Genomic DNA, 57,671 nt, shown 5'->3' with positions numbered 1-57,671 from the left:
AAGTCAGTATTATCATTCCAAACTACAACTGCTTACAGTATTTAGATACTTGTATTAACAGCATTTATCAGCAAAAAAATGTGCAGTTCGAGATCATTATTGTCGATGATGGCTCTACTGATGGCAGTATCGACTACCTACAACAACTTGCTGCTGAAAAAAATGAAGTACGGATTTTTTGTCAACAACGTAAAGGTGTTGTTGCTGCAAGAAACCTTGCAATTACACAAGCAAACTCAGACTACCTTGCTTTTTTAGATGCCGATGATTATTGGTCTGCAGATAAGCTTGCTAGCCAACTTGCATTCCATCTTAAACATCCAGATTGTGTTTTAAGCTTCACAGACTATATGCATTTTAATGAACAGAATGAGGACATAATTGGGTGTTTCGACTATTGGCCTGAGTTTAAATGCAATAAAGAAAGTAAAGATTTCCAATTACTTGAAAACCCAATCAGCCAAATGATCACCACCAATATTGTTGGTACATCATCAGTAATGGTTAAACGTACAGGCATTGTTGATGTGGGTGGTTTTGACAATAAATTAAGTAGCGCACCGATTTAGATTGCTGGTTAAAAATAGCTAAACGCGGTGATGTCGCCTACTCAACTCTGTGTGCAATGCACTATTTAATGCGCGCCAATTCTATTACAGCAAACAGAGAGAACCGTTTAGCGGCGATGGTCGAAATTATAAATCGTAACCAATCTGTTGTATCAAACAATGAGCTTAAAAAAATTAAGGCGCGATTAAGTGAATGCTATGGCGAGTTTTATCGTGAGCTTGGGCATTATTCAAAAGCCTTAATGTATTCAAACAAAGCATTTTGGCTCTTTCCTCATAAACGAAACTTTAAACATATGCTCTATGATTTAAAGCACTTATTTGGAGTACATTCATGAAAAAAACCATAGTAATCATTGATGATGATGAAGCTATTTTACGATCGCTAAAACGACTGTTAGGTACCAATAACCATGTTATTTGTTTTAGCGATCCTTTATCTGCAATCGAGTTTGCGCAGCAAAACCCTATCAGCCTGGTCATATGTGACCTGCTGATGCCTGCAATTAGTGGTTTTGCTGTTTTAGAAGATATTAAACTGCTACAACCACACTGTTCTCGACTATTAATAACCGGTTACGCAGAACTTGAATCTTCGAAAAATGCATTAACGAATAATATTGCTAACATGATCACAGCTAAACCATGGGATAATTTTGAACTAACCATGCTAGTTGAAATATTAATTGAAAATAGCCACCTTAAAATTAATCAGGGATTATCAAACGTTAATTCGTATTGAAGTAATTTATGGTCGCTACCCTTTACTTGTAAAGTTTGCACACGCGATAAGCTTATGTCGTCACTTGCAAGGCAATGATCAATTGGCAAATCTGTAAAAGGTAAACTCGCTAATACCGAAGTGGCTGACCAACTGCCATAGTAACCCATGCTATTAAAGCAGGTGTTGTTTGTGTTAATGAAGTAGCGAGACCATGGAACTGTATTAAAATCGCCAGCAACTAGCCAACTGCCTTTCAAATTTTTAATTTCTGCATTAACTTCTGCCAAAACCCTATTACGCTGAGTCCACAAAGTGTGAGTCCTAGGTGATGGAGGATGCAAAAACACACTATTTAACATAACGTTATTGTTTAAAAAGCTGAGTTTTACGTAGCCAAGCTTTGGGTTGTCAAAGCGTTTAATTTGCTTTTGCACAATAGGCAGTTTAGAAATAACAATAATACCAAATGGCGCCCCTTCTACTTCGGCATAACCAAACACATGATATTGAGTGTTTAGCGTATCAAGAACATGGCGCTGAGTATCATTAAACTCAAACAGCACTAAGATATCGTTTCGTTCTTCTACAAAATGGGTTTTGATAATCTGTGATAAATTCGGATTACTATATTGCAAATTTATTTGCGCGATTTTGATATCAGTATTGTTAGCCTCTGTATCAGCTGAGTAAGGTTTAAAATGAAATAGAACTAAGCCAATACTTAAAGCAAGTAAACTCAAAGAGAGCTTTTTACTCCACCACAATAAAAAAACGGCGGGGACAAAACTACATACAATCAGCACGCCCCGTAAAGCAGCCGCTAAATCAAACAGGTAATTATCGAATTGATTAAAGGCTAACACTAATATAACTATATAACTGAATAAAAATAGTAAACGCATCACTCTCCCCCTTTGATTATTTATAGCTTCATATATTGTTTCTTGCTGAGAGATTCATATAACAAATTATAGTATGATGTGTTCTTTGCAGATGCAAAATTAAGTACCCGAAGGTACTTAACTCAGTTAACACTTTCAGACAGTTTTATTCGAAACCGTTGATCATTTTATCGCATACAACTGGCGTTGGTCTGTGATTATCATCAACCGCAACAAAAGTAAAGCTGCCAGAGATAGCTAAGTGTTTGTCATCTTTGTGCATTCTTTCTAAAAAGATTTCAACATCAACTTTAAGGCTGGTATTACCTACATGCACAACTTTCGAGATAAGCTCTGCAAATGTACCTGCTGGAATGGCTTCTTTAAAATCTACACGGTCAGACGAAATCGTTACTAGTGGCTTACGACAAAAACGTGTAGCTGCAATAAATGCTACTTCATCCATCCAAGCTAATGCGTCACCACCAAATAAAGTATTGTGGTGATTAGTACGGCCAGGAAAAACTGTTTTTGTAACTGATGTTGTTGAATCAGCAATACGCTTTGCAATAATAGCGTCACGATCGATTTGTTGTGTCATAGTCTCTACTTTTCATTAGCTAATGTGTCTTGCATCATTAGCGCAGGGTCAAGGCGTTCATTCTTCCAATTAAAACGCCAGTCTAAATGAGGGCCGGTTACGCGTCCGGTCGCGCCGATCTCCGCAATTTTATCGCCACGCTTAATTTCATCCCCTACTTTGACATCTAATTTGCTTAAATGAATATAGGTAGAAGTAACGCCATGGCCATGATCAAGAATTAAGGTACCACCAGAGTAATATAAGTCTGCATCAGCAAACACCACAGTACCGCTAACCGGCGCATATACTGGGCTACCTGTTTTATTGGCAATGTCTAAACCAAAATGAGGTCTGCGTGGTTCGCCATTAAAATAACGTTGGCTACCATAAACACCCGAGATCCGCCCCGTAGCTGGTTTATAAACAGGGTCTAAAAAGTATCGTAAATCCGAATTAACTTCGCGGGCTTTACGTACAGCCACAGCTTCACGGCTAATACGCTCAGACACTTCTTTTGGTGGCGAAACATACTTCTTTGCAACACCAGTAATTTTGTCAATTTTATAATCACGCTTAGTGATGACAATTGCTTGTTCGTGGCTAACACCTTTGCTGTCAGTCCAACTTAAGCTGTGATTTGTATCTGCATCACGGCCAAAGCCAAATACAAACTCACCTTGAGAAGATAGTTTAAGTGGCTCGCCATTGAAACTTACACTTTTAGCACCTTCGATTTGCCCAGTTACTAAGCCACCTTGAGTTAAATGTCCTTTTAATTCGACAGCAGTAGCTGAAAGTGAAAACACCCCAGCTAATATTGCTAACAGTAGTCCTTTACGCATAACTGATAGACCCTTTGCCAACACCTTCATAAGCCGTAATTTTTACTTCTGACTCTGGGTATTGGATTTTTACTTGAGAGCTTAAATAATCAGCAATGCACTCTACAGTAGTATCGCAAGGCAAAATGTCACAGCGTGATTTATCAATCGCCATTTCAAAATAGCCTTGTTGCGATGTATAAGCAAAACACACATCATTGTCATGTGCTGTTACGTGTTTAAGGTCTGCTTTGTTAATTTCATCTTCAGCAGTCGCTAAATAAATGTCTTCCCATTTATCTGCCCACTCTTTTTGTAAGCGCGGCATTGCCATCCCATCAAGACTAATACCTATTTGAGAGCGATGGCCATGAATAATACGCTGGCAATTACCGTCGTGCTTTTTAAGACCATGGCTATAGTGATAATAAAAACTTTGGCTATGCTCTGGGTATAATTTAATTTCGATCTTTTCGATGTTACTAGGCAGCTCTGGCATAATGGTTTTGATTAAAAACTCGGTTACCGACTTTTCATCAACAACATCTGCATCTATTAAACAAAATGCTTGGTTTGGAGCGCTCATAGCTAGGTGGTAATTATCACCAAAATGGCAATCTAGCACGCTGTGCTCAGCATGCTGTTTAAGTGAACCATTTAATTTGGCAGGCACTGCAAGTTTATGGTCGATACAGTTATCAATAATGCCCTTGATTTGCTTTTTAACTAAGCCAAAATCAAGCACCATCGACTCATCATTTAATTGGCCATGCAGAGTTAAATCCACAATCCAGCTCTCGCCAACTGCGCCGCGTTTATTACACAAGTAAGAAAAATCAATCACTGTCAGTGAGTTTACAAAAAGGATCATAAATTTCCTTTAGACTGGTTAAAGAATCACAGCAATTATAATGATTTTTACTTCACAATGCGCGGTTTTATCTCCCTTTATCGGCGACAGTTTAATTAAATGGTCATAAAACAGGCGAAAAATAGCAATTAATTAACTGCTCCGAGTTGTTTAGCGTACAAGTGTACGCTAAAGTACGGGGCAATTTCTAAGCGATGAATAAGAGTTATGGAACCTAAAAACAGCTATACAAAAGAAGAATTGGTCCTTTGTGGTCAAGGTGAAATGTTTGGTGAAGGCAACTGTCGTTTACCAAGTGACAACATGTTAATGATGGACCGCATTATCTCTATCACTGCTGACGGCGGTGAGCATGGTAAAGGTCAAATTGTTGCTGAACTAGATATCAACCCTGATCTTTGGTTCTTTGATTGTCACTTTAAAGGTGACCCGGTAATGCCTGGTTGTCTTGGCCTTGATGCAATGTGGCAATTAGTTGGTTTCTTCCTTGGCTGGTCTGGCGGCCCAGGTCTTGGCCGTGCACTAGGTGTAGGTGAAGTTAAATTCACAGGTCAAATCTTACCAACAGCTAAAAAAGTAACTTATCGTTTAGACATGAAGCGTGTTATTAAACGTAAATTATTCATGGGTATGGCTGATGGCACTGTAGAAGTTGATGGCCGCGTTATCTATGAAGCAAAAGATCTTAAAGTAGGTCTTTTCCAAGATACAACTGCATTCTAATATTGATGTGCAGATACAAAAAAGCCCCTAACTGGGGCTTTTTTGCGTAAATAAGGTGCCTATTTTAAGTTTTGAACATATTGCGGTTTTCAATAGCTTCTCGCCAGCCGCCTAACCATTCTGATTTAGGGTCGATTTGTTGATAAGGGCATTGTTCTTTAGAACGGCCTGCCAAGCCTGCTTTATAACCTTGAGAATGAGCTCTTTCTAAACGATCTCTTTTCTGTCTCTTCATAGGTAATATCCTCACCTTTTATATTTATAGATATGTAGCGAAATTGACATCTACATTTAATGAATAGTTAATAAAACTGTTAAATTCAAATAACAAAAAGCAATTAAATAAATTGACAAAAACTAACGTGCTGATGATCAAATGAATTAACATTTTAAATGACTAAGTGGTCGTACCTCTTCAACTAAAACCATCTATTAATACACTTAAATTCAGCTAAAAAGCTTACAGCTCTTTTTAGCGTCATTATTTGTGACCAACATCAATTTAGCAAAGTTCCCAATTAAATTGTAATCATGACAAATTTATGATGATTACAATTTAAGCAATTTAGTTCTTGCATATTAAAAACCAATCGGTCTAATATGATGTATGGAAACAAATAAGACCACGCCAAGCCGTCGCGGCAGGCCACCAAAAATAGCACGCTCAAATGCCGATACGCGCGCCCTGTTAATTAATACAGGTTTAGCTGTGTTAACCGAAAAAGGCTTTAGTGCGACCGGCATTGATTTAATCTTAAAATCTGCTCAAGTACCTAAAGGCTCTTTTTATCATTACTTCAAAAGTAAAAATGACTTTGGCTTAGCACTCATTGATGCGTATGACAGTTATTTTCAGGCCAAGTTAAAGCGCCATTTACTTAGCGATGAGATAAGTCCCCTTGAAAGAATAGTGTTGTTTGCCAATGATGCTAAACAAGGCATGGCAAAGTTTGAATTTTCGCGTGGTTGCTTAATAGGTAATTTAAATCAAGAACTCAGTCACCTTGATGAGCCGATGATTGACCGTATTAAGCAGGCTTACGCCAGCTGGCAAACTTTAATTGAGCAGTGCTTATTTGATGCTAAGCAGCAAAAGCAAATTCCTCAGGCATCAGATTGTAAAATGCTTGCTGAATTTTTTTGGATTGGCTGGGAAGGTGCGGTGATGCGTTCAAAACTTGATAAATCAAGTGAACCACTCACACTCTATACAGCGCAATTTTTACGTTTAATTTTATAAAGCCGTTTAGATGCGGTTTTATTTTAACCATTAAAAGACGATCGGTCTAAAAGGAGTCACCATGACAACATCAGTAAAATCGGTAGTTATCAACAAAGATGATCAAGGTTATCGTGCCGAATACACAGATTTCCCTGTAGAGAACATCCACCAGCACGAGGTAAATATTGATGTTGACTACAGTACATTGAATTACAAAGATGCCCTAGCCATTACAGGTAAAGGCCCTGTGGTAAGAACATTTCCTATGATCCCCGGAATTGACCTTGCAGGCACAGTAACAGACTCTAAAAGCGATGAATTTAAAGTAGGTGATAAAGTTCTGCTAAATGGCTTTGGTGTTGGGGAGAAATACTTAGGTGGTCTAAGTGAAAAAGCATCTATGAACGCTGATTGGCTTATTCCCCTCCCCGCTAATTTAACACCAAAACAGGCAATGCAAATTGGTACTGCTGGGTATACGGCAATGCTCAGTATTATTGCCTTAGAAAAGCAAGGTATCACACCACAAAGCGGCGAAATTCTCGTCACCGGAGCCAATGGTGGCGTGGGTAGTTTTGCTATCTATTTACTAAATAAACTTGGCTTTGATGTTGTTGCCACAACAGGCCGCATGAACGAAGAAGCGCACCTTGAAAAATTAGGTGCGAAACGTGTTTTATCTCGCGAAGAATTCTCATCACCTGGGAAACCACTCGCTAAAGAGCAATTCGCTGGCGCAATTGATTCTGTGGGTAGCCACACCCTTGCAAATGTGTGCGCATCGATTAAATACGGTGGTGTTGTAACTGCCTGTGGTTTAGCACAAGGTATGGACTTTCCGGCAACGGTAGCGCCGTTTATCCTTCGTGGTATTAGCTTAATGGGTATAGATAGTGTAATGCGCCCTAAAGTAGACCGAATTGAAGCATGGCAACGTTTAAGTGAGTTAGTTGAGGCGCAGTACCTAGATGCTATTTCGCAAGAAATTCCACTTTCTGAAGCCGTTGCAAATGCAGAAGCCCTATTAAAAGGTGAAATTCGCGGCCGTGTAGTAGTTAATTGTAAAGAATAAGCTCGAATATAAACATTCTTAGCAAGTTAGCTATAAAACTAGGGTAAAGGCAATTATACTTACCCTAGTTTTGTAATCCCGGAAAGTCTAATGAGTAATAAAGAAATTTTCAGCAATAACCCACTGCAAGGTGTTGGTATCGAGCAAGTCGTGACAGAACTTGTCGAGCAATATGGCTGGGAATTACTCCACGCCTATATGCGTTTGAACTGCTTTAAGAATAACCCAGATGTAAAATCTGCGGTTAAGTTTTTACGTAAAACCCAATGGGCACAAGAAAAAGTCGAGAACTTTTATTTGTATCGTCTTAAAAACTTACCACGCCCAGACGATGTAAACTACGAGCTGCCACCTCGAGATCGCGTGATCCCTGCAGATCAAAAACCAGGTGAACCGTGTGAGTTAAGTTTTACCGACGCTAAACGCATTCACGCAAAAAAAGAAGCCAAGCAACAAGCACGAACCCGAAAACAACGTTCAAGTGCAAGTAATCCTTGGGGTAATTAAGCTTTAAGTTTTGAGCTATAAGCTGTTAGTTGAAATAAGCCGCCTGTTAGGGCGGTTTTTTTATGTGAGTTAGCGAGTTAGCGAGTTAGCGAGTTAGCGAGTTAGCGAGTTAGCGAGTTAGCGAGTTAGCGAGTTAGCGAGTTAGCGAGTTAGCGAGTTAAGACTTGAAGGGCTATTTAAAGACGTCAATATTTTTGTTATTAATTTAAGGGTAACGTGATTATGTTAGACTGCTTTCATCATCATTAATGTCATTAAAAAAGGATGTGTATGTCTAACTACAACGAATCACCTGAACAAATCGCAAATGCAACGCAAGGTTATGTAATGCAACAAACAATGTTGCGCATTAAAGATCCAAAGCCTTCTTTAGATTTCTATCAAAATGTTTTAGGTATGAAGTTACTTGGTAAATATGACTTCCCAAAAATGGAGTTTACGCTGTACTTTTTAGGTTATGAGCAAGAAATGCCAAAAGGCAGCGATAAAGAAAAAGCACAGTGGGTATTTCGCCGCCCTGCTCTTATTGAGCTTACACATAATTGGGGCACAGAACACGACGACAGTTTTGCTGGTTACCATAGTGGTAATGATGAACCAAAAGGCTTTGGTCATATCGGTATTAGTGTGCCAGACGTGTACGCAGCATGCGAGCGTTTTGCAAAATACGATGTTGAGTTTGTAAAAAAACCAGACGATGGCTCGATGAAAGGCCTAGCCTTTATAAAAGACCCAGATGGCTATTGGATAGAGATACTCTCAGCTGAAGGGATCACTGAGATAATTGAAGAGCATAAGTAAGATTACACCTTAAATAACCTGCTATTTAGCAGGTTATTTATTTCATAAATTAGAAATATTAGAATCTAATTTCTAAAAATTAGAAAAACCACTACTTTCATCATCACTTGATACTGTAACTGAAAGCTCTTCATCTATGCTTTCAAAAACTAAAAAGTTTATTGGTTTACAACAAATTTGGCAATCTTCAATATACTTCTGATTTAAGTCTGCTGGCTCCAGTAAGATTTCTATTTGCTCTCCACAATACGGACAAGTAATCTTTTTCTCTGTTAATTGATCCATCAGCAAAACTCCTTACTATTGAGATCACTTTTAGTATCTTTGTTTAAATACATTCAACATGTAGTTATTAGTTTCATCAAAATGCTCAAAACACTTAGGAAGATATCCCCAAATTCTTATTGTTGTTTTACCTTTTTCGTAAGATAAACCTATCTTATCTAAAAGCTCTGATAAGCTCTCAGAGTGATCATGCTCTTTTATAGATTGATGCCTTCTGACGTCTACTATTTCTTCAATAAAGTATAAATCTAGCCACTTAACACCAATAAAAGGAAATGGTAAATGATAGCACCACTCACAATCCCACTCTGATATATGCCCAGTTACCCATTTCGAACGAAAAGGTGGTTTCCAATTTTTCCATTCTCGAACTTCACAGATGAGCTCATTCCACTTTGTATTGTTTGCAGCACCTACAAGATTCTGCATTTTGATAAATCTTAATGCATCAATTTTGTCTTTCTCACTAGCTGAAGCATCAGCCATAGGCAGAAGACTCATATATCTAACTCTCTTTTCGGATCTCTTGGATAAAACTCATCGGGCTGTTTAGTGCACAAATCAAATTCACGGGTATTTTTGTAAGGTAGCTTCATAAAGCCTGCCACACCTACATCTGTGATACTAACCGCGTATTGCATAAGCTTACTTAATAAGCGTTTAAATTCAGGCTCTTTACTGGCATCAAGCAGTCGATAGTAATGATGTATTTTCATCCTATCAGGTAAGGCTTCGAAAATAATACAGCCCGTATGATGTATTTGGTTAAGTTCAAATACGCACTTTATAACCTTTTGCGGGAGCTGTAATTGCTCATCTGGGTCTTTACCATCTTCAAAGTAAGAATGCGGTCTGGTTACGTCTGAGGCTTGTACATCCATCACTTCATAATCAAGCTCAGGTAAATGTTCAAATTTAAACGCACCTGTGCCATCCCGTTCGAGCTGAATGGTTTTACGCGCATCAAACAAGCAACATTTAAAGAGACCTTTTTGTTCAATCCCCTGTGCTAACATCACCGTGTTGTTAATCGCATCGGTAAACGCAGTGCCAAGCGTTTCATCATGCAAAATAAGAGAAGACTCAACAAACAGTGAGTTTTCTTTCCAATGAAAACTAAGGCCACCAACTACTGGGTATTTTGCTAATCGACTTATTGAGGCCAAAAATGCTTTTTCGGTGTCGCCGGTATCAAATAAAAACTCTTTGTAGTATCTGTCTAGTTGGGCATCGTTTACATCAAGTAATTGTTGATTATGGTCGGCTTGTCTTAAAAATTGCTTACGTGAGCTATAAACAACCGTGTCTGGGTGCTCATCAAACTCACTAAACCAATAAGGAATATAAGGGCGAATAACTTTACGGGGCAGCTCAGGTAAGTAAGCTTTAGCCATTGTAGGCATATTTCGCATAAAATAATCACCCGCCCCATCGCGAGTGGCTTTATCTTTAGAAAGCATACCGTCAATAACTCGGGCAAGCTCCATAGGTAAATTAAGACTTGTAGCCGGAATAACCGCAGCACCAAATCGGCAAGATTGTGCAGAGGCCAGTGCATAAAGAGTTGAAGCAACACCTTGCTCATCGAATCGTGGCGATGACTGCCCGCCCGACATTTGTTCATCACCAATAAAATACACATCCCCCATACGTGCATTGGTACTACTGATATCAGCAGACATAAGATCCATAAAGTTGCTGGTAACCGGATTACCATCAGCATCTATTTGTGCATAAACAGAGCTGCCCCAATCCACCAATGACAACTTATTGGTTTGTTCATCATAAACAATGTTAGAGGGCTTGATATCGCCATGCACAATTGGTTGCGGGCTTAAGCCATTTTTATGTTCACGTAAATCTACAAGCACATTACGTAGCCTAAGAGCCAGCGCCATAACTTTTTCTGCGCTAAAACGCCCCTGTTTGATAGAGATTTTTTCTAAGTCTTCACCTAGAGCGCGCTCCATCATTAAAATGCCTTGCTTTTTAATGCGCTCAAAGGCATAAAATTTTGGTACGAGTGGGTTTTTAACTTGCGAGAGCATGTACGCTTCGTCTTCTAAACGGTCACGTACACTTTGTGCAAGGGTTATCCGTGAAAACTTAAATACCCAAGGTAGGTTTTCATCATCAACACCGGCAAAAACAAATCCAAATGCACCAGAGCCAATTAGTTCAACGTCACTGTAACCAAGCAAGGTAAGTTGTTTAATACAAATGTTAAGCCATTGGCGATGCTTTTTAGCATCATGGTGAGACAGCAAATAAACAGACTGTTCTTCATTGATATAAAAATTGCGGATTTGTTTGGGATTCACTGCATCTCTCAAAGTTAAGCGGCTTTTAACCGCTTAATTATTGAATGCTAGGCAGTTAATTACAAGGCTTTTGCTCTTCGATGATCCAGCCTTGATCTTTCATAACCAGCTCAGATAATGCAAAGGTTAAGCAACAAAAGATAACCAACTCTAACAAGGTAAGAATATCAGCAGCAAAACACCAGCCTAACACCCCTGCTAATAAAAAGGGGATTGCTTTTAAATACCAAGCAATTTTTCGGGTTTTACCGTATGTGAGTTGGTAACTGTTAACTAGCTTGCTCTCACATTCTAATGAAATTACAGAAGAAAACTTCCTAAATAAAGTTACTGAAATCGTTAATTGGCAGGCTTTACCATCAATATTAAATTCATGAACAGATTTTGTTTTAAAGTTACGTGATTCTGCTATTAATTCACCGTCTACTTTCAGAACTTCTTTTCCTGAATAAGCTGAACCCCAGTATTCAATAAAATGTTCACCCAGTCTGAAGTTGGCTTTAATGCCTTTGCTCATTGAGACTGTAATGCCATCAGTGTTGATAAAAAATATCCTTATCATTATGAATTTAAAATACTTAAAAAATAAAAAAACGGCAAGCTAGGCTTACCGTTTTGGTACTTTCAATGGGTAAAGGGTTACCTTATGAAATTAAAGGCGAATACCACCATCAATTTCAACAACACGACCTGTAAAGAAGTCATTCTCTACAATGTATTGTGCTGTTTGAGCAATTTCTTCTGCTTCACCAAAACGACCCACTGGCGTTACTGCCATCATGCGTTGTTTTGCTTCTGGTTTCATTGCATCTGTCATTGCTGTGCGAATAACACCTGGTGCAATTGCACCAACACGGATACCAAAGCGACCTAATTCTTTCGCCCAACCCGTTGTCATCGCAACAACACCGGCTTTAGACGCTGCATAGTTTGTTTGGCCGATGTTACCAGCACGGGCAACACTCGACATATTAACAATTACACCGCCTTTGCCTGACTCAATCATGTGGCTCGCAGCTTCACGACCAGCTAAGAATACACCAGTTAGGTTCACATCAATTACAGATTGAAATTGAGCCAACGACATTTTATCAACTACTTTGCCTTCTTTTGCTTTGATAAACATACCATCGCGTAAGATACCCGCGTTGTTAATTAACACGCCGATATGGCCAAAGTCTTTGTTAATCGTGTTAAACGTTGCTACCACTGCGTCTTCGTCGGTCACATTAGCAGCATACGCCATCACTTTTGTGCCATGCTTGGCAAGCGCTGATACTGCAGTATCAAGTACGTCTTGTTGCATATCGATAAGGGCGATGTTCGCGCCAAGCGATGCAAATTTCTCGGCCATCGCAAAGCCTAAACCTTGCGCACCACCGGTAATTACGATGTTGTTGTTTTTAATTTCCACAACAATCTCCTACTTCGAGAATAATTTAAAAATAGCGCTAAAATCATCACTACCCGCACCTTGATGCTGAAGCATAGTGTATAGATTCTTCGCCATTGACCCCATTGGGGTAGATGAATTACTTTGCTGAGCCGCTTCCATAGCAAGACCTAAGTCTTTAGCCATTAAATCAACCATAAAGCCCGGTTTATAATCATTACTTGCTGGTGCTGTTTCCATTACACCAGGGCATGGGTTGTAAAGCTCAAGTGTCCAGTTACGACCAGAGCTTGCTGTCATGATGTCACTTAACACTTTTGGATCGAGCCCGTTGTTGATGCCCATTTGTAGCGCTTCGCTGGTACCAGCCATTAAAATGCTGAGCAGCATGTTGTTACAGATTTTTGCGACTTGGCCTGCACCAATATCACCAGCATGGAAGATGTTTTTACCCATATCAACTAAAGCAAGCTTAGCTTTTTCAAAGTGGCTTTGCTCACCACCGACGATAAAGGTTAAAGTGCCCGCTGTTGCACCTGCAACACCACCTGATACCGGCGCATCAACAAAATCAATACCTTTTTGAGCAAGCTCGCTACCCACTTGACGTGCTGATTCTGCATCAATGGTTGAGCAGTCAATCACTAAGGTTTTGCTATCAAGTAAGTTAATAAGACCCGTTTCACCTAAGTAAAGCGATTTAACGTGTTTGCTTGCCGGTAGCATACTGATAAAAATATCAGCACCAATGGCACATTCAGCCGCATCGTTTGCAGCAATTGCACCTTTATCGGCAAGCTCATTAACCGCTGCTTTATTTAAGTCAAACACGCGAACTGTATGACCTGCATTGACAAGGTTTGCCGCCATTGGGCCACCCATGTTGCCTAAACCAATAAATCCTATTGTTAATTTAGCCATTTGTTTACCCCTTTGACTTAAGATGACGTTAATGAGTTAAGTGGGTGAGATTGCTCATCCCAGCGTGCTGTAAAGAAGCTATCTACAACTGCTTCGTCGATATCGCTAAGCGATTTAAACTGCCAGTTAGGTGCACCGTCTTTGTCGATTAGTAGCGCACGAACGCCCTCTTGGAACTCACCTAGTTCGCCACAGCGTACTGACATACCCAGCTCCATTTTAAAGCACTGTGCTAATGTCATCTCTTTTGAATTAGCTAATTGACGTTCAACCAGCGCACAACTAAGCGGACAACCATGCGCTAATGACTTTTGCGCACGGGTAAGCCATTTATCTTCGGTTTCTAAGCTTTGGATGTAGTCAACTTTGCCCTGCAGTGAGTCAAATTCAGCCAGCTTTTGAATAACCTCAAGGTTATCTTTTACGTTACCTTTAGGGACACGACCTGAAATATTATCAATAGAGATTAGAATGTTAGTCAGCTTTTCGTGATTTAATGAGGCTGTTTTTCCCCACTTTTCAGCTGTGATAGCCGTTAAAATAGCGTCATATTTATCTGCTGTTGCATAGTGATCAGCAAGATTAACAAACAATGCATCTTCAGCATTGATAGACGCAGCAGTTAAACCTAAGAATAGGCCCACTTGCTCAGGCATTTTATGTAAGAAATAACTACCGCCAACATCTGGGTATAAACCAATGGTTAGCTCAGGCATTGCGATACGCGATGTTTCGGTTACCACACGGTGACTTGCCCCAGCCATTAAGCCAAGGCCGCCACCCATGACTATGCCATTTCCCCAAAGTAATATTGGCTTTTCATAGCAGTGAATTAGGTAGTCTAATTTGTACTCATGGGTAAAAAAGTCTTCAATGTAGTTAGCAGGCTCACCTGTGCTCATTGCTTTATGTAGGCTTACTACATCGCCACCAGCACAAAATGCTTTTTCGCCAGCCCCTTTTAGAATAACCATGGCAACTGCGTCATCGTCAGCCCATTTTCTAAGCTGCGGCTCAAGCAATTGGATCATGTCGTAATTTAAGGCATTTAACGACTTAGGCGCATTGAGTGTCGCAATTGCAATGAGGCCGCTTTCGGCCTCTGCAGTTTCAAACACCACAGGCGCATCTTGATGATTTAGTAGTGTTACGTTAGTCATTAGCCATTTACCCAATTAGCTTTACGCTTTTCTAAGAACGCATTCACGCCTTCTTTTTGGTCTTGCGTATCAAATAATTGTACAAATAACTCACGCTCTAATGGCAATGCATGAGCCATAGGTTGTGTGCGACCTTTTTGAATAAGCTCTTTACATGCAGTCACAGCAACCGGGCTTTGTTCGCCAACTTGGTTAGCAAGTTTCATTGCCGCAGCTAAACTTTCGCCAGTGCCAACCACTTCTTCAACAAGGCCAATTTCACGTGCTTTGTCTGCTTTTAAGCGCTCACCACATAAAATCATGCGTTTTGCCCAGCCTTCACCAACAAGCCATGCAAGGTTTTGCGTACCGCCAGCACAAGGCAGTAAGCCAACTTTCGCTTCAGGTAGTGCCATTTGAGCTTGCTCTTCAGCAATACGAATATCACACGCAAGAGCCACTTCAAGACCACCGCCCATGGCATAACCATTAATAGCCGCGATTGATACACCACGGAAATTGGTTAACGCTTCAAATGCATCACCAAACACTTTTGACATAGTGGCAGCAACGCCTTTGTCACCGCTGGCAAACACGTTTAAATCAGCACCTGCGCTAAAGAACTTTTCACCTTGGCCTGTAATCACTAATGCATACACATTTTTGTTGGCATTTAGCTCAGTTACAGTGTCTTTAAGCGCGGTTAATGTATCTTGTGTCCAGGTATTCGCTGGCGGGTTATTCATGGTTAAAACCGCTACGTTACCTTCAATATTTAAATCAATCGATGGATTAGACATAGGTTGCTCCTTATAGAATGTCGCCAGCTGACTCAGCTAAGATACGACGTGCGATAATCACACGCATGATTTCGTTTGTGCCTTCGAGAATTTGATGCACACGGACGTCTCTGAAATGACGCTCTAATGGATATTCTTTGATGTAACCGTAACCACCGTGAATTTGTAGTGCGTCGTCACAGACTTTAAAACCAACATCTGTAGCAAAACGTTTTGCCATCGCGCAGTAAGTTGTTTTTTCGCTGTCACCAGTATCTAGTTTAAATGCGGCTAAGCGCACCATTTGACGAGCAGCAACAAGCTCGGTGTTCATATCAGCAATCTTAAATTGCAGTGCTTGGAAAGCAGCTAATGGCTTACCAAATTGCTCACGTTCTTTTAGGTATTCACGCGCAGTATTAAGAGCAGCTTGTGCTGTACCTAATGAACAGGTTGCAATATTAATACGACCACCGTCTAAGCCTTGCATTGCAAACTTAAAGCCTTCGCCTTCTTGACCTAGTAAGTTAGCCGCAGGAATTCTGACACCTTCAAAGCTAATTAAACGTGTCGGCTGTGCATTCCAGCCCATTTTTTCTTCTGCTTTACCGTATTCAATGCCTGCAGCATCTGCAGGCACAACAAATGCAGAAATACCGGCAGCGCCTTCACCACCAGTGCGCGCCATAACTACAAGTAAATCAGTTTCACCGGCTCCCGAAATAAACATTTTAGAGCCTGAGATCACATACTCATTGCCCTCTTTTACCGCTTTGGTTTTTAGTGATGCGGCATCAGAGCCAGAGCCTGGCTCCGTTAAACAATAAGAAGCAAGTAACTCACCCATTACTAATTGCTCACAGTACTGAGCTTTAACGTCCTCAGTACCAAAGCTTGCAATCATCCAGGTTGCCATATTATGAATGGTCAACATAGCGGTTGTTGCGGTACAACCCATTGCAAGCTGTTCGAAAATAATGCTTGAATCTAGGCGAGATAAACCTAAGCCACCCGCTTCTTCAGGGGTATATAAACCACAAAAGCCTAGCTCACCGGCTGCTTTAATGGTGTCTTTCGGGAAAATGTGTTCTTGGTCCCATTTAGCTGCATTTGGAGCAAGTTCTGACTCTGCAAACTGACGGGCTGTTTCAGCAAACGCTTGCTGATCTTCGGTTAAATTAAAGTCCATAGTAGACCTCTATTTTGTTGTCTTATTCTTGTGTGAATAACGATTGTTGTCGTTTAAATGTGTGCTCTTTGAGCGAGCGTGTGCTCGCTCAGCAGTAAATTAATTACGGCTTATTTAAGGTTGATACTCATGTTAGGACCTGAGGCGATATCATCCTCGAACCAACGTGAAGTAATTGTTTTCGTTTCTGTGTAAAAACGAATACCTTGCTTACCGTAGGTGTGTTGGTCACCGTAGAATGAACCTTTCCAACCTGTGAAAGAGAAAAACGGGAGTGGCACAGGAATTGGCACGTTGATACCAACTTGACCTACTTCGATTTCATGTTGGAATTTACGTGCAGCAGCGCCGCTTGATGTGAATAACGATGTACCGTTACCGTAAGGCGAGTTATTGATAAGCTCAATCGCCTCTTCAAGAGTATCTACAAACATACAAGCCAATACAGGACCAAAGATCTCTTCTTTGTATAAATCCATCTCTGTTGTTACATCAGTAAATAACGTTGGACCAACCCAGTTACCTTGCTCGTAACCTTCAACAGTAAAGTCAGAGCCATCAATTAAGCACGTTGCACCTTGTGATTTACCACTTGCGATCAGTGATAAAATACGGTCTTTAGCTGCTTTTGATGTTTGTGGGCCGTAAGCCGCGTTGGCATCATCCCATACACCTGGGCGTACGTTTTCAAAGCCTGCTTTAATTTCATCAACCCAGTCTTTAGCTTGACCAACAAACACAGCAACGGAAATACCCATACAGCGCTGACCCGCAGCACCTACAGACGCACCGACTAGGTTATTTACAACATGCGATTTACTCGCATCTGGCATAATAACCATGTGGTTTTTTGCACCAACACAAGCTTGTACGCGTTTAAGGTTTGCTGTGCCTTTTGAATAGATGTATTCACCCACACCACACGAACCAACAAATGAAATAGCACGTACTGCTGGGTCTTCTAATAAACGGTCAACTTGTGGTTTTGTACCGTGAACAACTTGTAACACCCCTTTTGGCGCGCCCGCTTCAACAAATAGTTCAGCTAAACGCATTGGTGTTAGTGGATCTTGCTCTGATGGTTTAAGAATAAAGGTGTTACCACACACAATAGCCAGTGGGAACATCCATAATGGGATCATCGCAGGGAAATTAAATGGCGTAATACCCGCACATACACCCAGTGGCTGCATGTAAGAGTAAGTATCGATTTTACGCGCTACGTTTTCCATTGTTTCGCCCATCATTAGTGATGGTGCATTGGCTGCTTGCTCAACCACTTCAATACCACGCCAAACATCGCCTTTGGCGTCTTCAAAAGTTTTACCCAGCTCATGACAAATAATCGTCGCAAGCTCGTCATGGTTTTCTTTTAGTAGTGCAGCGTATTTCATCATAATGCGCGCACGCTCAGAAATTGGCACTTCTTTCCATGTTTTAAATGTTTCTTTTGCAGAGGCAATGGCTGCATCCATTTCAGCATCCGTTGCACACGGAACTTGCGCTAACACTTCTTGGTTTGCAGGATTGATAACATCAATCAACTGCGTTGAACTTGATTGGGTAAATTCGCCGTTGATAAATAAAGGTACTTGGTGCATGAGGCACTCCTCCCCAGTGGGTATAAAGAGGCCGCAACATGATAGTTTTTAAAATACGTTGCGGCTGTGAGAGATTAAAATTCTAAAGCGATTAAATAGCTTCGATTGCCATAGCAACAGCTTCACCACCACCGATACACAGTGAGGCAACACCTTTGCTAAGACCACGATTCTTTAATGCATGAATTAAGGTAACTAAGATACGCGCGCCGCTTGCACCAATTGGGTGACCAAGTGCACAAGCACCGCCGTTTACGTTTACTTTGCTTTCATCAAGTTTTAACTCGTTAATTGCAAGCATAGTCACCATGGCAAACGCTTCGTTGATTTCCCATAAATCAACATCATTCACAGACCAACCTGCTTTTTCTAAAAGCGATTGCATCGCGCCAACCGGTGCTAAAGTAAATTCGCTTGGAGCCTGAGAATGTGTGCTGTGAGCAACGATACGGCAAAGTGGCGTTAAACCTTGTGCTTTAGCATCTGATTCACGCATTAACACTAGCGCTGCTGCACCATCAGAAATTGATGACGAGTTTGCAGCTGTAATCGTGCCATCTTTTTTGAATGCAGGACGTAAACCTGGGATTTTATCAGGGCGTGCATTGCCTGGTTGCTCATCAATCTCAACGGTCACATCACCTTTACGTGTAGAAATAGTGTGCGCTGCAATTTCATTATCAAATGCGCCTGTCTCAATCGCGCTGTTTGCTTTAGTCAGTGAGCTAAGTGCAAAGTTATCCATTTGTTCACGACCAATTGAATATTGATCGGCAGTGTCTTGTGCAAAACAACCCATTGCTTTGTTGTCGTAAGCATCTTCAAGGCCATCACACATCATGTGATCTTTTACTTCGCCATGACCCATACGCATACCTGAACGTGCATTCGGTAACATATAAGGCGCATTACTCATGCTTTCCATACCACCCGCAACAGCGGTGTTTATAGAGCCTGATTTAATTAAGTCATGAGCAAACATTGCAGCTTTTAAGCCTGAGCCACAAACTTTGTTGATTGTTGTTGCGCCAGTACCTTGATTAAGGCCCGCTTTTAACATTGCTTGGCGAGCAGGTGCTTGACCAAGACCAGCTGGTAATACACAGCCCATGATCACTTCGTCAATCTTATCGGCAGATAAACCGGCTTGCTCTAAGCTACTTTTAATAGCTGTAGCACCTAAATCAGTTGCGTGTGCACCACTTAGTGCGCCCATAAAACCACCCATAGGGGTACGTTTTGCGGCAACAATAACAACGGCTTCAGTAGTCATAATTGGCTCCATGTAAGTGGTTATCATCATGTGTTCAAATCATGTGTAACCAAACAGTTAATTTGTTATAGTTTAATTTCGATTTAATTCAGCATACATAATATTTACGTTTACGCCAACGTAAATCTAAAATCAACATTTTTGCGGCCGGCAAAACTGTAAACTTATCTGTATTTTGTTGTATGAAAAATCGAACATCTGCTTACAAGGCTAGATAAATAAAGCTTTTCAACAAATCCAACCAGTTATCTTTATAAGTCTAAAGTATAACTCCTAAATCACCCTTTACCTTTACGTAAACTTCACTTATATTGGTGTTATTCGAATGAGGTAAATAAATCATGAAACAAGACAATCAAACAAACTTTGAAAGCGCAGCAGTTGAACCTGCAAGCAATGAGCAAACGTTTAGTATCAGCGAACTAGCAAAAGAATTTGATATTACAACCCGCTCTATCCGCTTTTATGAAGACCAAGGCCTGATCTCACCTGATCGCAATGGTCAAACCCGTATTTATTCAAAACGCGACAAAGTAAGACTAAAACTTATTCTACGTGGTAAACGCTTAGGTTTTACCTTGGCTGAAACGGGCCGTTTGTTTGAACTTTACGATGCAGATAAATCAAGTGCTAAACAGCTAGTGACTATGCTTGACCTTATCGCAGAGAAAAAAGCGGACCTGAGCCAACAAATGGACGACATTAAAGTTGTACTGATGGAATTGGTTACAGCAGAACGCCGCTGTCGTGAAACCCTTAATAATTTAGACGAATAACCTGACAACAATCTCGTCAACAGACTCTCACAGGAACACACATTATGAGCACTATTTCACTATACAAAGAAATGAACTTCGGACTTGGCGAAACAGCAGACATGATCCGCGATCACGTTAATAGCTTTGCGAGCCAAGAAATTGCCCCACTTGCAGAACAAACCGATATAGACAATTCCTTCCCTAATCAACTTTGGCCACAGCTTGGCGAAATGGGATTATTAGGTATGACAGTACCTGAAGAATTTGGCGGTGCGGGCCTTGGTTACCTTGAGCATGTAATCGCAATGGAAGAAATTAGCCGTGCAAGCGCATCGATTGGTTTAAGTTATGGTGCTCATTCAAACCTATGTGTTAACCAAATCAACCGTAATGGGTCACAGGCTCAAAAAGAAAAATACCTGCCTAAGCTTATCAGCGGTGAGCACATTGGTGCCCTTGCGATGAGTGAGCCAAATGCGGGTTCTGATGTTGTATCAATGAAATTAAAAGCCGAGAAAAAAGGCGATGTGTTTGTACTTAACGGTAACAAGATGTGGATCACGAATGGTCCAGATGCCGATACCTTTGTTATCTATGCAAAAACAGATTTAAATGCTGGCCCTAAGGGCATTACAGCGTTCATCGTTGAACGTAACACACCAGGATTTTCTACTGCGCAGAAACTAGACAAACTTGGTATGCGTGGCTCTAACACATGTGAATTAGTGTTCGAGAACTGCGAAGTACCAGCAGAAAACATTCTAGGTAACTTAAACGAAGGTGTAAAAGTACTTATGAGTGGCCTTGATTATGAGCGTGTTGTTTTAGCCGCTGGCCCGCTAGGCATTATGCAAGCATGTATGGACATTGTGGTTCCTTATATTCATGAGCGTAAACAATTTGATAGCCCGATTGGTCAGTTCCAGCTTATTCAAGGCAAAATCGCTGATATGTACACGCAAATGAATGCAGCTCGTTCATACGTTTACACGGTAGCTCGTGCATGTGATCGCGGTGAAACAACACGTAAAGATGCTGCTGGTGCGATTTTATATGCCGCAGAGCTGGCGACTAAAATGGCCCTTGATGCTATCCAAATCTTAGGTGGTAATGGTTATATCAACGAATACGCGACAGGTCGTTTATTACGTGATGCAAAACTATATGAAATTGGCGCAGGTACATCTGAAATCCGCCGCATGCTAATTGGTCGCGAATTATTCACTGAAAGCCGATAGGACCTTGTTATGACGATTTTAAAATCGAGTGTAAATCCACACGATCCGCAATTTTTGCAAAATCACGACAACATGGCCGCTCTCGTAAGTGATTTACGTGAAAAAGTAGCGGATATCCGTTTAGGTGGTGGCCCTGCCCTGATTGAGCGCCACCAAGGCCGTGGTAAGTTGTTTGTTCGTGACCGTATTGAAACGCTACTTGATGAAGGCTCGCCATTTTTAGAGATTTCACAATTTGCTGCCTTTGGCGTATATGAACAAGCTATTCCTTGTGCCGGTGTTGTGGCTGGGATTGGTCGTGTGAAAGGCGTTGAATGTATGATCATCGCCAATGATGCAACCGTAAAAGGCGGTACATACTTTCCACTAACAGTGAAAAAACATCTACGTGCCCAAGATATCGCAGAGCGTTGTCATTTACCGTGTATTTATTTAGTTGATTCAGGCGGTGCAAACCTGCCTGAACAAGATGATGTATTTCCAGATAAATTACACTTTGGCCGTATTTTCTATAATCAGGCACGTATGTCTGGTAAAGGCATTCCACAAATTGCGGTCGTAATGGGTTTATGTACTGCAGGTGGTGCTTATGTACCAGCGATGGCTGATGAAAGTATTATCGTAAAAGAGCAAGGCACAATTTTCTTAGCAGGCCCGCCACTGGTTAAAGCGGCTACAGGTGAAGAAGTGAGTGCTGAAGAGCTCGGTGGTGCTGATGTTCACTGTAAAACATCAGGTGTTGCCGATCACTATGCTGAAAACGATGCCCATGCACTTTCGATTGCTCGCCAATGTATTGAACGAATTAATTATCAGCGCCCTACTGCACCGTTACTTGATGATGTTAAACCGCCGCGTTACGACATTAACGAAATTTACGGCATTGTGGGTACCGACCTTAAAAAGCCATTTGATGTACGCGAAGTGATTGCCCGTGTTGTTGATGATTCATCATTTGATGAATTTAAACGCTACTTTGGCGAAACCTTAGTAACTGGCTTTGCAAAAATCTTTGGTCACCCAGTCGGTATTGTTGCCAACAACGGCATTTTATTTAGTGAATCGGCGCAAAAAGGCGCTCACTTTATACAGCTATGTGCACAACGCAAAATTCCTTTGGTGTTTTTACAAAACATTACTGGCTTTATGGTTGGTAAAAAATACGAAGCCGAAGGCATCGCCAAACATGGGGCGAAAATGGTAACCGCTGTGTCATGTGCTGATGTACCAAAATTCACCGTATTAATTGGTGGCTCGTATGGTGCAGGTAACTACGGTATGTGTGGCCGTGCATTCGAACCAACCATGATGTGGATGTGGCCAAACGCCCGTATCTCTGTAATGGGTGGTGAACAAGCAGCAGGCGTTCTTGCACAAGTTAAACAAGATGGTTTAGCCCGTAAAGGCGAAAGCATGACTGATGAGCAAGTCAGTGAGTTTAAAAAGCCAATTATCGAGCAATACGAAAAACAAGGTCATCCATATTACGCCAGTGCCCGCCTTTGGGATGATGGCATTATCGATCCTGCTGATACCCGCAATGTATTAGGGCTTGCCTTAAGTGCAGCTAAAAATGCACCAGAGCGCGATTCGCAGTTCGGCGTATTTAGAATGTAATGGAGGCCTTATGTCAGTAACACTCGAAATAACAAAATCAAATGTGGCTGTACTGGTACTAAGTCGCCCTGAAAAACACAATGCATTTAACGAAGAAGTCATTAGTGAGCTGATCCGTTTAATTGAACACGCAAATAGCTGTGATGTGCGCGCACTGGTTTTAAAAACCGAAGGTAAGCACTTCTCTGCTGGCGCTGATTTAAACTGGATGAAGTCGATGGCTGGCAATGACTTTGCAGAAAACTTAGCGGACTCTATGCAGCTAGCAAAGCTTATGAAAGTCCTTGCTACAAGCCCTCACCCTACAATTTGTGCCGTACAAGGTGCTGCATTTGGCGGTGCGTTAGGCTTGATTGCGTGTTGTGATATCGCAATTTGCCAAGACGATGCACAGTTTTGCTTAAGTGAAGTAAAGCTTGGTCTTATTCCTGCAGTTATCAGCCCTTATGTCATTAAAGCTATTGGTGAGCGCGCTGCACGTCGTTATTTTTTAACGGCAGAGATTTTTGACGCGCATACAGCCAAGCAACTGGGTTTAATTCACCAGATCACCGGCGATTTACAAACAGCGCTCGATAAACACTTACAAAACCTTGTGAACAATGGCCCTATTGCTGTTAAAGCAGCGAAGCAGCTAATCAATGATGTCGCTGGCAACGTAATAGATGATGCGCTGATTGAGTTAACCGCTGAGCGCATTGCGCGGATTCGTGTATCTGAAGAAGGCCAAGAAGGCCTAACTGCATTTTTTGAAAAACGTGCCCCTAACTGGCAGAAATAGGAACCATTATGACAACAAAATCATTGAAAAAAATTCTCGTTGCCAACCGTGGTGAAATTGCCTGCCGAGTTATGCGTACAGCTAAACAAATGGGCTTAACAACGGTTGCAGTGTACTCAGATGCTGATAAACATGCTCAGCACGTAAAGCTTGCTGATGAGGCGTATCACATTGGTCCTGCGCCAAGTAAAGACTCATACTTAGTGGCAGACAAAATCATCGATGTGGCAAAACAAGCAGGTGTTGATTGTATTCACCCAGGTTATGGTTTTTTATCTGAGAACTCTGACTTTGCGCTCGCGTGTGAGAAAAATGATATCGCCTTTATTGGCCCGCCAGCATCCAGCATTGAAGCCATGGGTTCAAAAACCCGCGCTAAAGAAATTATGCACCAAGCAAATGTACCTTTAGTGCCTGGTTATTATGGTAACAATCAAGATACTGATTTCTTACAAGCTGAAGCTGAAAAAATTGGTTACCCGGTACTGATTAAAGCTGCTTTTGGTGGCGGTGGTAAAGGTATGCGAGTTGTAGAACACGCTAAAGACTTTATCGGTGCACTTGAAGGTGCAAAACGTGAAGCAAAAGCCGGTTTTGGTAACGATTTAGTACTGTTAGAGCGTTATGTCACCAAACCTCGCCATGTTGAAGTACAAGTTTTTGCCGATAGTCATGGTAACTGTGTGTACTTAGGCGACCGAGACTGCTCATTACAGCGTCGTCACCAAAAAGTAATTGAAGAAGCCCCTGCTCCGGGTTTATCTGATGCACTTCGTAAAGAAATGGGTGAAGCTGCGGTACGTTGTGCCCAAGCGATTAACTATCGCGGTGCAGGTACGGTTGAGTTTTTACTTTGCGGTGATGAATTCTTCTTCATGGAAATGAACACCCGTTTACAAGTAGAGCACCCAGTAACAGAAATGGTTACTGGTGTTGATTTGGTGAATTGGCAAATCAACATTGCGGCAGGTGAAGCATTACCACTTAGCCAAGCAGATATTCAACTGCAAGGTCACAGCTTTGAAGCGCGTATTTATGCAGAAGATCCAAGTAATGACTTTATTCCGTGTTCTGGTCACATTGATGCTCTATTTACACCGAACGAATCTGAATTTGTACGTATAGATACAGGGATTGCCGCGGGTGATGAAATTAGCCCGTTTTACGATCCTATGATTGCTAAGTTAATTGTTCATGATGATAACCGTGAGGCTGCGCTTGGGCGTTTATCAAAAGCACTAGAGCAATTCCACCTAGCAGGTTTTAGCTGTAACGTTAATTTCTTACATAATCTTGCTAACCACCCAACTTTTCAAGCAGGTGCACCCGATACGCACTTTATTGAAGACCAAGGTGAACGCCTTGTTGCTAAAAGCGAGCAACAATCTGTTATTGCAACTGTTGTGGCAGCCTATGCGTATGCACATCAACTCAAGGGTGAAAGCAGCAGCCCATGGCAACAATTAACAGGCTTTATGCTAAACAGTGACGCTAAAACAACAATTCCGTTTGTTGATTTAAATGTTCATGCTGTTAAGGCCTCAGAAGGCTTTAAAATCAACCTAGATGGAGTTGACTATACAACTTCAGGTAGCATTGAAAATGGCCTTGCGGACTTAGTCGTTAATGGCGAAAAAGTTGTGGCTCATATCAATCAAACAGACTCTCACATCACAGTGATGTACAAAGCACAACAAACAGTGCTAGAGCTGATTGATAAACACTATATTAGTGAACACGAAAGTGATGCACTACCACTTGCTGCGCCACTCAATGGTACTGTTGTTAAGCATTTGGTTGAGGTGGGTAGTACGGTTGCTAAAGGTGATGCGGTCGTCATTATTGAAGCTATGAAAATGGAATACACACTCAATGCCCCGCATGATGGTGTATTAACGAGCTATTGCTTTGCTGAAGGTGAACTGGTGAGTCACGGTGATATGCTCGCGATCGTTGAAGAGCCGGAGGCGTAATGGCACAGTTTCCTGATTTTGTTCGCATTGTAGAAGTTGGCGCCAGAGACGGTTTGCAAAATGAAGCAGCCGTTAGTACTCAAGATAAAGTCACTCTTATCAACGCTCTTGCTGAAGCAGGCCTTAAAGATATTGAAGCCGGCGCATTTGTGTCACCTAAATGGGTGCCACAAATGGCTGACTCTAGCGATGTAATTAGCGCGTTAAATTTGCCTAGTGTTAACTTAAGTGCCCTCACCCCAAATTTACGGGGTGCAGAAGCAGCAAAACAAGTCGACATTCAAGAATTTGCTATCTTTACAGCGGCAAGTGAAGCGTTTTGTCAAAAGAACATTAACTGCTCTATTGATGAAAGTATTGATCGCTTTAAAGATGTGATGGCTTTTGCCAAAGCGAATAACATTCGTGTTAGAGGTTATGTGAGCTGCGTTATGGGTTGCCCATATCAAGGTGATGTCGACTACAATGATGTATTAAAAGTATCACAAAGATTACTTGAGCTTGGCTGTTACGAAATTAGCCTAGGTGACACCATTGGTGTAGGTACAGCAAAAAAAGTCGATGAGTTATTAGATTTACTCTTGCAACATATTGATAAATCTAAACTCGCTGTACATTTTCACGACACCTACGGGCAAGCGCTCACAAATATTTACACCGCCCTAAGCCGCGGTATAGCAACGGTTGACAGTGCTGTTGCAGGCCTTGGTGGTTGCCCTTATGCCAAAGGCGCGTCAGGAAATGTTGCCACTGAAGATGTAGTTTACTTACTGCAAGGGCTTGGCATAGAGCATGGAATTGATTTAGAAAGACTGGCGAAAGCTGGTTGGGCTATTTGCAGTGCATTAAATAAACAACCTGTCAGCAAGGTATCACTTGCTCTAAAGAACACTCAGAATAATTAAGGAGTAGGCTCATGGCCGGTTTCGATAAAGTGGTTTCAAGTTATGAAGCTGCAATGGAAGGTTTAAAAGATGGCGATACTATTATCGCTGGTGGCTTTGGCTTGTGTGGTATTCCTGAGGGACTTATCAGTGAAATTAAGCGTAAACAGACTAAAAATCTAACCGTTGTTTCAAACAACTGCGGTGTTGATGATTTCGGCTTAGGTATTTTACTTCACGATAAGCAAATTAAAAAAATCATCGCGTCTTATGTAGGTGAAAATGCGCTTTTCGAAAAACAACTACTCGATGGCGAAATTGATGTGGTTTTAACACCACAAGGTACACTCGCAGAGAAGATGCGTGCCGGTGGTGCGGGTATTCCTGCGTTTTATACTGCTACAGGTTACGGCACTCCGGTTGCAGAAGGTAAAGAAGTCAAAGAATTTGATGGTCGCCCGTATATCTTAGAAGAGTCAATTACGGGTGAGTTTGCCATTGTTAAAGCATGGAAAGCCGACCGCTACGGTAATCTTGTATTTCGCCACACAGCTATGAATTTCAACCCGATGGCCGCGACAGCAGGTAAAATTACCGTTGCTGAAGTTGAAGAAATTGTTGAGCCAGGTGAACTTGAGCCAAGCCAAATTCATACCCCAGGTATTTATGTTAATCGCGTGATCAAAGGTGACTTTGAAAAACGCATTGAACGTGTAACAACTCGCGATTAAGGAGCAATAAAATGGCATTATCACGTGAACAAGTTGCAATGCGTGTTGCACAAGAGCTACAAGATGGCTATTACGTAAACCTAGGTATTGGTATCCCTACTCTCGTTGCTAACTATGTACCTGAGGGTATCGAAGTTATGCTGCAGTCTGAAAATGGTTTATTAGGCATGGGTGCGTACCCATCAAAAGACCAAGTTGATGCAGATATGATCAACGCGGGTAAAGAAACCGTGACAGCAGCCACAGGTGCAGCAATATTTAATAGTGCAGATAGTTTTGCCATGATACGGGGTGGTCATGTAGACTTAACGGTCTTAGGTGCATTTGAAGTTGACCAGAACGGTAACATCGCATCGTGGATGATCCCAAAAAAGCTAATTAAAGGCATGGGTGGCGCGATGGACCTCGTTGCTGGCGCGAAGAATATTATTGTTACGATGACTCATGCAAGCAAGCATGGCGACTCTAAGTTATTAGAAAGTTGCACTTTACCGCTAACTGGGGTTAACTGTGTAAAGAAAATCGTAACTGATTTAGCCGTACTAGAAGTTAAAGACGGCGCATTTCATCTAATCGAACGCGCTCCGGGCGTGTCAGTAGATGAAATAATTAGCAAAACGGCAGGCAAATTGCTTGTTGAAGGTGATGTTCCAGAGATGGTTTTTTAAACCACTCACATCCCATGTACCGACCTCATTCCCAGTGCCAATGGCGCTGAGTTACCCAAAATCCCTCGCAAGAGGGATTTTTTTTATCTAACATTCACGTTTCGCCGCACCATTTTGTCACATAAATAGTATAAAATGCCCTGCTTTAGTGAATTGGCAGTATCTAATACTGAGACTATGACCTAATAGCTAAAACTGCTAAGATCACTTTTTTGCTAAACATTTGCCTAAACATAGATTAAACGAGCGATTCGCGACTGTTTTTTATACAATATGGCAAGAGTTAGCTATATTCATTCTTTAATATCTATTTTTTTACATTTTGGGATAATAATTGCTTAGCAGTTAATTAACTAACAAGCGCTTTTGAGACTTACTGAAATTAACTATGCAAACACCTATTCGTGGCCTACGCTCATTTTGTTTTGCTGCACGCACCCTTAGCTTTAAAGATGCAGCAAACCAACTTTACCTTACACCGTCTGCCGTAAGCCATCAGATCAAACAATTAGAAGAACAATTGGGTATTGAACTGTTTGAACGTCAAACCCGTTCAATTCGGCTGACAGCTGCAGGCAAGAATTTTTATGACTCTGTATCGCCGCTTATTAAAGCGCTAGAAAAAACCATCAACGAGTTTAGTCAATTACAAGAAAATGTAACTATCAGTATTACGCTACCTGAGTTTTTCGCTAGTGAGCTTTTAATGCCAAAACTAAGCGAATGGACAAGCGATCATCCAAATACAAACTTACAGCTTAATACCTTAAAAACGCGTAAAGAGCTGACTAAACAAAGTGACTTGTCGATTGTATTGTCTTCGTCTAAACCGCATGAAGGCGTTGTTCATGAGCTGTTTTCACTCTCGTACACACCAGCTTGCAACAAAGAAAACTGGCAAGCATGGCAAGAAAACCCGTTTCAGGCTTTAAATGAAGTTCCACTCATTCTTCATAAAGCACGCCCTTGGGCTTGGCACCAATGGGCAGAGCATGCTGGTATTGATGACTTTGCACCAAAGCAAATTATTCAGGTTGATAGTATGTTTGGTGTGGCACGTGCGGCGCAACAGGGTATGGGTATTGCCCTAATCCCCTTGCCAATTAGTCAAACTTGGTTTGATGAGCAATGGCTATTTAATTTCACAGATATGCCATTAAAAACAAAAGATAAATATTACTTAGTGCAACACGATCCTAGTGAAACCAATGCACAATTAGAGTTATTTATTAAATGGATGCTTGATACCTTTAAACATCTTAAATGATAAATCGTAAAGACCCTCAATATCATTGAGGGTCGTTTATTGAAAATTTAGCTTTTAGACTTGCTGACTAAGATACTCACTTTATTTTCACCTATTTCAAAAGATGATTGTTTACCATATTCCACAATAAAAGAAGGTGTAAAATTGCTGTCAGCGAGTGTGATTGATGTTTCTACAGCTGCCGTATTATTTTGTTGTGGTATCACTGTAATTTCATAGCTAAACCCCTCACCTATAGAGATGGTCGCAGGTTTTTTTTCTTCCACCAGCATTACTGGCGATGCTAATAGCTCATTCGCTTTATAAACAGATGTTTCAACTTGAAAGCTATCAGCTGCGAAACAGCTCGTTGATACTAGCAACGCTCCAGCTATTAAACCTAACTGTTTGTTCATATAAATTTCCTTATCTCAATTATAGGGTTTATCCGTAATCAATATCAGTTACTAGGTTTATTTGATACAAGAAATTTCAGAATGTTAACTATCACAATCAAAGCTCTCTATAATACACATCAATGGTATGTGATATAGCTTCATACCGGTTATTTTCGTGTTTAAAACAGGCTTTGCGCAGTTCCTTCTCTTCGTAGTTTTTACCTGCCACGACGACTTGATCGAGAGTTTGTGAATTTGCACAGAATTGATTTGATGAAATTGTTTCTACTTTGACTGATTCAGCTTTTGAACGCGGTAATGAACTAGGCTTAGGATTTTGCTTCATGCCTTCAAGTAACTGAGCTTTAGTAACAGGCACAGTATCTGACCCTATGCCTGGAATATGCAATGTTTGTCTAATGGTATAGTTTTTACTTAATAATGGCGTAAACAAAGATACATCGTTGCTCAAATAAGCCTGCTCAAAATTAAGATAAACAGCCACTTTATCTTCAGCTGCATTGGCAATAACAGGCCCTAAAAATAACAACGCAAATATCAGTTTCATGGTTATACGCTTATTCAGAATAAATTAAGTTATCAACTACACATACCATCATAAAGTACCGATTTTATTTTTAATTAACAACAATTTGTTTGTTTTGCGTACTCTACTCCTTTATTGTTCTTTATCGTAAACATTACCTATTTAAACCCTGTATCTGCTTTATCGGGGTCAGATCATCGGGGTCAGATCAGACGGCTGACGGCTGACGGCTGACGGCTGACGGCTTAAAACTAATTCATTACATTAGACTAAAGTCTATAGGTTAAATTTCTTCATCTATTAGGTCATTTTTTATCGTTTGTTGAATCAGCGCTGTTCAATTAAAGTTCAGTTGTCGGCGATTGATACCGATTTAAATAGAGGAAATGATTATGTTTAGTACACTTATGAAAGGCGTTGCACTTAGCTCTTTATTAACTTGTTCAGCTATGGCAGTGGCTGATCAAAGTGACTACAAATTGATGGTTATTGACCAATCTACACAAGCATCAGTAGAGACTAACCGTCAATACGAATTAGCATTTAACCAATGTGCGTTAAGTGTTCAAGCGAAGAATTTTACAGAAGCTGAAGCGCTTTGTTCAAAAGCAATCAGTTTACTTAGCACAAGCAAAGTACCTGCTTATAAGCGTCGTGAATTAACGTCATTTGCGTTAAGCAACCGCGGTGTAGCTCGCATCATGTCTGAAAACGACACAGCTGCATTGTCTGACTTTTACGAAGCAGTACAAATTTCAGGTAACGAGTTAGTTGAACACAACTTAACACGTGCGAAAAAGAACTTAGCGTTATAAGTTCTCACAGAATTGTGTTGTCTCAAAACCCAGCCTCGGCTGGGTTTTGTCGTTTGTGTACCGATCATTTTTTGCTTCTTGCAAATTCGAGGAGCAATCTAGAAATTAAGCTAACGAAGCTTACCTTATGCTTCAGACAATGCTTGCTTGTAACTTAAATCAAAATGTTTGAGCAACTGATTCAGGTAGTTCAGATTTATCTGGTTAGGTTTAAAGCTTTGTCCCTTTTCAATATTTGCTATGTGTTTTTTTAGTTTTGCTTTGTCTTTATTCCAAAAAGCAATATTTCCTAACACAAAGTCATTCCAATACATTTTTGAACCACTTAGCTCTTCATCGGGATCCAATACTTTTTTTGCGTGAAAAACGGCTTGTTGATAATCACCAGCTAGCCCTTCCATTTGCGCTAAATGCCACGTTAATGAGCTTTCTTTTGAATTATTGTGAGAGATAAAACGTTTTATCAGAATTGCGGCTTCAGCATGGCAACCTGATTTTTCTAACAATCTAAACCCAGCATCGTATGTCTGATCAAATTGTTGGTATGTGAGGTTCAAATCGTCTTTTAACCTTTCTTCAAGTGCTATTTTACAATCAGCAAAAGCAAGATTTGATGTAAATAATAACCCGATTGATAAAAGTCCTGTTTTCATAATTCTGTCCTTAATTATACTAGTGCCTTATAACATAACACTGCAATCAAACGCTAAGTTCACCACGAACTAAAAGTAGTTGGTTCCATGTAACCTTTAAATTCTTGTTATTTCTCTAGCTCATGGTAAACATTTGGATTCCAAATTTGCATGAACATCTCTGGATTCTTAATTGGTTGAAAACCATATTGCGCGTACAAACCATGCGCATCTCTTGTTGCCAATACCATACGCCTTAAGCCTTGAAGCTCTGGGTGAGAGACAATGCTCTCAACAAGCCACTTGCTCAAACCTTTGCCTCGATGACTCTCTACTATGAATACATCAGCAAGATAGGCAAATGTTGCTTTGTCTGTTATGAGGCGGGCAAAACCTATTTGATAATCATGGCTATCATAGACACCAAAACAAAATGAGTTTGAAATGGCTGTTTCTAGCGTCTGCCTTGGTATTTCGGACGCCCAATAGCTTTTTGAAATAAAACCGTAAATTACTTCAAAATCGAGGTCAGTTTTATCTGTGCTGATTTTATATCCTTGCACCAGAATTCCTTTTTGATGTTAACACCTGTTATTCAAGAGGTTTAGTTTTAACAAAGTTACTAACCGATTGCTACATATATAATTAAAACGCTTTTTAACAGGATATAGCCTACTGACACAAACACTACCACAACGTAAAACCATTACATTGCCATTAAATTTATCAATAATAGATTTGCAGGTTGTATATAAGGGGCTTTAATACGCCCCTAATTTAATGAATTTTTACAAACGCTTTATGAGTTGATCTACTTTTGCCACAACAGGCCATGCTGATGATTGAAAATTCCCCAAAACAACTAAAATATAGCCTTTTTCTTGATACATATTTAACCTTGCTGTCATGCCTAAATGGGACCCATTATGACCAACAGTTGTATTCCCTGCTGAACTTCTCACAGAGAAACCATATCCCCAGTTTGGTGCATTTAGCTCAGGTTTTGCTGATAAGGCTTTATTAGAGAGTTCACGACTTACTAGTTGAGCATTTTGCATTGCCAGGGCGAATTTGTGTAAATCGCCTACAGTTGAATAACCTCCACCTGCAGGTCCCCCTTTTACCGATTGAAACATCAAATTTTCAGTTACTTGACCAGTTTCGACAGAAAACCAATAATTACGGGCAGTATTTTTAACAGGCACATCTAAGTCATAACTTCCGCTTTGTTGCATGTTAGCTTTTTTATATACATTTTCATTTATGTAATCATAGTAATTTTCACCAGTTACATTCTCAATCACCTGACCAAGTAGAACCATACCCGTATTGCTGTAACGCCATTCAGTTCCGGGTCAAATGTAGCATCAATTGAAGTGTATAAATGTTGGATATCTTTAAGAGAGCGCACCTTATTTTGTATCTCGTCATAGCCAGAAATATTACCAATCCCTGATGTATGGCTTAATAAGTGTCGAATCTTAATTTTGCTAAAATCACCTTTCCCTAAAATGCTTTTATCAATAAATTTAGTGAGCGGATCATCAAGCGATACTTTGCCACCTTCTATTAGCTGTAAGATAGCGACGCTAGTAAACATTTTGTTCATTGAGCCAATTTGAAACTTCGTTTCTAAGTTATTTTTCACATCATAGCGACGTGAAGCAAAGCCATATGCAGCGCTAAACAAAATGTCATTATTTTTAGCAAGTAATACCGTGCCAGAGAAACTACCTCTTTGCGCCAGTTTATCAGTATAAATTTTGATCTCCTCAATAAATTGTGACTCAGTTAAAGAGCCTTTTGAACCTTGGTTTTGTGGAGTTTCTTCAATAGACCACCCTGTTATTGCTTGAAATTGGTCATCATTAAAAAATAACACTACTTGATGCTGCATATCTGTATTCTTTGAATAAACTTTACTGATATGACGGATGCGATTAGTTGACGTATCAAGTTCTGTAGAAATAACACTCAACTCTCCATGAAAAAGCGCAACATTCATCGAATACCCAACATAACGGTCTTTACCTTTACCCTCCCAGCGAGCAAGAGAATTTGGCGAGAAGTTCTTTACTACAAATTTTTCGATCTTACCTAAATCTTTAGTGTTTAAAACCGTAATAAATTGACTTGCCAATTTGTTATAGTCTACCTCTTTCATTGCATGTGCTTTATGGCTAATAAAACACATAAAAAATATGAGCATTAGTAAATATCGCTTCACTTTACATTCCTTTTATTGTTTATTGAATAATATGGCGCTTGGCCTTTCGATACTTTTACTTTTGCGCATAACAAAAAGCGATGAAGTAGTGATTAAGAAAAGCTTAAGAAAACATTAAGCTGAAAATAACCAATAATAACAAATGGATAACTATCAACTTGAGTGAAAGTAAATTATCAAAACAATTTTTTCTTAATGACTCTTTAGTTAATTTTGAGACTGGCGAAATTCAAACAGATGGTAAAGTTGTTGTTTTAGAGCCTAAGGTGATGGCACTTCTTGAAGTATTTTCGCAAAAACCACATCAAGTGTTATCAGCAGAAATGCTTTTTGCTAATGTTTGGCCACAAGCTATTTTCAGTCCTAATTCAGTTCGCAGAAATATTGCTTTGTTAAGACAAGCGTTATCCGATGAAGAAAAGCACATTATAAAAACACACCCAAAACGGGGCTATAGTCTCGAGGCTGAAATACGTTTTCCTGATGAAAAAACGAGCACTCCATTAACAAAAATACATCAGATAAAAAATACAAAACTAGCACTCTTAATTATCCCTGCTTTGTTTATCATTATCTTCCTTTTCAATTTCCTTAACGAAGATAAACAGATTTCTTTAGAAGATCTTAAGCCTATTACTGCAAGCAATGAAAAAGAGCGTTACCTACAAGTTAGTCCTGATGGGCGTTTTATGGCTTACATACAAAATACCAATCGTCCTAATAAGCGAAGGCTTTTAATCAAAGATTTACAATTAAATTCATATAAAGAATTAAGTAAAGACTTAAAAGCGTTTACCTACCTTGCATGGGATACAGATACAAATACGCTTGTATATTCGTTTCAAGATGAAGGGAGTATTTCATTCAATCGACTGCAACTAGATTCAGAAGCGAACGTGATCAGCGAAGAAAAACTCTTTTCTCGTACAGATATAACCTGGAACAGCTTGTTTTTTATAGATGAACAAGAAAACCTTTTCTATTTAGCAAATCAAAACAGTTCCGAACACAGCCGTAATGTAAGCCTATATCAACATAACTTGATTACTGGCCATTCTTACGAAATTCTTCAACCAAGTGATGATTTCAAGCCCTACAAGCTCGCTTTATCACCTAACCAGAAACAATTAGCGATAATTGGCTTCAATGAAGATGCAATCTCGGAGGTAAAACTATTAAATTTATCGAGTTTTAACCTTGAATCAGTCGGTGAAATTGATCATAACTGGCACTTTATGACTTGGTTTAACGATGGTGAGTCTTTGTTATTGAGTAATGGCAGTGAGTTAAAACAACTTGAATTAAACGGCCAATTAACGACTCTTAATTTTAAAAGCTATAACTTTTTGATTTATCCACAAATCGTTAAGGACAAATTGTATTTTATTGAGGCTAAGTCTGATCAAGATATTTTGATTAGCGCTTTAGATTCACTCTCTACTCCTATAAAAATCGTAAACTCAAATACCATTGATAAAGAAGCTGCACTTTCACCTGATGAAAAACTCTTCGCCTACATGTCAATGAAAAATGGACTTCCACAACTTTTTATTAAACATATTGAGACTGAAGAAGAACAATTATTGTTCGTTAACACTGAGCAAGAATATGCTTTATCAAAACCATTATGGGACCCCTCTGGAACACGTATCGCAAGCAGTATAAATAACAAACCATTTCTTATTAAGCTAGAGGAAGACCAGTTCGCAATCGAATGGTTAAATGGAATCATTGGGTATCCAATCGGGTGGTATAAACAGTCAGATGCTATTTTGTTTGTTGATAAGAACACTCACAATGATGAAATAGTTAAATTTGATTTAGTTACTGACGAAATAGTGTCATTAAAAACGCAATTGAAAGATAAAGATATTTTTTTAAATCATAACGACGAATTACTGAGTTTTTCAAGTGGCCAAGTAATGACTGCTTCTGGTACCAATCTAATTGATAATACGCATTTTATTTCAAGCATTTACCCAATTAAAAATGGCTTCTATCTTCAATACAAAGAAAACGACTCTAGGACAATGAATTTTTACGATTATGAACTTGGTGTTCAAAATTTAAGTATTGATTTTGAAAAGTTTTGTGCGGATTTCTGTAGTCAAATAACTGCTATAAGCGGTAACACTATCTTACTCAAAGAACAAACTGATACAGCAGATATTTTAGTTTTGAATATTACATTAAATAAATAGCTTCAATCGTAACTAGCTGATCTAGAGTAAGTGTTTTCAACCAAACTGATCACATCAGTACATAAATAGCATTCACAAAACAAAGCTTATTGTGTTTGAAAGTAATTTTCAGACACTCTCCTCTCTAATTTTCACTACTAAATCGCTGAGAATTGAGTAATTACTCTATAGATTAAATTTCTTCATCTATCAGTTTTAATTTAATCGTTTGTTTAGCTTATAGGAATATTTTAAAGTTCACTCGTTGGCAAGAAACACCAACTTATTCAGAGGAAAACTATCATGTTAAAAACACTTGTAACCACTATTGCACTTAGCTCTTTATTAACTTGCTCAGCGATGGCAGTAGCCGATCAAGCTGATTATAAACTGATGGTTATTGAGCAAGCTCAAACTAACGATAATGCAACAAGCCAATACGAAACTGCCTTCAACCGCTGTGCATTAAGCGTTAAAGAAAAGAATTTTTCAGAAGCGGAAAGCCTGTGTACACAAGCAATTTCACTTCTAAGTACAAGTAAAGTACCTGGTTACAAACGCCGCGAATTAACATCGTTTGCGCTTAGTAACCGTGGTGTTGCACGCATCATGTCTGAAAACGATACTGCTGCACTTTCTGACTTTTATGAAGCAGTGCAAATTTCAAAAAATGAACTTGTTAATCACAACTTAAGCCGCGCAAAACAAAACTTAGCGCTGTAAAAGTTCCCCCAACCAAATTGTTGTCGAAAGCCCGGTTCTTGTGTGTTCTGACCGGGCTTTTTTTGCCTGTCATATTCTCATCTATAAAATACTTTTCTTCACCTAACGAGTGCGAATATCTCGTTTGTCAGTTTTATACCCTGTTTTCTAACTTTATAGAGTAAGCATATTGCTTACGCTAACAAGGAGAAAACAATGTTTAAATTAAATCTTAAACCCTGCCTATGGTTAATATTATTTGTTTGTTCAAATTTTGTATTCGCCAACAACAACGACTTTAAACTCATGGTTGTTGACGATAACGCAAGCTCAAAAGCAATTATGCAAGGTAACTTTGCTAATTCTTTAGAGACGATGAACGATGCTAACAACTATATCGTGCCATTTAATCGTTGCGTTGTGAGTGTGAAACTGAAGCAGTTTGATAAAGCTGATCAAGATTGCTCACAAGCAATCGCGATGCTAAAAAAAGTCAATGCTCCACACTATAAGCGTAATGAACTGACGTCTTATGCATTAAGTAATAGAGGTATTGCCCGACTAATGGCAAAAAATGATACGGCGGCCATTGCTGATTTTTATGAGGCTGTGCAGCTCAATAATAACGAGCTGGTGTCGTTTAACTTAAATCTCGCTAAACAGGAATTAAAATTGTGGTAATAAGTCATCAGGCTAAAAGAAAACCAGCCATGTCGGCTGGTTTTCTTACATCAATTACCTTTTAAGATTTATCTCTTGGCACAAAATCAAGCACGGTAGCATTAATGCAGTATCTGTCTTTACCTCTTGGCCCTTCACCTGGAAACAAATGCCCTAAGTGAATACCTGAGCTTTTTGATTTAAGCTCAATGCGTTGCATGCCATAACTATTATCTTCATGCATAGTTACACTGTCTTTTATCGGATGAGTAAATGAAAGCCAGCCGGTGCCTGAATTAAATCGATCTCGGGTATCAAAAAGTGGCACTCCACTTAACTTATCAATAAAAATCCCGTTAGGTGTATTTTTAAAGATATCGTATTGTTTACAAAATGGACTATCTGTTCTGGCATGAAATGCCACTCTAAAGGCTTCACTGTCACCCAGTTTAAATGCACCTAAGGCTTTGTAAAATTCATCTCTACTAACATAACCTTGTCTCCCATACACTTCTTCGCCGTTTTCAATAAATAAGAGTGTGGGTGTCGCCCATGTTGGGGTTTTAATTGTTAAACCATCGAGCTGATCAGCATGTCGAAAGGTCATAGGAATTGTTCCCATGTACTCATTTGCGACGTCTTTTTTAAACTTTTCACAATAAGGACAATAGCCTTTAGCATCAATCACCACAATTTGCTTGCCGGCCAATAAGGCTGTGTTATCAACATGCTGTTTTTTTACTGGCGTGAATACAACGCCTGTTGAATGATCCGGGCAATAACCATTCGGGTTTTTCTTTAAATAATCTTGATGGTAATCCTCTGCAGCATAAAACGCATCAAGTGGTTTTATCACAGTTACAATCTTGCCATACCCTGCTGCCGTTAATTTGCTTTGGTATTCACCTTTAAGTTTATTAGCAATCTCGAGTTGCTCGTTATTACTAACCAAAATTGTTGAGCGGTATTGAGTACCAATATCATTACCTTGGCGATTTAGCTGTGTTGGATCATGATTTTCAAAATAATGCTTTAAAAGTGATTGTGTTGTTAACTCGTTACTGTTGTATGTGACTTTAACAACTTCTGCATAATTGTTTTCATCAAAGCGCCGTGAGCTACGTGTTATATTCTTGTAGGTCGCTTTAAATCCATGCCCATCGGCATAACCTGATACAGCATCTAACACGCCATCCAGTGCTTCGTATCGTTTTTCTGCTCCCCAAAAGCAACCAGAGCCAAGCACAATCGATTCAATATGCCCTGTTGCGTTATCTTGCATTGTGTCAGCTTTAATTGGGCTGGTGGTAAAAATGGCACTGCAAGTAAATAGTGTCAGTAACATCGACTTAATTGTCATACTAATTTCCTCTTAAAAGCCTGTATTTAAAGCAGACCGAGCATAAGCATTAATAATTTCAGCTTAAACGCATGCAAACAGCTATTCACCGCTAACAATTTAACTCTTAACCTTATTTACGGTAAAACACAGCTTTTTAACATTGGGATATTAAAAAATGAAAATTGCACACAGCTTGTCTGCTATTGCATTAGGGTTAACACTTGCTACGCAAGTGAATGCCGCAGAGTTCACTTTTGCAAAGTCAATTAAGCCAAACGACACCACCTTAGTTTTATTTTTAGACACTGATAGTCAAGTTGCTAACTTTAATTATTTAAAGCCAGAAACCCAAACTCACCTAAATAAGGTCATTGAGTTCAGCGATTTTAAAGCAGGTTATGGCAAAACATTAGAAGTCATCGCTCCTAATGGCAGCGACCACCAGCGCATCTTACTTGTTGGCTTAGGAGAACAGCCAAAACTAGATGCAGCAAAAATGGCAAAACTCGGTGGTAATGTTCACGCTAAATTACAGTCTGCTAAACAAGCAACCGTAAGCCTAGATTTTTCAGAACTAAAAGACAGCGCAATCAATGCTAAATACGCAGCTGAATTTGCACATGGTGCGAATTTACGTGACCACCGTTTTGAGCAGTACAAAAAAGAACAAGACAGCCATGTTGTAAACTACACTGTCGACGTTGAAAATTTAGACCAAGCAGTCAAAACCCATAAATTACTACAACACATTGAACAAGGTGTATTTTTAGCACGTGATTTAACCTCTGAAGTTGCAACAGAAATGACGCCTGCTGACTTTGCTAAAGCGGCAAAAGAACTTAAAAAGCTGGGTGTTAAAATTACTGTTTTAGAACCTAAGCAAATTAAAAAGCTAGGCATGGGTGCACTTGAAGCAGTTGGCCGTGGTAGCGAAGAAGGTTCACGTTTAGTTGTTGCACATTATCAAGGGAATAAAAACACCCCTATCGCATTAGTAGGTAAAGGTATTACGTTTGATTCAGGTGGCTACAGCCTTAAAACTGGTGCTTCAATTGCCCGCATGAAATCAGACATGGCAGGTGCAGCTGCAGTACTGGGTACAGTTAAAGCAATGGCACTGGCAAAAGCAGACACAAACGTTGTTGCTGTCATGGGCATGGCTGCCAACATGGTATCGCAATTTGCTGTAGCGCCGGGTGATGTTGTAAGAACAGCCGAAGGTTTAAGTGTTGAGATTGTAAATACGGATGCCGAAGGCCGCTTAGTACTGAGTGATGCAATGTGGTATGCCCGCGATAAATTCAAACCAAGTATTATGGTTGATGTTGCAACACTAACGGGTTCTAAGATTGGTGCTGTAGGTAATGACTATGCGGCTGTATTCTCAGCTGATGATACGCTTGTTGAGCAACTAACTTTTGCGGGTAAGCAAGTAAACGAAAACCTTTGGCGTTTACCGCTCGGTTACGAAGATGCATTAAAGTCTGATATTGCTGATCTTAAAAACATCGGTTCACATGGTCCAGGTGCAACCACAGCTGCAAGTTTCCTACAAAACTTTGCTGGTGACACGCGTTGGGTTCACATTGATATTGCTGGTAACGCGCTAAACTCAAAAGCGAAAGATGAACTTGCTGAAGGTGGTACAGGTTACGGCGTACGTTTATTGTCTAATTGGTTATTAAATAACGCAAATTAACCAAGTTAGTCATCGGCCAAGCGGTTATAACCGCTTGGCTATCTTGATTTTTTCTAATTAACGCTAAAGACGCATTTACATCATCAACATCCAGCCTATATGCTAATAAGCATCAAGGGATAATAATAAGATTGATACGCAATGACGACCGATAGAACACCCAAGATTATGGCGCTCACGACACACAGCATCTTTTTTGATGCCTATGAAACAGGCAGCGACACACTAACAACCCAAAAGAAAATATGGGCTTTAGCACAGTACTGTCAAAGCAGTGATGACTTTGTTGATATAGTCCCCGCCAATAATAACTTAACGCTTTACCTTAAAGAGCCCGCCCAACTTGCTGGCTGGCTGCCACGATTACTAGATCAATGGCATGAACTTAAAGCCAGTGACTTCAATTCGCGTCATCATAAACTCGCGACACGTTATGGTGGTGGATATGGACCAGATATCGCACATGTTGCTAAACATCATAATCTGTCTGTCGATGAAGTTGCTCAAATGCACAGTAGTGCCAAATACCATGTGTTGTTTCTTGGTTTCAAACCCGGCTTTGCTTATTTAGACGGACTAAACCCACAATTATTTACCCCTCGTCATGCTGAACCAAGGCTCTCGGTTCCAAAAGGGTCTGTTGCTATTGGCGGCGAACAAACCGGCATTTACCCAGAAAGCTCTCCTGGTGGCTGGCAAATTATTGGTCATACAGATTTTCGCCTATTTGATATTAATGCAGCCTCGCCCTGTGCGATAGAACCCGGTGATACTTTGGAGTTTGTTATTCAGGAGGTGTTAAAATGATCACCATCATCAAACCTGGCATGCAAATGTCTATACAAGATCAAGGGCGAACAGGCTCTCGCCATTTAGGCATTGGTCAATCTGGTTGCATTGACCCTTACGCGCAGATTATTACAAACCGTTTAGTCGGCAATGATGATAACAACCCCGTTATTGAAATTACATTAGGCCTTGCGGAAATTCAGTTCGATAACGATTACTACATCGCACTGCACGGCACAGATATGAAAGCCACCGTGAACGGCAATGCTGTTGAGCCTGGTTGGAGCTTCTACATAAAAAAAGGCGATGTACTAAAACTCAATGCTGCGCGCCATGGGTTTCGAAGTTACCTTGCTATTGGCGGGGACTGGCATTTACCAGACCCAATATTGAATTCTTACTCAACTGATATTTCAGCGGGATTTGGTGGCTTGACTGGTCAAGCTTTACAAGCTGGCGATAGTTTTGAGGTTACCCCTAAGTACAATACTAAAGTTGGCTTAGGCGCTATGCTACCGCCAAAGAGTACGCAAATACGTATTCATGCGGGACCTCATGCAGCACTGTTACCAAAAGACACTATCGTTAACTTTATTAATCATTCATGGCATGTATCGCCAAATAGTAACCGCATGGGCACAAGGCTATTAAGTGATGAATGCGACATTCGTCACACTGTTTCATTACCCTCTATGGCCGTTGCGCCGGGCTGTATTCAATTACCGCCAAATGGTGAACCCATCGTGTTATTAAATGATGCGCAAACGACAGGTGGTTACCCATTACTAGGCACAGTGATCGAAGCAGATCTTCGTCATTTTGCACAATTAAAACCTGGAGACTTCTTGCACTTTAAGTTTGTCACACTTAAAGAGGCCCATGCAGCACAAGAAAAGCTCACTGCACACTTAAATCAACTAGCGATAGCACTAAACTATATTAACAAGTAAGCCTAAATACTTTTTAAAAATAGCGAGCAAAGAAAACCTTTGCTCGCGTTGCCTTCACCACTTGTCTATACATTTAAATAATAAAAAATTCACATAACCCCTTGCACCAAACTTGTGCAGCGTTGATAGTAATAATAGCCTTTGTTACGGGTTCTATATCAGCCTATTTGTGTAAATCAAGCATTTAAACTGCTCATCCTTTAAACAATTACCCCATACTGGTGCAAAGCCGCCGCTTAAGGTGCATATTTTATTCTTAATTAATTAAAAAACCTGTGTGACTTAGGTAATTATTTCTGTTAAAACAAACATTCGCAGTTATATAAATTCTGTTAACTGCGCACATATTTGGAATGAGGAGTCACTATGTGTTCAATTTTTGGGGTATTAGATATTAAATCTGATCCCGTCCAATTGCGAAGTCAAGCAATTGAGATGTCAAAACTTTTAAGACACCGCGGGCCAGATTGGTCAGGGGTATATTCATCAGATAAAGCTATTTTAGTGCACGAACGTCTAGCGATTGTTGGCGTATCAAGTGGTGCACAACCTTTGTACAACCCAGAGCGTACAAATATTCTTGCGGTTAACGGTGAAATTTATAACCACAAAGAGTTAGCAGCTAACTTAGAAACAGATTTTACTTTTCAAACTCAGTCTGACTGTGAAGTTATCTTAGCTTTATACAAGCAAAAAGGCCCTGAGTTTTTAGATGATTTAAATGGTATTTTCGCCTTTTGTTTATACGACGAAGAGCAAGATGCCTACTTAATTGGTCGTGACCATATCGGTATTATTCCGCTTTATACGGGTCACGATGAACACGGTAACTTTTATGTTGCCTCAGAATTAAAAGCATTATCGCCAATTTGTAAACATATTGAAGAATTCCCGCCGGGTCATTTCTTATGGAGCAAAGATGGTCAACTTCGTAAGTACTACAGCCGTGATTGGCAAAGCTTTGATGCGGTTAAAGACAACGAAGCTAAAGCAAGCGATGTAAAAGAAGGCCTAGAGGCAGCAGTTAAACGTCAATTAATGTGTGACGTTCCATACGGTGTTCTATTATCTGGTGGTTTAGATTCATCTGTTATTTCAGCTATCACACAGCGTTTTGCTGCAAAACGTATCGAAGACAATGACGAATCAGATGCGTGGTGGCCAAAACTGCATTCATTCTCTGTGGGGCTTGAAGGGTCGCCAGATTTAGCAGCTGCACAAAAAGTGGCTGATATGATTGGCACGGTTCACCACCCTATTCACTTTACTATTCAAGAAGGCATTGATGCCCTTCGTGAAGTGATTTACCACATCGAAACCTACGATGTAACAACCATTCGTGCCTCAACGCCTATGTATTTAATGGCACGTCAGATCAAAGCCATGGGTATTAAAATGGTGTTGTCGGGTGAAGGTGCTGATGAATTGTTTGGTGGTTACCTTTATTTCCATAAAGCGCCAAATGCACAAGAGTTCCATGAAGAGCTTAACCGTAAAGTGTCTAAACTACATATGTTTGACTGTTTACGTGCTAATAAATCAATGGCAGCTTGGGGCGTGGAAGCACGTGTACCATTCTTAGATAAAGAATTTGTAGACGTAGCAATGCGTATCAACCCTGAAGCGAAAATGTGTAAAGACGGTAAAATCGAAAAGCACATTATTCGTGAAGCATTCGACGGCTATCTACCAGAAGAAGTGCTATGGCGTCAAAAAGAGCAGTTCTCTGATGGCGTAGGCTATAACTGGATTGATACGTTGAAAGAGTACGTGAGCGAGCAAGTAAGCGATCAAGACCTTGCTAATGCTAAATACAAATACCCGATCAATACGCCAGATTCTAAAGAAGCGTATTTCTATCGTAGTATTTTCGAAGAACACTTCCCTGGCGATGCAGCAGCTAAATGTGTTCCGCACGGCAAATCGGTTGCTTGTTCAACACCTGAAGCACTGGCTTGGGATGAGTCATTCCAGAACAATGCTGACCCTTCAGGTCGTGCTGCGGGCGTTCATAACGACGCCTATAAGAAGTAATGTTTTTGTGCTGCAAATCTTGTGTTTGCAGCACTTTCCTCTGAATTAAAATAATTTGATTTGAAATAATACTGTAATCAAATAATTATTCCCACCTGTAAAATCGTTCACAAATCCGTCAAAAACACATAAAAATGGCTTTTATTCGCCTATTTAGTGCTTAAACCATTTACATTTATTTTCGAACTCCTACACTAAAGACTAATATTTGGTACAAATTTATTTCGTCTACGAACTATTTTTAGTGTTCATACGTATAACTTGCAATGAAATAAATAGGTAGCAACCGGCCGTTTAGCTCTCTGCTAAACATAATCACAACAAGAGGTATTCATGAGCGAACATCATGACAAGTACAGTATCGACAATACCGACTACACTGTCGGTCAGGACAATGTACAAAAATGGGGTTTTGATGTGCACAACCCTGTTTTTGGCATCAGTGCGGGTTTAATCGCGCTATTTTTAGTGGCAACACTCATTTCAGATGCTGAAACAGCAAAAACAACCCTAAATGGCATTAAGAATGACATTATTAATAACTTTGATGGCTTTTTTATGTGGTCAGCAAACTTATTCGTATTGTTTTGCCTTGCGTTGATTGTTTCACCCTACGGTAATATTCGCTTAGGTGGCAATGACGCAAGACCATCTCATTCTCGAATTTCATGGCTAGCCATGCTCTTTGCTGCGGGCATGGGTATTGGCTTAATGTTTTGGGGCGTCGCAGAACCTGTGGCTTACTTTACAGGCTGGTACGAAACGCCACTCGGCGTTGAAGCTAACACCCCAGAAGCAGCCAAACTTGCAATGGGTGCAACCATGTTCCACTGGGGTCTTCACCCTTGGGCAATTTACGCGGTTGTTTCGCTTTCTCTCGCGTTCTTTTGCTATAACAAAGGCTTGCCGTTATCTATTCGTTCGATTTTTTATCCTCTTTTAGGTGACAGAGCCTGGGGTTGGCCGGGTCATATCATCGATATTTTAGCGGTACTTGCTACGTTATTTGGCCTTGCAACATCACTTGGCTTAGGTGCGCAACAAGCGGCTGCAGGTATTAATCATGTATTTGGTACTGATGCAGGAATTGGCTTACAAATTGGTGTTATCACTGGGGTAACGTTACTTGCGGTGATCTCAGTTGTTCGCGGTATTGACGGCGGTGTAAAATTACTGAGCAACGTTAATATGGTCATTGCCTTCGTCTTGTTAGTGTTTGTTGGTGTTGTCGGTTTTGCCGCGGCATTTGGTAATATCCCGAATACAGTAATGGGTTATGTTGAAAACATCATTCCATTGAGTAACCCGCATGGTCGAGAAGATGAAACATGGATGCACGGATGGACCGTATTCTACTGGGCTTGGTGGATTTCATGGTCACCATTTGTTGGTATGTTCATTGCGCGCGTATCTGAGGGCCGAACAATTCGCGAGTTCTTAATTGCCGTATTGCTTATTCCTACTATCGTTACCATCTTTTGGATGTCAATTTACGGTGGTATCGCCATTGAGCAAGTTATTGATAAAGTGGGTGTGCTAGGTGAGAAAGGCTTAACTGATGTACCTCTTGCTATGTTCCAAATGTTTGAAGCCCTGCCAATGTCGCAAGTGCTTTCGTTCATTGCAATTGTGCTAGTACTCGTGTTCTTTATCACGTCATCTGACTCAGGTTCATTAGTAATCGACTCAATTACCGCTGGCGGTAAAGTGGATGCGCCAGTGCCACAACGTATTTTCTGGGCAACAATCGAGGGCGCTATTGCAGCTGCACTTGTTTGGATTGGTGGCACTCAAGCTATCGAAGCTTTACAAGCCGGTGCAGTATCTACGGGCTTACCGTTTACCTTTGTATTGTTATTAATGTGCGTGAGTTTAATTCTTGGTTTGAGAACAGAGCCAAGAAACTAATCACAAAACTTTAAATAACAAAAAACGCCGCACTGCGGCGTTTTTTATTATTTAAGCTTTACCAACTATTTTTAAATACCCGACTAAAGTCAGTGCTACTCACGTTATATAAGTAACTCACCTAATGGTGTATCAGAGCGATAATGGTAGGCAAGCTGTGCTTGTAATAGCTCTGCGGTGGCTATGGCATCATTAAGCGCATTATGATTTTGATAGGCCGGCAATGAATACCGAATACGCGAGTCAGCTAATCGTACTGAGTCGAGCTTAGAATTAAATAACCGTCCTAGTATGCCTTGCTTTGCTTTAAGCGCTCGCGTTTCAAGGTCTAGCGTGTCTATAACTGCAAACTCAAGTCCTTCCCCTAAACGTGCTTGCAACGCTTGATATAAGAAGTGCCGTTCAATAGGTGCAAAATGAACCACAATCACTTTGCCTTTTAATGCAGCTAATAAAGGCTCCATGATAGAAGAAAAATCTGGTGCTTCACTCACTTCTGAGTGAGTTATACCATGAATAACAATCGACTCTGCAGCGAGCTTTTGCCGTGGTTGAACAATCCAATGCTTGCTGTATTTGCAAAAAATTCGCTTTGAATTAAAAGGCACTAATCCCACACTGACAATATCGTCACCATCAAAATTTAGACCAGTCGTCTCAAAATCTAGCGCGACCATAGGAACGTCGCTGATAGGCATGCTTAAATCATTGATGGCTGAAGAATAAAACTCTTGGATTAATGGCTGTTTACTTACCTTTAGTTGCTGCTGGTAGCGGCTTGGCCAATCAAGTTTAGCGCCTTGCTTTGCCATTATTTCATCCCTGAGTTAGCTGAGTATCTGAATTTAAGGAAATTCTGTGCTTTATCTAAAATCGCAAATGCCTCTTTAAGATTGCGCTGCTCAAAGGGTGATAGTAAATGAGGCTCAAGATCGTTATCAGGCGCTTCATCAAGTTTTTCAATTTGCCATGCTTGGTGCCTAATTCTTACCATCGCAATGTACTCTAGCGCATCACGTAAATCCTGCGCTTTACCCTCAGGAAGTAATTTGGCATCAATAATATCTTCTAGTCGCTCAAATGAATTCTGTTTACGGCTACCGATAGCTAATGCATGCACACGTATTACATCAGACAAAGGCGCTGTGCCACGGCGTTTTAAGTTCATAGAACGCTTGTGTTGCCCATTATGCTCTAACACAAAGTCTTTAAAGAAACCTAGAGGCGGTGTTCTGTTGCGCGCATTCGCAGCAAGGTTCGCCAAGAAACGTTTATTCTTACGCCCTTCTGTTGCGATAAAACGCTTAAGTTCATCAGCCCATTTGTTTTTACCGTACACACCGTCTAAATCAAAAAAGATCGAGCTGTGTAATAAAGCCTGCGGTTTTGGTTCGGCCATCCAATCTGCAAATTGTTCTTGCCACTGCTCGCGAGTTAAACGCCATTTTTTGAATGACGCCATGATTTCACCTTCACAGTACTTATAGCCACACTCAGCTAAACCATCGCAGACAAAGTCAGCCAAATTTTGAAAGTATTCGTCGTGTAATTCTTCGTTAAAACCATTATCGAGGATAATGGCGTTATCTTGGTCGGTAACGATTAACTGTTCATCACGTGCCATAGAGCCTAAAGCAATAAAACAGTATGGCACCGGTGGCGGGCCATACTTTTCTTCGGCTAAATCAAGTAAGCGTTGTTTAAATGTACGACCTATAACGGCCATGGCCGTACCTATCATGTGGGAGTTAGCATCCTCGTTCACCATGCGTACAAAGACATTAGGTAACTGCCTTGCATAGTGAGCTAAATCTTCAACCGACTGCTGCGCTAAAATACCCCGCACTAGCAATAAACTGCTTTGTGATTCGTAGCGTAAGATATCTGATTGCGAAATAACACCGATAGGCTTTTTCTTCACAACAACTGGCAGGTGGTGAATATTGTCTCTGAGCATTGCAAGTACTGCTTCAAACACATAGGCATTGCTATCAAGCAAAACTAAATCGGTTTGCATAATTTGCGCTGCTGGGGCTTCATAGCTTAAGCCATTTGCAATCACACTGGTACGTAAATCACGGTCGGTAATGATGCCAACTACTTGGCCGTCATCATCATCAGGATCATCACTGATCGGTTTATCTGCATCAGTGACTAATACTGATGAAACTGACTCTTGCGTCATCAACTGTGCAACCATTTGCACAGACGCATCTTTTGCTACAGTAACAACATCGCGATGAAGAAGTGACTTGACCTTAGCGGTTGTTAAATCGTTGCTGTCTGCTTGCTCTACAACAGCTTGATGAAGCCTAACATTACCATCGGCTTCAAAAAAATCAGCAAACACGTCGTATTCATCACAATATTGGTTAAACAACTCAACATTAATGCAATAAACTAAGGTATCTTCAAGCGCCTTTGCTGGGAAACGCACTTTGCGGTTCATCAGCAAACCCATTTGCCCAAATATCCCCCCTACCGTTAAGCGGTTGTATAACTCACCATCACGGCGATACATTTCAACAGCACCGGTGCGTATAACATATAGATCAGCGATATCTTCGCCGTAATTTAATATTTTTGTACCCGCACGAAAATAAGCGATTTCGACTTGTGAGGCGAGTTTATTGACGGCCTCTTCAGGAAGATCATCAAACGGAGCATGATCAGAAAGAAATTGGGCAATATCGACATGTTCGGCTTGCATACGCGTACCTAGTTTATAGCATTTGTATTAATTGTGAGGGTAATTGGCTATTTTTTCAAAGAAAAATAGCCAATTCAATAGGATTAAGCATTTTCTAACTCTTCGGCCAGAAGTTTCGACTCATCACCTCTTGGTTTAGTAAAGCGAGCTAAACCAAGGTATATGACAGGCGTTAGATACAGGGTAAATAACACCGCAAGTGCTAAACCGCCAAATACCACCCAACCAATCGCGTTACGAGCCTCAGCCCCCGCGCCGGTAGATAAAATAAGTGGTAATGCTCCTAGTAAGGTTGAAACCAGTGTCATCGCGATTGGGCGAAGGCGAACCAATGCTGCCTCTTCTACCGCAGCTCTAACCGATCGGCCATGATCACGTAATTGGTCGGCAAACTCCACCAGCAATATGGCATTTTTAGCAATGAGACCAATCAGCATCACTAAACCTATTTGCGAGTAAATGTTTAATGATGTACCCGTTAGATAAAGCGCCAAAATCGCTGATGTAATACCAAACGGTACTGTGATCATCACAACAATTGCACTATTTACACTTTCAAATTGCGCTGCCAAAACCAGTAGTACGATTAAAAAGGCCAATACATAGGTTACTAATACTTCATTAGCGGTTTCTTCAAAAGTTAATGCCTCACCTTTAAACGCTAAGCTGATGCCAGCAGGCAGAGATTGCTCTGATATATCACGGATTTTTGTTACAAGCTCAGCAATGGTAACGCCTTCTGGCATTTCCATACTTAGTTCAATAGCACGGCGCTGCGCATGACGCTCAAGCTCAGCGGCAACACCTTCTTCAGTAATCGTTGCAACACTACTCAGTGGCACCAATTGACCATTTCGGCCACCAACATACAAGTTAGCTAAATCACTTGGGTTTGTGATTGTTTGGTTTTGTGCTTGCAACATAATTGGGATTGATTGGTCACCAATGTTTAAATCGGCGATATCATCACCATTGATTGCTGCTCGTAGTGTCACAGAGATATCACTGAGCGATACACCAAGCTCTTCAGCACGACGCCTATCAATGTTAACCCGTAATTGTGGCTGTGACGGCTGATATGAAATACGCACAGGCGCCACTTCTGGCACTGCTTTTTCAATTTCAGCAGAGAACTCTTGCGCGGCTTTAAATATCTCGAGGTAATCTTGCCCTAATAAAGCAAGCTCAATACCACCGCCTTGACCACGTAAGTTCAAACTATTTGAGCCACCTGTGTAACCAGCCGCACCAGGAATATTCCCTAAAGGTTCACGTATTTTATTGATAATTTCTTGCTGACTAAAATGACGTTCGTCCCAATGTTTTAGTGGCACAGTGATAAATACAATATTTGGATCCCATTGCCCAACCACAGTGTAAATAGACTCAATATCACCACTTTCAACATAAGGCAGTAAGATATCTTCCATTTGCACCGCTTGCCTGTCCATAAAGTTCAGGCCAACACCATCAGGACCTCGGGCAAAAATACGGATTTTACCGCGATCTTCTGTTGGTAATAACTCGTTATCTAGGTTGAAATAAAGTGCCCCAGAGCCTGCTGCAACCAACAAACATGCAAAAAAGGTAAGCCATGCATGCTCAAGCACACCATGTATTGTGCGCTTATAAACGGCGGCTAAACCATGGCCAACTTTCGCAAATAGATGAAAACCACCCTGCTTTAATTTCAATTTTGAAGTCAACGCAGGTACCAAAGACAGTGCTACAAAGCTTGAGATGATCACAGCGCCAGCTAATACACCACCAAACTCTCTAAATAGGCGTCCTGCTGTTGAAGGTAAAAAAGCAATAGGCACAAACACCGCAGCCAATACGGCGGTTGTTGCCACAACAGCAAAGAATACTTCACGCGTACCAACCACTGCAGCTGCACGGCGGCCCAGACCTAAGCCCCGCTGACGTTGTATATTTTCACTAACCACAATGGCATCATCAACAATTAGGCCGGTTGCTAACACTAATGCAAGTAAAGTAAGAATATTAATTGAGAAACCAAGCGCCCAAATAAGTGCTAAAGAGCCAATTAATGCAACAGGTATTGCAAATGCAGGAACCAGGGTTGCGCGCCATGAGCCAATAAACACCCACAGTGTGATCACCACTAACAGCACGGTTAGCAACAAGGAATTAATGACTTCATCAACTGAACTTCTGATAAACTGCGCATCATCAGAGGTGAGAGTAAATTCCATTTCAGGAAAACGGACTCGCATACGCTCGATTAAAGTGAGCACTTCATCAGAAATTTCGATGGTATTCGATTGCGCCTGACGAATAATTTCCATGCCAATGACAGGTGTACCATTAAGTCTTACGAACGAACGCGGATCAGCTGGGCCAAAGTAAACAGCTGCAACATCGCCAATACGGGTATCGTCGCGAACGATGATATCGGCTACTTGTTCAGCAGAAATTGACGTTGCATCAGCACGAACGATGACTTGTTGATCACTTGATTTTAAACTACCTGCAGGCACATCAAAGGGAGCCTGACGAAGTACGTTAGCAATATCTGGTACGGTAAGGTTAAAACTGCTCAGCTTAAGTGGGTCGATACGCACTCTAAGCACCCGTTCACGGTCACCATTTAAGCGAACATCGGCAACTCCAGGAATAGTTAAAAACTGCGGGGCTAAGTCAACATCAACACGCTCTGTTAGTGCCTCAAGGGATAAGCTATCACTTGATACCGTTAACGATACTACCGCTTCGGCGTCGTTATCGGCTTTAATAATTGATACCCGTTCAACTTCTTCGGGTAATTCTCGCTGCACACGGGCTACCGATTCACGCGTTTCATTTGCAGCATCATCTAAATTAACACCGGGGCGAAACTCAACCACGATACGAGCATTGTTTTCTTCACTTTGCGCACGAATCGACTTTACACCACTTACCCTCGCAACCGCCCCTTCGAGCTTACTAGTCACTTCGGTATCTACGGTCTCCGGTGAACCACCCGGAAATGACGCTGATACGGTAATACGTGGTCTATCAACATCAGGAAGCTCACGTACTTCAACCCCTGCTATTGCAGCAATACCGGCGATAATAATGAGTAAGTTAAGTACCACAATTAAAACAGGGCGACGTATCGCCATTGATGGTAAGTCTTCCATCATAGGTTGCTGTTTCATCATTACTCCTTGGCTAGCTGCACTTCATTGATGAAATTAAGCTCTTGATTAGGTCTTAGGCGCTGAACGCCTTCTGTCACCAATAAGTCACCTTCGTTTAAGCCACCAGAGACTAACAAACGCCCTGCTAAACGCTGCTCAATTTTTACATCAACACGAGTTGCTTTTTTATCGACACTCTTCCATACGTAAGGGCCTGCAGCACCCCACATCATGGCAGCTTCGGGTACGACCGCAAACTCTTCACCCAGAATATTTATGTGCACACGAAAACTCATACCCGGCATAAATTGCTGGCCATTATTATCAAGTTTGGCTTTTGTTCTAAGTGTGCGGGTTTGGGCATTGATACGCGAATCAAGCTCTGCCACCTTAGCCGTATACCCTTTATCGCCTAACCAAGGCACCACTTCGACCGAGGATTTTTGTTTAAGCACTGATATAGCGGCCTCTGGGGCATTAAAATTGATATAAAGTTCAGAAATATCATCGATAGTGGCAATGGCTGTTTGGGTTGTGATCCTGTCGCCTACTTCGACGTCAGTTAAACCCATAACACCACTAAAAGGAGCACGAACTTCGCGGTCTTCACGCTCTGTTTGGGCTTGCATTAACTGGACTTTTGCAAGCTCATAAAGCGTTTTCGCATCATCTAAATCACTTTGTGGCACCGCACCACGGGCGTGGCTTTCTTCAAGCCTTTTCATGGTGCGCTCAGCATCTTTTAATGTAATTTCGGCTTCGATCAACGCTGCTTTTTGTCTACGTGAATCAAGCTCTAATAGTAAGTCACCTTTGGCAACGTTATCGCCTGGTTTAAAGTAAACAGCGGTGACTCTGTCACCAACGGCTGGGTAAAGTGTGACTGAGTGGATCGCTTCAGCGTTACCCACTGCTTTTATCTGTTGTTTAGACTTTTCAACAGACACTGATTCTACAACTACATTAGCCGCCTCAGCGACGGAAACACAACTAATACAGGCAATTAAAGTCCATGTATGTAACTTGCCAATTGTCAAAATTTCACCTAAATAAGAATCGTTTAAATTGTTACGAAGTGTAACAGCTTTGTGATCAATAAAAAGATGACTTCGTTTAATAAACAATTAGCCAAGGTGAAATAAATGCATACATCGCCTTTGTTTTCAAATTAAGAACGACAATGTGATGAATCGACCCCTTTTAAGTGTGCTTCGCTTGCAATGGTAACCTCTACACACCCTGAGTTAATATCAACTTGTTCCTTTTGAATTAGCGTAAAACTCCCTTCTTGCTCTGAACGTAATGAATATTCAAAGGCATCGTTGCTTCCCTCTGCAATTGCAGTAAAAATCCCGCCGACCAGTGCTCCAGCAAGGGCGCCTGCAATCATCTCTTCGTGGTTGCCATCTAATTCATCAACAAAACCTATCGCAGAGCCTGCTGCTATACCCGTTTTAACATTCGATGATAATTTAACGGGTTTTACTGATGTTACCTTTGCATAAAAGCGTTTGATCATCACATTTTGGTCGGCTCTATCTACCCCTTGTGTCGCGCAGCCACCTAAAAATAATAAACCTAGCAGTAATTTATTCATTCTATTCTCATCCCATCAGTATAAAAGCTTAAGTTAGATACTATTCCTAACATCAGTTAGAGACTGTTTAAGATGTGTAAAAAACTGTATGTAGCAAAAACGGACAGACATAAAAAAACCCCAGACTATGCTGGGGTTTCTATCAATTTATAAAGCTAACATTTACTGTTGGCGCTGTGCTTCTTTTTGCGCTTTTTTAGCTTCTTTACGCTTACGAAGAACTTCTTGCGCTTCGTTGCCGATGTGACCTTCGCCACGCGCTTGTGCTAATTCGATTTGCTTTTGACGCTCAGCAAAGCGTGCACGTTGCTCTTCTGTTAGGCTGTCGTGACAGTGGTGACACGAAACACCTTCCATGTATTCAGGCTTTTGCTTTTCTTCTTCAGTGATAGGCATACGACAGGCATGGCATTGGTCGTAAGAGCCTTTTTGTAAGTCGTGATTTACCGCAACGCGGTTATCAAATACAAAACACTCACCTTCCCACATGGTTTCTTCTTTTGGTACTTCTTCTAAGTACTTAAGGATACCGCCTTCAAGGTGGAATACTTCGTCAAAACCTTGCTCTTTCATATACGCAGTTGATTTTTCACAGCGAATACCACCGGTGCAGAACATAGCGACTTTCTTATGCTTTGCTGGATCTAGGTTTTCTTTTGCCCACGCTGGGAATTCACGGAATGTTTTAGTGTTTGGATCAACCGCATTTTGGAAAGTACCAATCTCGATTTCGTAATCATTACGCGTATCGATAAGAATCACTTCAGGGTCTGAAATTAACGCGTTCCAATCAGCAGGCTTAACGTATGTACCCACTACTTCACGTGGGTCTATACCTTCAACACCCATAGTTACGATTTCTTTTTTAAGTTTTACCTTAGTACGGTAGAACGGGCATTCATCATCGTATGACTCTTTAGTCACAATGTTATCTAGGTTTGGTTGTGCATCTAACCATGCTAATAGATTATCAATACCTTCGCGCTTAGCAGAAACAGTACCATTGATACCTTCAGCCGCAAGTAACAAAGTACCGCGTACTTCATTGTCTTCCATTACTTTAAGTAATGGTTGGCGAATAGCTTCAAAATCTGGAAGGGCTACAAATTTGTAGAGTGCGCACACAACAAAGTGCTCGCTGGTTACATTGTCTTTATGAACAGCAGTCATGGTTTTACCTTTTGCCTTAAATGCCCATGTGGGGCGTTAACCGAATCGTAAATCCGGCGCATTGAGGGCGCGTATTTTACGCGAATTAGCGATAATTGCAAAAACTGATGCGAAATAGCTGTGTTTTTACTGTCTCCTAGCAAGGCAAGTACGTTATAATGAACAAGATTTACTAAATTTTGCTCATCGGAGATTACGCATTGCATTTTACTGAACTTGGGATTGATACACGCCTCGAAAAACAACTTGCGCATCAAGGCATCACCCAGCCCACTGACATTCAAGCTCACGCGGTACCAACAGCTATCGCAGGCCATGATATTTTTGCACAGTCAAAAACAGGATCGGGCAAAACGCTGGCGTTTTTATTACCTGCTGTACAGCGTGTAATGAAACAAAAAGCACTCAGTAAACGCGACCCTCGCGTTTTAATCGTTGCGCCTACCCGCGAATTAGCAACCCAAGTATACAGTCAATTAAGACTATTAATTGCCGGAACAAATATTAGTGCCGTTAAAATACTGGGTGGCGAAAACTTTAATGACCAAATTAAGGCGCTACGCAAAGACCCACACTTTGTAGTGGGCACACCGGGGCGTTTAGCTGACCATTTAAGTCAACGTTCATTACAGCTTTCAGGCTTAGAGCTTTTAATTTTTGATGAAGCTGACCGTATTTTAGATTTAGGTTTTACCGATCAAGTTAAAATGATCAACGAGCTTGCTGATCACCGTTTACGCCAAACGCTATTGTTTTCAGCAACCCTTGACCATGCACAAGTTGATGCCTTGTCGCGTAACTTATTACGTTCACCAAAACAAATACTGTTAAGTGCCTCTAACGAGCAGCATAGTGACATTACCCAGCAGCTTTATTTAGCTGATCATCTAGATCACAAAGAAGCGCTACTAGAGCACTTTGTAAAACAAGACAATGTTGGCCAATGCATTATTTTCACTGCAACACGTGCCGATACTCAGCGTTTAAGCCAATTATTATCTGATAAAGGCCTAAAAGCACAAGCACTTGCGGGTGACTTAACACAGGCTAAGCGCCTTGAAATTATGGATGCCTTTAGCCGTGAAAACTTTAAAATTTTAATCACCACTGATGTTGCATCACGTGGTCTTGATTTATTAAGCGTGACCCACGTAATTAACTTTGACCTGCCAAAACATGCTGAAGAATATGTGCACCGTATTGGTCGTACTGGTCGCGCAGGCTTTAAAGGAACTGCTATTTCGTTAGTGGGCCCGAAAGATTGGCCTAGCTACAAAGCAATTAAAGCATTTTTAAATGATGAATTAAGCTTTTTCACCGTTGACGGCCTTGTTGGTAAATTTAAAGGTCTGCGTGAGAAAAAACCAAACACTGTTTGGAATAAAGCAGAGAAAAAAGTGGCTGCAAAACCTATTAAACCAAAACGCAAAGCAGCCCCTAAAAAGCCTAAAGCCCCTATTCAAGCACCAATTGATGTAGATGGTTTTGCTCCAATGCGCCGTAAGAAAAAGCCAGAACAGGAATAACAATGAGTATTTTAGGAACCACACAAACCCTTTTCGTTAACGAAATGTCTAACGAAGGTGCTTATTTAGATGGCCGTGATTTAGGCGAAGTATTCTTACCAAGCAAAGAAATTGATTACGAACTAGAAGCTGGCGACAGCGTGCAAGTATTCATTTACTTAGATCACGCAGGTCACCCAACCGGTACCACGAAAAAACCATTGGCTGAGGTAGGCGAATTTGCCCTACTACGTGTTAAAGCTATCAATAGCACTGGTGCGTTTATGGATTGGGGCCTCGAAAAAGACGTACTAGCGCCATACAACGAACAAAAGCCAAAAATGAAAGACGGCTTTTCGTATCTTGTACGTTTATACCTAGATAATGCTAGCCAACGTATTTGCGCATCAAGCAACTTTAATAAGTTTTTATCGAAAGAAGAACCAACTTACGCAACGATGGAAGAAGTTGACTTAATCGTTGCCGGTAAAACAGACCTTGGCTACAAAGTACTCGTGAACGAAGCCCACATTGGTGTTGTTTACTACAACACGGTATTTAAAAAGCTATTTGTTGGTCAGCGCTTAAAAGGCTTTATTCAAAAAGTACGTGAGGACGGCAAAATCGACGTACTACTTGAAAAGCCAGGTATGGGCAAAGTAAACGACTTAGGCGAAAAAATATTAGCTAAATTAAAAGCCGAAGGCGGCGTACTTCACCTAGGTGATAAGTCAGACCCTGAAGCAATTAAAAAGACTTTCTCAACCAGTAAAGCAAACTACAAAAAAGCCATTGGCGGTTTGTTTAAGCAAGGTTTAATCGAGATTGAAGCAACGTCGATTAGATTGAAGNCGAGTTGCGAGTTGCGAGTTGCGAGTTGCGAGTTGCGAGTTGCGAGTTGCGAGTTGCGAGTTGCGAGTTGCGAGTTGCGAGTTGCGAGTTATCAAGATATTGAAGTGTTTGAAAGAGTAAAGCGAAAGCTTTACTCTTTTTTAGTTTCAATAACTATATAATTCACATTTTGAGTTAATTAAATTTATCAAAAAAACCTAAATTAATCTGAACATACGAGATATTATACTCGATGTTAAA

Annotated in this window: 57 protein-coding genes and 1 pseudogene (2 of these 58 running past the window's edge); 28 read left to right on the top strand and 30 right to left on the bottom strand. The window is 40.7% G+C overall.

All coding sequences use genetic code 11. From position 1 onward, the window contains the following. From C2M25_RS21940 to C2M25_RS04455, 3 genes are all read left to right on the top strand, one after another. Positions 1-569: the 3' portion of a glycosyltransferase family 2 protein gene (locus C2M25_RS21940; RefSeq protein ID WP_234003528.1), read on the top strand. 10 nt of this gene lie to the left of the window's left edge; only the last 569 of its 579 coding nucleotides appear in the window; its start codon lies beyond the left edge, outside the window; the stop codon is at positions 567-569. 68 nt (positions 570-637) lie between these two features. Beyond that, positions 638-907, top strand: coding sequence for a hypothetical protein (locus C2M25_RS21935; protein ID WP_234003527.1), 270 nt, complete (start codon positions 638-640; stop codon positions 905-907). Continuing rightward, positions 904-1,311 (top strand): response regulator, encoded by a 408-nt coding sequence (locus C2M25_RS04455; RefSeq protein WP_105180507.1) that lies wholly within the window; start codon positions 904-906, stop codon positions 1,309-1,311. Before C2M25_RS21935 ends, C2M25_RS04455 begins: the two co-directional genes overlap by 4 nt. Here the strand turns inward: C2M25_RS04455 and C2M25_RS04450 are convergent. The 4 genes from C2M25_RS04450 to C2M25_RS04435 all read right to left on the bottom strand — a co-directional run bounded on the left by C2M25_RS04450 (position 1,281) and on the right by C2M25_RS04435 (position 4,449). After that, on the bottom strand, positions 1,281-2,195 hold the full coding sequence (locus C2M25_RS04450; protein WP_105174112.1) for an endonuclease/exonuclease/phosphatase family protein: 915 nt from the start codon (positions 2,193-2,195) through the stop codon (positions 1,281-1,283). The two genes, C2M25_RS04455 and C2M25_RS04450, sit on opposite strands and share 31 nt — an antisense overlap. Positions 2,196-2,340: 145 nt before the next feature. Continuing rightward, positions 2,341-2,775: an acyl-CoA thioesterase gene (locus C2M25_RS04445; protein ID WP_063705312.1), complete on the bottom strand. Its 435-nt coding sequence runs from the start codon at positions 2,773-2,775 to the stop codon at positions 2,341-2,343. A 5-nt stretch (positions 2,776-2,780) separates the two neighbouring features. Then, a complete protein-coding gene (locus C2M25_RS04440) occupies positions 2,781-3,599 on the bottom strand; it encodes a M23 family metallopeptidase (protein ID WP_105180506.1) in 819 nt (272 codons plus the stop codon). After that, positions 3,592-4,449, bottom strand: a complete 858-nt coding sequence (locus C2M25_RS04435; RefSeq protein WP_105180505.1) for a 6-carboxytetrahydropterin synthase — start codon at positions 4,447-4,449, stop codon at positions 3,592-3,594. The genes C2M25_RS04440 and C2M25_RS04435 overlap by 8 nt, the downstream gene beginning before the upstream one ends. Positions 4,450-4,656: 207 nt before the next feature. Between C2M25_RS04435 and fabA the strand changes: the two genes are divergently transcribed. Further along, a complete protein-coding gene (fabA, locus tag C2M25_RS04430; RefSeq protein WP_063705319.1) occupies positions 4,657-5,172 on the top strand; it encodes a bifunctional 3-hydroxydecanoyl-ACP dehydratase/trans-2-decenoyl-ACP isomerase in 516 nt (171 codons plus the stop codon). Between the two features lie 64 nt (positions 5,173-5,236). On the opposite strand, the gene rmf is transcribed toward fabA, so the two are convergent. Next, the gene (gene rmf / locus C2M25_RS04425; RefSeq protein WP_036968408.1) at positions 5,237-5,407 is read right to left on the bottom strand and encodes a ribosome modulation factor; all 171 of its coding nucleotides are present in this window, start codon (positions 5,405-5,407) and stop codon (positions 5,237-5,239) included. 372 nt (positions 5,408-5,779) lie between these two features. Here rmf and acuR point away from each other — a divergent pair, with 372 nt between their 5' ends. The 4 genes from acuR to gloA all read left to right on the top strand — a co-directional run bounded on the left by acuR (position 5,780) and on the right by gloA (position 8,774). Continuing rightward, positions 5,780-6,412: an acrylate utilization transcriptional regulator AcuR gene (gene acuR / locus C2M25_RS04420; RefSeq protein WP_063705322.1), complete on the top strand. Its 633-nt coding sequence runs from the start codon at positions 5,780-5,782 to the stop codon at positions 6,410-6,412. 61 nt (positions 6,413-6,473) lie between these two features. Further along, on the top strand, positions 6,474-7,466 hold the full coding sequence (gene acuI, locus C2M25_RS04415) for an acrylyl-CoA reductase (NADPH) (protein ID WP_105180504.1): 993 nt from the start codon (positions 6,474-6,476) through the stop codon (positions 7,464-7,466). Between the two features lie 90 nt (positions 7,467-7,556). Continuing rightward, positions 7,557-7,973, top strand: coding sequence for a VF530 family DNA-binding protein (locus tag C2M25_RS04410; RefSeq protein WP_105180503.1), 417 nt, complete (start codon positions 7,557-7,559; stop codon positions 7,971-7,973). A 270-nt stretch (positions 7,974-8,243) separates the two neighbouring features. After that, on the top strand, positions 8,244-8,774 hold the full coding sequence (gloA, locus tag C2M25_RS04405; RefSeq protein ID WP_063705331.1) for a lactoylglutathione lyase: 531 nt from the start codon (positions 8,244-8,246) through the stop codon (positions 8,772-8,774). Positions 8,775-8,846: 72 nt separating this feature from the next. Here the strand turns inward: gloA and C2M25_RS04400 are convergent, their stop codons facing one another. The 11 genes from C2M25_RS04400 to C2M25_RS04350 all read right to left on the bottom strand — a co-directional run bounded on the left by C2M25_RS04400 (position 8,847) and on the right by C2M25_RS04350 (position 19,675). Beyond that, on the bottom strand, positions 8,847-9,059 hold the full coding sequence (locus tag C2M25_RS04400) for a CPXCG motif-containing cysteine-rich protein (protein WP_105180502.1): 213 nt from the start codon (positions 9,057-9,059) through the stop codon (positions 8,847-8,849). A gap of 30 nt (positions 9,060-9,089) precedes the next feature. Beyond that, positions 9,090-9,545 (bottom strand): DUF6678 family protein, encoded by a 456-nt coding sequence (locus tag C2M25_RS04395; protein WP_234003526.1) that lies wholly within the window; start codon positions 9,543-9,545, stop codon positions 9,090-9,092. A gap of 11 nt (positions 9,546-9,556) precedes the next feature. Next, on the bottom strand, positions 9,557-11,380 hold the full coding sequence (locus tag C2M25_RS04390; protein ID WP_105180537.1) for a protein kinase domain-containing protein: 1,824 nt from the start codon (positions 11,378-11,380) through the stop codon (positions 9,557-9,559). A 55-nt stretch (positions 11,381-11,435) separates the two neighbouring features. Beyond that, positions 11,436-11,897, bottom strand: a complete 462-nt coding sequence (locus C2M25_RS04385) for a hypothetical protein (RefSeq protein WP_105180500.1) — start codon at positions 11,895-11,897, stop codon at positions 11,436-11,438. Between the two features lie 135 nt (positions 11,898-12,032). Beyond that, entirely contained in the window at positions 12,033-12,794 is a 762-nt protein-coding gene (locus C2M25_RS04380) for an SDR family oxidoreductase (protein WP_105180499.1), read from the bottom strand. 9 nt (positions 12,795-12,803) lie between these two features. Continuing rightward, positions 12,804-13,694 (bottom strand): 3-hydroxyisobutyrate dehydrogenase, encoded by an 891-nt coding sequence (mmsB, locus tag C2M25_RS04375; RefSeq protein ID WP_063705355.1) that lies wholly within the window; start codon positions 13,692-13,694, stop codon positions 12,804-12,806. Positions 13,695-13,711: 17 nt separating this feature from the next. Continuing rightward, entirely contained in the window at positions 13,712-14,854 is a 1,143-nt protein-coding gene (locus C2M25_RS04370) for an enoyl-CoA hydratase/isomerase family protein (RefSeq protein WP_105180498.1), read from the bottom strand. After that, positions 14,854-15,633 (bottom strand): enoyl-CoA hydratase, encoded by a 780-nt coding sequence (locus C2M25_RS04365; protein WP_105180497.1) that lies wholly within the window; start codon positions 15,631-15,633, stop codon positions 14,854-14,856. Before C2M25_RS04365 ends, C2M25_RS04370 begins: the two co-directional genes overlap by 1 nt. A 10-nt stretch (positions 15,634-15,643) precedes the next feature. Beyond that, positions 15,644-16,801 (bottom strand): acyl-CoA dehydrogenase family protein, encoded by a 1,158-nt coding sequence (locus C2M25_RS04360; protein ID WP_105180496.1) that lies wholly within the window; start codon positions 16,799-16,801, stop codon positions 15,644-15,646. A gap of 110 nt (positions 16,802-16,911) precedes the next feature. After that, entirely contained in the window at positions 16,912-18,402 is a 1,491-nt protein-coding gene (locus tag C2M25_RS04355) for a CoA-acylating methylmalonate-semialdehyde dehydrogenase (RefSeq protein ID WP_063705367.1), read from the bottom strand. A gap of 91 nt (positions 18,403-18,493) precedes the next feature. Then, positions 18,494-19,675 carry a thiolase family protein gene (locus C2M25_RS04350; protein WP_105174102.1) on the bottom strand — a complete coding sequence of 394 codons (1,182 nt, stop codon included), beginning with the start codon at positions 19,673-19,675 and terminating at the stop codon, positions 18,494-18,496. A gap of 341 nt (positions 19,676-20,016) precedes the next feature. On the opposite strand from C2M25_RS04350, the gene C2M25_RS04345 reads away from it, so the two are divergent. The 9 genes from C2M25_RS04345 to C2M25_RS04305 all read left to right on the top strand — a co-directional run bounded on the left by C2M25_RS04345 (position 20,017) and on the right by C2M25_RS04305 (position 29,592). Continuing rightward, positions 20,017-20,451, top strand: a complete 435-nt coding sequence (locus tag C2M25_RS04345) for a MerR family transcriptional regulator (RefSeq protein WP_054553803.1) — start codon at positions 20,017-20,019, stop codon at positions 20,449-20,451. A gap of 44 nt (positions 20,452-20,495) precedes the next feature. Continuing rightward, positions 20,496-21,671 (top strand): isovaleryl-CoA dehydrogenase, encoded by a 1,176-nt coding sequence (locus C2M25_RS04340; RefSeq protein ID WP_105180495.1) that lies wholly within the window; start codon positions 20,496-20,498, stop codon positions 21,669-21,671. 9 nt (positions 21,672-21,680) lie between these two features. Next, a complete protein-coding gene (locus C2M25_RS04335) occupies positions 21,681-23,288 on the top strand; it encodes a carboxyl transferase domain-containing protein (RefSeq protein ID WP_054561520.1) in 1,608 nt (535 codons plus the stop codon). A 10-nt stretch (positions 23,289-23,298) separates the two neighbouring features. Continuing rightward, positions 23,299-24,069, top strand: coding sequence for an enoyl-CoA hydratase/isomerase family protein (locus C2M25_RS04330; protein WP_054553800.1), 771 nt, complete (start codon positions 23,299-23,301; stop codon positions 24,067-24,069). Positions 24,070-24,077: 8 nt separating this feature from the next. Further along, on the top strand, positions 24,078-26,042 hold the full coding sequence (locus tag C2M25_RS04325) for an acetyl/propionyl/methylcrotonyl-CoA carboxylase subunit alpha (protein WP_105180494.1): 1,965 nt from the start codon (positions 24,078-24,080) through the stop codon (positions 26,040-26,042). Continuing rightward, positions 26,042-26,947: a hydroxymethylglutaryl-CoA lyase gene (locus C2M25_RS04320; RefSeq protein WP_105180493.1), complete on the top strand. Its 906-nt coding sequence runs from the start codon at positions 26,042-26,044 to the stop codon at positions 26,945-26,947. The genes C2M25_RS04325 and C2M25_RS04320 overlap by 1 nt, the downstream gene beginning before the upstream one ends. An 11-nt stretch (positions 26,948-26,958) precedes the next feature. Next, positions 26,959-27,657, top strand: coding sequence for a CoA transferase subunit A (locus C2M25_RS04315; RefSeq protein ID WP_055197201.1), 699 nt, complete (start codon positions 26,959-26,961; stop codon positions 27,655-27,657). Positions 27,658-27,668: 11 nt separating this feature from the next. Next, a complete protein-coding gene (locus C2M25_RS04310) occupies positions 27,669-28,325 on the top strand; it encodes a 3-oxoacid CoA-transferase subunit B (RefSeq protein ID WP_063705387.1) in 657 nt (218 codons plus the stop codon). Between the two features lie 388 nt (positions 28,326-28,713). After that, entirely contained in the window at positions 28,714-29,592 is an 879-nt protein-coding gene (locus C2M25_RS04305) for a LysR family transcriptional regulator (protein ID WP_105174097.1), read from the top strand. Positions 29,593-29,639: 47 nt separating this feature from the next. Here the strand turns inward: C2M25_RS04305 and C2M25_RS04300 are convergent, their stop codons facing one another. After that, positions 29,640-29,987: a hypothetical protein gene (locus C2M25_RS04300; RefSeq protein ID WP_105180492.1), complete on the bottom strand. Its 348-nt coding sequence runs from the start codon at positions 29,985-29,987 to the stop codon at positions 29,640-29,642. A gap of 97 nt (positions 29,988-30,084) precedes the next feature. After that, the gene (locus tag C2M25_RS04295) at positions 30,085-30,537 is read right to left on the bottom strand and encodes a hypothetical protein (RefSeq protein ID WP_105180491.1); all 453 of its coding nucleotides are present in this window, start codon (positions 30,535-30,537) and stop codon (positions 30,085-30,087) included. Between the two features lie 371 nt (positions 30,538-30,908). Between C2M25_RS04295 and C2M25_RS04290 the strand changes: the two genes are divergently transcribed. Continuing rightward, positions 30,909-31,331: a hypothetical protein gene (locus C2M25_RS04290; RefSeq protein WP_105180490.1), complete on the top strand. Its 423-nt coding sequence runs from the start codon at positions 30,909-30,911 to the stop codon at positions 31,329-31,331. 125 nt (positions 31,332-31,456) lie between these two features. Here C2M25_RS04290 and C2M25_RS04285 read toward each other — a convergent pair whose 3' ends face one another. From C2M25_RS04285 to C2M25_RS22170, 4 genes are all read right to left on the bottom strand, one after another. Then, positions 31,457-31,984 carry a hypothetical protein gene (locus C2M25_RS04285; RefSeq protein ID WP_105180489.1) on the bottom strand — a complete coding sequence of 176 codons (528 nt, stop codon included), beginning with the start codon at positions 31,982-31,984 and terminating at the stop codon, positions 31,457-31,459. A gap of 107 nt (positions 31,985-32,091) precedes the next feature. Continuing rightward, entirely contained in the window at positions 32,092-32,526 is a 435-nt protein-coding gene (locus tag C2M25_RS04280) for a GNAT family N-acetyltransferase (protein WP_105180488.1), read from the bottom strand. Positions 32,527-32,751: 225 nt separating this feature from the next. Then, positions 32,752-33,285 carry a serine hydrolase domain-containing protein gene (locus C2M25_RS22175; protein ID WP_105180487.1) on the bottom strand — a complete coding sequence of 178 codons (534 nt, stop codon included), beginning with the start codon at positions 33,283-33,285 and terminating at the stop codon, positions 32,752-32,754. Next, positions 33,264-34,127: a serine hydrolase domain-containing protein gene (locus C2M25_RS22170; protein ID WP_158679673.1), complete on the bottom strand. Its 864-nt coding sequence runs from the start codon at positions 34,125-34,127 to the stop codon at positions 33,264-33,266. Before C2M25_RS22170 ends, C2M25_RS22175 begins: the two co-directional genes overlap by 22 nt. 221 nt (positions 34,128-34,348) lie before the next feature. On the opposite strand from C2M25_RS22170, the gene C2M25_RS04265 reads away from it, so the two are divergent. The 3 genes from C2M25_RS04265 to C2M25_RS04255 all read left to right on the top strand — a co-directional run bounded on the left by C2M25_RS04265 (position 34,349) and on the right by C2M25_RS04255 (position 37,753). After that, entirely contained in the window at positions 34,349-36,391 is a 2,043-nt protein-coding gene (locus tag C2M25_RS04265) for a winged helix-turn-helix domain-containing protein (RefSeq protein WP_105180485.1), read from the top strand. Between the two features lie 282 nt (positions 36,392-36,673). Then, positions 36,674-37,093 carry a hypothetical protein gene (locus tag C2M25_RS04260; protein ID WP_063705413.1) on the top strand — a complete coding sequence of 140 codons (420 nt, stop codon included), beginning with the start codon at positions 36,674-36,676 and terminating at the stop codon, positions 37,091-37,093. A 195-nt stretch (positions 37,094-37,288) separates the two neighbouring features. Next, positions 37,289-37,753 carry a hypothetical protein gene (locus C2M25_RS04255; RefSeq protein WP_105180484.1) on the top strand — a complete coding sequence of 155 codons (465 nt, stop codon included), beginning with the start codon at positions 37,289-37,291 and terminating at the stop codon, positions 37,751-37,753. Between the two features lie 61 nt (positions 37,754-37,814). Here C2M25_RS04255 and msrA read toward each other — a convergent pair whose 3' ends face one another. Continuing rightward, a complete protein-coding gene (gene msrA, locus C2M25_RS04250) occupies positions 37,815-39,092 on the bottom strand; it encodes a peptide-methionine (S)-S-oxide reductase MsrA (RefSeq protein ID WP_105180483.1) in 1,278 nt (425 codons plus the stop codon). Positions 39,093-39,249: 157 nt separating this feature from the next. On the opposite strand from msrA, the gene C2M25_RS04245 reads away from it, so the two are divergent. The 5 genes from C2M25_RS04245 (at position 39,250) to C2M25_RS04225 (ending at position 46,454) form a co-directional block, all read left to right on the top strand. Then, positions 39,250-40,773, top strand: coding sequence for a leucyl aminopeptidase (locus C2M25_RS04245; protein WP_105180482.1), 1,524 nt, complete (start codon positions 39,250-39,252; stop codon positions 40,771-40,773). A gap of 141 nt (positions 40,774-40,914) precedes the next feature. Then, positions 40,915-41,580, top strand: a complete 666-nt coding sequence (pxpB, locus tag C2M25_RS04240) for a 5-oxoprolinase subunit PxpB (RefSeq protein WP_105180481.1) — start codon at positions 40,915-40,917, stop codon at positions 41,578-41,580. After that, positions 41,577-42,512, top strand: a complete 936-nt coding sequence (locus tag C2M25_RS04235) for a biotin-dependent carboxyltransferase family protein (RefSeq protein WP_105174090.1) — start codon at positions 41,577-41,579, stop codon at positions 42,510-42,512. Before pxpB ends, C2M25_RS04235 begins: the two co-directional genes overlap by 4 nt. Before the next feature lie 366 nt (positions 42,513-42,878). Further along, positions 42,879-44,546 (top strand): asparagine synthase B, encoded by a 1,668-nt coding sequence (gene asnB / locus C2M25_RS04230; RefSeq protein ID WP_063705432.1) that lies wholly within the window; start codon positions 42,879-42,881, stop codon positions 44,544-44,546. A 333-nt stretch (positions 44,547-44,879) separates the two neighbouring features. Beyond that, positions 44,880-46,454 (top strand): BCCT family transporter, encoded by a 1,575-nt coding sequence (locus C2M25_RS04225; protein WP_105180480.1) that lies wholly within the window; start codon positions 44,880-44,882, stop codon positions 46,452-46,454. A gap of 104 nt (positions 46,455-46,558) precedes the next feature. Here the strand turns inward: C2M25_RS04225 and C2M25_RS04220 are convergent, their stop codons facing one another. From C2M25_RS04220 to trhO, 6 genes are all read right to left on the bottom strand, one after another. Next, positions 46,559-47,266 (bottom strand): 3'-5' exonuclease, encoded by a 708-nt coding sequence (locus C2M25_RS04220; RefSeq protein ID WP_105180479.1) that lies wholly within the window; start codon positions 47,264-47,266, stop codon positions 46,559-46,561. Further along, positions 47,266-49,164 (bottom strand): DUF294 nucleotidyltransferase-like domain-containing protein, encoded by a 1,899-nt coding sequence (locus C2M25_RS04215; RefSeq protein ID WP_105180478.1) that lies wholly within the window; start codon positions 49,162-49,164, stop codon positions 47,266-47,268. Before C2M25_RS04215 ends, C2M25_RS04220 begins: the two co-directional genes overlap by 1 nt. An 83-nt stretch (positions 49,165-49,247) precedes the next feature. Further along, entirely contained in the window at positions 49,248-52,325 is a 3,078-nt protein-coding gene (locus tag C2M25_RS04210; RefSeq protein ID WP_105180477.1) for an efflux RND transporter permease subunit, read from the bottom strand. Positions 52,326-52,327: 2 nt separating this feature from the next. Beyond that, positions 52,328-53,344: an efflux RND transporter periplasmic adaptor subunit gene (locus C2M25_RS04205; protein WP_082874084.1), complete on the bottom strand. Its 1,017-nt coding sequence runs from the start codon at positions 53,342-53,344 to the stop codon at positions 52,328-52,330. 131 nt (positions 53,345-53,475) lie between these two features. Continuing rightward, the gene (locus tag C2M25_RS04200; protein ID WP_063705447.1) at positions 53,476-53,904 is read right to left on the bottom strand and encodes a hypothetical protein; all 429 of its coding nucleotides are present in this window, start codon (positions 53,902-53,904) and stop codon (positions 53,476-53,478) included. Positions 53,905-54,066: 162 nt separating this feature from the next. Continuing rightward, entirely contained in the window at positions 54,067-55,074 is a 1,008-nt protein-coding gene (trhO, locus tag C2M25_RS04195) for an oxygen-dependent tRNA uridine(34) hydroxylase TrhO (protein WP_105174083.1), read from the bottom strand. A gap of 200 nt (positions 55,075-55,274) precedes the next feature. On the opposite strand from trhO, the gene C2M25_RS04190 reads away from it, so the two are divergent. Further along, positions 55,275-56,600, top strand: a complete 1,326-nt coding sequence (locus C2M25_RS04190; RefSeq protein ID WP_105180476.1) for a DEAD/DEAH box helicase — start codon at positions 55,275-55,277, stop codon at positions 56,598-56,600. Positions 56,601-56,602: 2 nt separating this feature from the next. Beyond that, positions 56,603-57,430 (top strand): annotated as a pseudogene (locus C2M25_RS04185) (CvfB family protein); the annotation flags it as partial. Between the two features lie 236 nt (positions 57,431-57,666). On the opposite strand, the gene C2M25_RS04180 reads toward C2M25_RS04185, so the two are convergent. Next, on the bottom strand, positions 57,667-57,671 hold the 3' end of the coding sequence (locus C2M25_RS04180) for a hypothetical protein (protein WP_105180474.1). The gene runs 445 nt beyond the window's last position; the window shows 5 of its 450 coding nt (coding positions 446-450); the start codon falls outside the window, past its right edge — the gene reads right to left on this strand; the stop codon is at positions 57,667-57,669.

The organism is Pseudoalteromonas sp. T1lg21 (genome assembly GCF_002964625.1).
Taxonomy (GTDB): Bacteria; Pseudomonadota; Gammaproteobacteria; order Enterobacterales; family Alteromonadaceae; genus Pseudoalteromonas; species Pseudoalteromonas gelatinilytica.
The sequence above is the reverse complement of the archived record's forward strand: the minus strand, read 5'-3'. Positions and strand labels throughout refer to the sequence as shown.

What these genes read in the sequence shown, in the direction of transcription:
- C2M25_RS04440 (WP_105180506.1), bottom strand. Translation starts at nt 3,599, where the DNA reads ATGCGTAAAGGACTACTGTTAGCAATATTAGCTGGGGTGTTTTCACTT.
- C2M25_RS04210 (WP_105180477.1), bottom strand. Translation starts at nt 52,325, where the DNA reads ATGAAACAGCAACCTATGATGGAAGACTTACCATCAATGGCGATACGT.
- C2M25_RS04245 (WP_105180482.1), top strand. Translation starts at nt 39,250, where the DNA reads ATGAAAATTGCACACAGCTTGTCTGCTATTGCATTAGGGTTAACACTT.
- C2M25_RS04345 (WP_054553803.1), top strand. Translation starts at nt 20,017, where the DNA reads ATGAAACAAGACAATCAAACAAACTTTGAAAGCGCAGCAGTTGAACCT.
- C2M25_RS04290 (WP_105180490.1), top strand. Translation starts at nt 30,909, where the DNA reads ATGTTTAGTACACTTATGAAAGGCGTTGCACTTAGCTCTTTATTAACT.
- C2M25_RS04220 (WP_105180479.1), bottom strand. Translation starts at nt 47,266, where the DNA reads ATGGCAAAGCAAGGCGCTAAACTTGATTGGCCAAGCCGCTACCAGCAG.
- C2M25_RS04335 (WP_054561520.1), top strand. Translation starts at nt 21,681, where the DNA reads ATGACGATTTTAAAATCGAGTGTAAATCCACACGATCCGCAATTTTTG.
- C2M25_RS04365 (WP_105180497.1), bottom strand. Translation starts at nt 15,633, where the DNA reads ATGTCTAATCCATCGATTGATTTAAATATTGAAGGTAACGTAGCGGTT.
- C2M25_RS04285 (WP_105180489.1), bottom strand. Translation starts at nt 31,984, where the DNA reads ATGAAAACAGGACTTTTATCAATCGGGTTATTATTTACATCAAATCTT.
- C2M25_RS04360 (WP_105180496.1), bottom strand. Translation starts at nt 16,801, where the DNA reads ATGGACTTTAATTTAACCGAAGATCAGCAAGCGTTTGCTGAAACAGCC.
- C2M25_RS22175 (WP_105180487.1), bottom strand. Translation starts at nt 33,285, where the DNA reads ATGGTTCTACTTGGTCAGGTGATTGAGAATGTAACTGGTGAAAATTAC.
- C2M25_RS21935 (WP_234003527.1), top strand. Translation starts at nt 638, where the DNA reads ATGCGCGCCAATTCTATTACAGCAAACAGAGAGAACCGTTTAGCGGCG.
- C2M25_RS04255 (WP_105180484.1), top strand. Translation starts at nt 37,289, where the DNA reads ATGTTTAAATTAAATCTTAAACCCTGCCTATGGTTAATATTATTTGTT.
- C2M25_RS04300 (WP_105180492.1), bottom strand. Translation starts at nt 29,987, where the DNA reads ATGAACAAACAGTTAGGTTTAATAGCTGGAGCGTTGCTAGTATCAACG.
- mmsB (WP_063705355.1), bottom strand. Translation starts at nt 13,694, where the DNA reads ATGGCTAAATTAACAATAGGATTTATTGGTTTAGGCAACATGGGTGGC.
- C2M25_RS04395 (WP_234003526.1), bottom strand. Translation starts at nt 9,545, where the DNA reads ATGGCTGATGCTTCAGCTAGTGAGAAAGACAAAATTGATGCATTAAGA.
- C2M25_RS04260 (WP_063705413.1), top strand. Translation starts at nt 36,674, where the DNA reads ATGTTAAAAACACTTGTAACCACTATTGCACTTAGCTCTTTATTAACT.
- C2M25_RS04455 (WP_105180507.1), top strand. Translation starts at nt 904, where the DNA reads ATGAAAAAAACCATAGTAATCATTGATGATGATGAAGCTATTTTACGA.
- C2M25_RS04435 (WP_105180505.1), bottom strand. Translation starts at nt 4,449, where the DNA reads ATGATCCTTTTTGTAAACTCACTGACAGTGATTGATTTTTCTTACTTG.
- C2M25_RS04235 (WP_105174090.1), top strand. Translation starts at nt 41,577, where the DNA reads ATGATCACCATCATCAAACCTGGCATGCAAATGTCTATACAAGATCAA.
- C2M25_RS04450 (WP_105174112.1), bottom strand. Translation starts at nt 2,195, where the DNA reads ATGCGTTTACTATTTTTATTCAGTTATATAGTTATATTAGTGTTAGCC.
- acuR (WP_063705322.1), top strand. Translation starts at nt 5,780, where the DNA reads ATGGAAACAAATAAGACCACGCCAAGCCGTCGCGGCAGGCCACCAAAA.
- msrA (WP_105180483.1), bottom strand. Translation starts at nt 39,092, where the DNA reads ATGACAATTAAGTCGATGTTACTGACACTATTTACTTGCAGTGCCATT.
- C2M25_RS04400 (WP_105180502.1), bottom strand. Translation starts at nt 9,059, where the DNA reads ATGGATCAATTAACAGAGAAAAAGATTACTTGTCCGTATTGTGGAGAG.
- C2M25_RS04310 (WP_063705387.1), top strand. Translation starts at nt 27,669, where the DNA reads ATGGCATTATCACGTGAACAAGTTGCAATGCGTGTTGCACAAGAGCTA.
- C2M25_RS04305 (WP_105174097.1), top strand. Translation starts at nt 28,714, where the DNA reads ATGCAAACACCTATTCGTGGCCTACGCTCATTTTGTTTTGCTGCACGC.
- C2M25_RS04320 (WP_105180493.1), top strand. Translation starts at nt 26,042, where the DNA reads ATGGCACAGTTTCCTGATTTTGTTCGCATTGTAGAAGTTGGCGCCAGA.
- C2M25_RS04370 (WP_105180498.1), bottom strand. Translation starts at nt 14,854, where the DNA reads ATGACTAACGTAACACTACTAAATCATCAAGATGCGCCTGTGGTGTTT.
- C2M25_RS04445 (WP_063705312.1), bottom strand. Translation starts at nt 2,775, where the DNA reads ATGACACAACAAATCGATCGTGACGCTATTATTGCAAAGCGTATTGCT.
- trhO (WP_105174083.1), bottom strand. Translation starts at nt 55,074, where the DNA reads ATGACTGCTGTTCATAAAGACAATGTAACCAGCGAGCACTTTGTTGTG.
- fabA (WP_063705319.1), top strand. Translation starts at nt 4,657, where the DNA reads ATGGAACCTAAAAACAGCTATACAAAAGAAGAATTGGTCCTTTGTGGT.
- C2M25_RS04350 (WP_105174102.1), bottom strand. Translation starts at nt 19,675, where the DNA reads ATGACTACTGAAGCCGTTGTTATTGTTGCCGCAAAACGTACCCCTATG.
- C2M25_RS04410 (WP_105180503.1), top strand. Translation starts at nt 7,557, where the DNA reads ATGAGTAATAAAGAAATTTTCAGCAATAACCCACTGCAAGGTGTTGGT.
- C2M25_RS04315 (WP_055197201.1), top strand. Translation starts at nt 26,959, where the DNA reads ATGGCCGGTTTCGATAAAGTGGTTTCAAGTTATGAAGCTGCAATGGAA.
- asnB (WP_063705432.1), top strand. Translation starts at nt 42,879, where the DNA reads ATGTGTTCAATTTTTGGGGTATTAGATATTAAATCTGATCCCGTCCAA.
- C2M25_RS04200 (WP_063705447.1), bottom strand. Translation starts at nt 53,904, where the DNA reads ATGAATAAATTACTGCTAGGTTTATTATTTTTAGGTGGCTGCGCGACA.
- C2M25_RS04330 (WP_054553800.1), top strand. Translation starts at nt 23,299, where the DNA reads ATGTCAGTAACACTCGAAATAACAAAATCAAATGTGGCTGTACTGGTA.
- C2M25_RS22170 (WP_158679673.1), bottom strand. Translation starts at nt 34,127, where the DNA reads ATGAAAGAGGTAGACTATAACAAATTGGCAAGTCAATTTATTACGGTT.
- C2M25_RS04355 (WP_063705367.1), bottom strand. Translation starts at nt 18,402, where the DNA reads ATGCACCAAGTACCTTTATTTATCAACGGCGAATTTACCCAATCAAGT.
- C2M25_RS04215 (WP_105180478.1), bottom strand. Translation starts at nt 49,164, where the DNA reads ATGCAAGCCGAACATGTCGATATTGCCCAATTTCTTTCTGATCATGCT.
- C2M25_RS04295 (WP_105180491.1), bottom strand. Translation starts at nt 30,537, where the DNA reads ATGAAACTGATATTTGCGTTGTTATTTTTAGGGCCTGTTATTGCCAAT.
- C2M25_RS04385 (WP_105180500.1), bottom strand. Translation starts at nt 11,897, where the DNA reads ATGAGCAAAGGCATTAAAGCCAACTTCAGACTGGGTGAACATTTTATT.
- gloA (WP_063705331.1), top strand. Translation starts at nt 8,244, where the DNA reads ATGTCTAACTACAACGAATCACCTGAACAAATCGCAAATGCAACGCAA.
- acuI (WP_105180504.1), top strand. Translation starts at nt 6,474, where the DNA reads ATGACAACATCAGTAAAATCGGTAGTTATCAACAAAGATGATCAAGGT.
- C2M25_RS04325 (WP_105180494.1), top strand. Translation starts at nt 24,078, where the DNA reads ATGACAACAAAATCATTGAAAAAAATTCTCGTTGCCAACCGTGGTGAA.
- C2M25_RS04340 (WP_105180495.1), top strand. Translation starts at nt 20,496, where the DNA reads ATGAGCACTATTTCACTATACAAAGAAATGAACTTCGGACTTGGCGAA.
- C2M25_RS04225 (WP_105180480.1), top strand. Translation starts at nt 44,880, where the DNA reads ATGAGCGAACATCATGACAAGTACAGTATCGACAATACCGACTACACT.
- rmf (WP_036968408.1), bottom strand. Translation starts at nt 5,407, where the DNA reads ATGAAGAGACAGAAAAGAGATCGTTTAGAAAGAGCTCATTCTCAAGGT.
- pxpB (WP_105180481.1), top strand. Translation starts at nt 40,915, where the DNA reads ATGACGACCGATAGAACACCCAAGATTATGGCGCTCACGACACACAGC.